Consider the following 57671-nt stretch of genomic DNA (forward strand, 5'->3'; position numbering starts at 1 on the left):
ATCCTGTTGACCCCAACGTTTACTATGTAGGTTGCTACAGGGTTTATTATTGATATTAAATTGCTGCAAACCGCATGTATATGAAGATGTTGAATCGTTTCTTTAAATACGGGTGGATGCTGATACCTGCCCTGGCAGCTACTACAGCCCAGGCCCAGTCATCATCGTACCTCGATAGCCTCAGGCGCATACTTGCGCGCAACTGGAACGATACGTCGATGGTAAATACCTGTTACCGCTACAGCGAAACCTTTCCCCTTCAATCCGATTCGGCCATTCACTACCTGCAAAAAGGAAGGGATATCGCAAAAAAGATCAACTTCCAGAAAGGAGTGGCGGGTTACGCATCGCTGTACATTCCTCACCTGCACGCCAAAGGCGAGTATAAAGAAGCGCTAGCGCTTACGGAAGATGCGCTGGTGATTTATCAGCAGTTAAAAGATGAACCTAACCTTATAAAAGCTTACAACAACGTAGGCAGCGAGCAGCAAAGCCTCGGCAACTTCAAAATTGCCGCCACCAATTACCTGACGGCACTTGAACTGGCGGAGAAACTGAAAGACAACCAGATGCGCCGTATGCTGCTCAACAACCTGTCGTCGGTTTTCATGAGCCTCGAAGAACTGCCCCGCAGCCTGGAGTATGCCCGTAAAGGTTATGAACTGGCGCAGCAGCTGAACGACAAATTCAGCATGGCATCGAGCCTTATTAATGTAGCCGCCGCCGAAGCGCAGATGGGCAACCACAACCAGGCGATATCTAAATACCACGAAGTAATTGCGCTGGGCAAACAGCTGAAGGATATGACCATCATCCTCGACGGACTGTTAAACCTGGCCAGCATAGAATCGGACAAAGGCCGGCCCAATATGGCGCTTGACCTGTTTTACGAAGCCCGCAATATCACAGACACCTTCCAGGCGCCGGAACACCGGATGTATGCGCTCATGGGCCTCTCTACCACGCTGCACCAGATGAAGCGTTATAATGAAGCCGACGAGATACTGCAACAGACGATCGCCCTGGGCAAGGCCATTAACGCAGGTTACGAACTGAGGATCACTTACAAAGTAGCCGCCGAAAACAAAGAAGCGCTGAACCAGTTGGAACCTGCCCTTGCCTTCCGCAAACAGTACGAAGCGCTGAACGATTCGCTGATGAGCGAAGACACGCGTAAACACGTAATGCAGCAGGAAGTGGTATCGCAAACAGCTATTAAGGACAAAGACATTGCGGAGAAAAAGTTGCTTATCACTCAAAAGGAACAACAGCTGCAGGCCAAGAACAAATGGCTTATCATCATCGGCCTGGGTTTTACGCTGCTGATCGTGACGGGCTTTATCTTCTTTATGAAATTCCGCTACCGCCAGAAATTACATGTGCAAAAGCTGCAAACCCTTCGTAAAGAAAAGGAGGTACAGCTGCTGGAATCATTCATCCAGGGAGAGGAAAGGGAACGTACGCGCATCTCCAAAGATCTGCACGACAGTGTAGGCGGTATGTTATCGGCCGTAAAAATGCACTTCAGTGCCATCCGGCAGGAATCGGAAACACTGCGGGAATCGCCTGCCTTTGGCCACGCCATCGGGTTGCTGGATGAAGCGGTGGGCGAGGTACGCAAAACGGCGCATAACCTGATGCCGGAAATGCTTACGCGGTACGGACTGGCCGAAGCCTTACAGATCTTCTGCAAAAACATCAGTCACGCCCAAACCCTGCAAATCAGTTTTTACGGCACGGGAAATATCAGGCGATTTAAACCTAACTTTGAACTGTCCGTGTACCGGATCGTTCAGGAACTGGTGAACAATATCATTAAACACTCCCGCGCCACATCGGCCCTGGTGCAGCTAAGCCAGCACGGCCAGCTGCTAACCATTACGGTAGAGGATAACGGGGTAGGCTTTGATCAGCAGTCGACAGGCAAAAACGGCATGGGCCTCAGCAGCCTGCAATCGCGCATAAAGGCACTGAACGGCAGCCTGGAAATAGACGCAGCCAAAGGACAAGGTACCACCGCATATATAGAATTTGATACCGAGAGGCTGGAAGTAGAAGTAGCAGCACCAAAACAGGAATAGCAGCATTCCTCATCCTAATCAGAGAAAATAGTTATGAAGATCAAAATAGCAATCGTAGACGACCATCTGCTCGTCATCAATGGACTGAAGACGATGCTGGCCCCTTACCAGCATATCGAAATAGTGTTCGACACCCAGGACGGCAACAAACTGCTGGACGAGCTGGATGTATATAAACCTGATGTAGTGCTGCTGGACATACAAATGCCGGAGATAGACGGGATGGAACTGTGCCGGAAGGTACACAAGGTATCGCCGGAAACAGGCATCATTGCCCTTACCAACTTCACCGAGTCGCACTATATCAAACAAATGCTGCGCAACGGTGCGTCCGGTTACCTGCTCAAAAACACCGATCAGCCCACGCTGTTAAAAGCGATTGAAACCGTTTACGGCGGCGAGCAATACCTCGACGAATCCATCAAAAGCAGTTTGCTGAACGAAATCATCACCGGGCAAAAAAGAACGCCTTACGAAATACCGCTCACCCGCCGCGAAAGCGAGATACTGAAACTGATTGCGGAGGAATATACTAACCAGCAGATCGCAGAGAAACTGTTCATCAGCCTTCGTACGGTAGAAACACACCGCCTTAATTTAACGCAAAAGCTGGCCGTGAAAAATACGGCAGGTCTGGTGAAGGAAGCGATGAAGAGGGGCTTGCTGGATTAGTGTCGGTGTATACACCGTTCATCTCCTAACAAAAAAAGCCGGCTGTGAAAACACCACCGGCTTTGTATAACAAGTTATCCGGCTCATCACGTAACAGCAAACGCTTTACCCAAAGCCAACGATACCGGCAGCAAAGCCAGTATGATCAACCCGGGAATAAACCCTGCAAACGCCGTAGCCCAGGCTGCGTTCATCACGATCAACGCAATAATGCCACCCTTTACAGACTTCCCTATATTTGGGCCTGTCGGCTGTTTCATGGCTTTCAAAAGCGGTGTATAAATCAGGAAGATAAAGAAAGCTACAAAAGGTAAGGTTTCCAGCAGGCGGTGTTGCGCCCAGGCGATGAGCAGTATAATTGCGTTAACGATGCCGTACATCAAAGCCGCCAGTTTAAGCGGACCGGTTTTACCACCATGTACTTCATCGCGACTGATCATGGTAATAGCGCCGATATACAATACCGGCACCAGGGCCAGCCAGGCGTAATTACTCAATGTTCCCTCACCGGCAATGCTCATCCCTAACAACAGGTTCAGTCCACGGCAAACGCCCATGTTAACAGGACCTGCTATGTTATAATGTTTGCCCCATTTGTTATAAACAAGTGCTGCGAGGGCAACGGCCATAGCAATAAAACCCGCAACAGGATTTACTGTAAATGCAGCCAGTACGCCAATCATCAGTAAATAAATACCGAGTATAACAGCCTGTGTTTTAGATACGATGCCGCTGGGAATAGGACGCTCCGGACGCTCTACGCTATCCAGCTTTGCATCGAAAACATCATTAAACACCACACCACCTCCATATAAGCCAGCCGTTGCCAGTGCCAGGCAAAGCACAGGCAGCAGCCAGTCGGCCGTAAATGTATGCGTTTGCAGCCAGAAGCCTGAGATGGCAACACCTGCCAGTATATCCGCTACCGCAGTAACGATATTTGCAGGGCGCATCAGGCGCAGGTAGCCCAACAGTTTATTAGCAATATAACTCACACCAATCCGGGTTTTTCATTTTGATAAATAGTAACGCTTAGCGTATAATGGTGGCATTTTTATCCACTCTTGGTTGTTGGCCGCCGCGAAGTACGGTGCTGCCATTATACTTAAGATTCTGGTCGACTTGTTTCACTGTTTCGAAATCACTTACGTCGATCTGGCCGCTCTGCGCAAATGCGTCGATGGCATTTTTGTAGCAAACCAGTTCGATATCTTTTATGTTTATACCTCTTTCTAACATTAATGCCGCTGTTTTAGGCACTGCCAGCGGATCGCTGATGCCCCAGTCGGCAGCGGAGTTGATCATAATACGTTCACTGCCGTACTGTTTTACGATTTCCACCATCCTTTCGTTACCCATTTTGGTAAAAGGATAAATGGTGAAAGCTGCCCAGAAGCCACGGTCCAGCACTTCTTTCACCGTTTCTTCGTTATTATGGTCTACGATCACCATGTTCGGTGCCAGGCCTTGTTCAATGGCGATATCCATACTACGCTGGGTGCCTTTCTTTTTATCGCGGTGCGGTGTGTGGATTTGTACGGGCAGGCCGGCCTCTTTGGCGAGATCGAGTTGCGCGCGGTAATATTTTTCTTCGGCAGGCGTCTGGTCGTCGAAGCCTATCTCCCCAACCCCTACTACCCCTTCTTTATAAAGGAACAGTGGCAATATTTCCATTACCTGTTCGGCCAGGCGTTCGTTGTTGGCCTCTTTAGAATTGAGCCCTATCGTACAATAATGTTTAATACCAAACTGCGAGGAACGGAAACGCTCCCAGCCAATGAGACTATTAAAATAATCGCGGAAAGTATCCACACCTGTACGCGGCTGCCCCAGCCAGAAGGCAGGTTCTATGATAGCGGTAATGCCCGCATCGGCCATCGCCTGGTAATCGTCGGTAGTGCGGGAGGTCATATGTACATGCGGATCGAAGAAGCGCATGCCTTTAATTTTTTCAAGAAATATAGGGTTGGCGGTAATCGGCGCCAGTTCTTTTTCAGTAAGTTCGTGACTGCAACACATAAGATCTAAATAATTTCTGTTGCGGAACGCGTCATTGTTCCGCCGCGATAAAAGGAATCAATTCAGTTTAGCCGAGAGTATTTCCCAGCTCAGCAAGTTCTGGTCTATTTCTGCCTTCAACACAGGGTCCTGCTGTAACAGCTCACGGGCCGGTGCGTATTGAGTACGTGCGCAGGCCAGTGCAGCAGCTTCCCGTTCTACATTATTGGCAGAGTTCCACACCCTTTTAATATCGTTGAATGACGTTTCGTTCATGAACGGCGCTACCAGCCTCCAGAGCATCGGGTTTACAGTACGTCCTGCCGCCCAGCGTTCGTGCGCATAATCACAAAGCACGTCCGACAATTCGGGGTTCACCCTTACGTCGAGCCCCACGATGCGGCTAACGGGCTTGTCGTTGAAAATAGCCTTCATTACCAGCTGGTTCCAGGGTGCGCGGTCAAGGTTGATGGCCGGGTATGGATTATTCAGCATAATGGCATCGAGTACGATACCGATATTGGAACGAATGCCCTCTGCGGTACGAAGTGTCCAGCTGTCGGGATAGGCCAGCAGGGGCAATGCGCTGTATAAAGCCGCAAGCTCATTCATCTCCGCGGTATCGAACAGTACTTCTATTTGTTTAAGGTATTGAGCTTTATCGTTTGCGGGTAATTGTAACAACCACCACGCACGTACCAGCTGGTGAAGCGGCCAACCCTGCACGGTAAAGAAAGGAATGATCGCATGCAACTCCGCCGCTGTAGTATCATTTATATCCACGACGGCTTTCCCTGTAAATCTTGGGATAGCCGAAAAGGTAAGATTGAATTGCTGCATCACATTACCCTGCCGCCACACTTCCTGTTTTTGCTGCAGCCAGTTAACCGCTTCCGGTTTGGCATGTTGTGCGATGATCTGGTATAGCAGCGCGCTCATTCTATCTATATCATAAACATACTTCATGCACGCCTCAATTTAAATTGGTCATTTTGTTAATATCCGACTAAAAACAGCCTTATCTATATGAAAGCTAAGTTAAACCAACTTTATAAAAGTTAGGCTAAAAAATACGTGAATAGCTCTACCGGCGGACGATTGGCACCAACTTTTCACCAGGCTCAACTTTGCATAACATGAACGTGGGAGAAAAACACTGATACTTTAATAACCTAATGGAAAGTACTTTTCTTCCGAAAACCGATCAGTTCTGTACACAGGGTCATTCAGTTAAAAAAGTATCATGATTGGATAAATAAAGAAAATAATCGGGAGTGGGGATGGAAGGGGGTAAAAATAAAAGAGAGGCACAAGTGCCTCTCCTTCCGCCATTCTAAAACCTGATTAGTAACCAGGATAACTTAATGCTGATCGTAACCCTGAAGGTTAGGTCTGCTAACAATTTATACGGCGATTTATAGTAATCTCTTTGTTGGTATCTATGTTTGTAGTAGAAAAGAACTGAAAAATGCAGTCTTATACCTGTTGTTCCTAATGCAATATAATCAAAAAAGAATTACGTCGCGCTCACCTGAACGTATCATATCTCATAAAACAAAGTCGCTTTCTCTCTAATTTCGTGCCCTAAGATAATGCAAACTTACGAATTGTTGTTCGCGTTTTTACGTAAGTTTATGCCCTATTTTGAAATTTAATACATCTACAGGAACATGAAAATCTTCAACATATTTTTTACCGTAATATTTATCCTGTTCGCAGCCTTGCAGTACAACGATCCGGACCCGTATATCTGGATACCGATTTATGGTTATGGCGCCCTCATGTGCCTGCTGGCGGCACTTGGCAGGTTTTACCGGGGAGCATACCTGTCGGGTATTTTCATTTACCTGGTATACGCCAGCTATCTTTTTTTTACAAAAGACGGGGTGGCTGACTGGGCAACTTCTCATGATGCCGAAAATATCGCTCAAACCATGAAAGCAACCAAACCCTGGATCGAAGATACCCGGGAATTCTTCGGACTCCTGATCATTATCATCGCTTTGCTGGTTAATTATATCTACGCAGGAAAGCGGCAGCGCACCGCAGCCTGATCTCACTACTAATACCGGGGACCAATATTCCCGGTATTTTTTTTGCCTTCCTTATTATATAGTATCCTTCACAATATTCTTCCCTGCCTCATTAAACCTCCCCCCATATTGCCAGTCTTTAGAACAACCAATTACGTTTTTATGACGGCGAAATACCTTACTACCCTCCTGATAACCGGCCTGCTTACCAGCACTGTGGCCCGGGCGCAGCACAACAACGACGCTACCGGTTTACCCGGCGACAACTTCAGCCTGGAAGGTGCTTTGGAACTCTTCAAAAAAGCAAAATCTCCCGAGGCTTTCGAAAAGCTGCTGAATACAGAAGATAACAAAGTGAATAACCTCGACCTCAATGGCGATGGCGATATCGACTACATCCGGGTAATCAATAAAATGGAACGGAGTACGCAGGTGTTCATTTTACAGGCGGTTGTTTCCGAAACAGAAAACCAGGACATTGCAGTGATAGAACTGGAAAAAACAGGAAACGATCACGCCGTGGTGCAGATAGTGGGCGATGAAGATATTTATGGCGAGGAAACGATCGTAGAGCCTTCAGACATTGGCGACCAGGCAATAAACGATATGCCACTTAACCGTTACGGAAGCATGAACGGCCCCGCCGCCAGTGTTGGCATTGTTGTAAATGTATGGGCATGGCCTGTTGTACGTTATGTATACGCTCCGTCTTACGTAGTATGGACATCACCCTGGAGCTGGCGTGCCCGCCCGGTTTGGTGGCGCCCCTGGAAACCAATGGCATGGGCGGTGTACCGGCCTTACCGTTATCACTACCGGCCGCATTATACGGTAGTACATACGCACCGCGTAGTAGCCGCTCCGCATATCTACAGACCCGTAAGAGTTACTTCGGTTACCGTGCGCACCCGCAACCAGGCTAACATTACGCATTACCGCAGCACGAGGACTGTTACCACAGCAAACGGCCACCAGGTAAAAGCCATAAAACGCACCACCACCGTAGAAGGCAGGAACGGCCGTAAAGCAACGCACAGTACTACGCATGTAAAAAGGAAAAAGAGATAACCCATCAACAAAAATAATTTAGAAAACCAGCTGATAACAAAAGGGCGTTCCGTACGGAACGCCCTTTGTCATTTTGATCATCCTCGGAAATAGATCTGCTATAATGTTTTTCCGTAGCGGTGTAATGCCTCCAGGAAATAATAATCGGCGTACACGAGCGGCACATCTATTTCGCCGTTGTGCGGAATGCTGCCAACGCTGTGCATCAGCATAAAATTACCATTGGCACCAAGGGGTGCGCGATAAGCCGGGCTGGCAAGTGAATGCAGCATTTTAATAGCGGTTTCGCGGTACTTTTTACCTTTCGCTTTATCTACATAACCACTCAATTCGAACAAGGCTGATGCTACGATAGCGCCGGCAGATGCATCGCGGTATTGCGCGGTTACTTTGTTCGCATTCGACCTTACGCCTGGTTTATAGCCAGCCTGGTAAGCGTTAAAGTCCCAGTTCGGAATTTTATCTGACGGCAGGTTTTTATTATTGATAAACCAATCGGTTAAACCTTCTGCGGTTTTCAGGAAACGTTTGTCTTTCGTTTCGCGATATACCATCGTAAAGCCATAAATAGCCCAGGCCTGTCCGCGTGCCCAGGTAGAATTATCTGCATACCCCTGCGCGGTTTCGCGCGCCAGCACTTTACCGTTGGTGGTATCGTAACACACTACGTGATACGAACTGAAATCGGGGCGTACCTGGTTCTTCATAGCGGTTTCAGCATGGGTTACCGCAATGTGACGGAACGTGGTATCGCCCGTTTCCTTTGAAGCAAAGAATAACAGTTCCAGGTTCATCATGTTATCCACGATTACCGGGAAATAGTACATCTGCTCGCCATGCCATGATTTAAAAGCGTTCCAGGATTTAATACTGCCTGTAACGGGATTAAAACGGGTACTCAGCGACCTGGCAGACTGGATCAGGATATCGCGGTAGGCCTTGTTGCCCGTAACACGATACGCGTTACCATAACTACAGTACACCATAAAACCCAGGTCGTGGTGTTTGGTAAAATCTTTCAGCGGCTCCAGCTTCTCCGTCCACACAGTGGCCTGCTCCAGCAACGATTTATCTTTCGTGCCTTCGTACGCATACCACAGGCTGCCAGGGAAAAATCCCGGGGTCCAGTCGTACATGTTCGTGGTGGTCATTTTTCCGGCCTTGTCCGTAGTACGCGGAAAGGCGAGGCTCTCGCGGGTTTCGGTGTCCTTTAACATCAGTTTCAACTGCTGCTGCGCGTAGCTGTAATTACTGTCTACAAAGGTCTTCTCTTTCTTGTCGGCCTTAAAGGCGAGCAAGCTGGCAACCGCCAGGAGGCATAGCAATGGCTTCTTCATATTTACGGTATCACTTTAATGATTATTTCTCTGATCACACTTTTCTCATCGTCCAGTGTGTGATTAAATGCTACAAACGTGGCTTTGTAAATACCCGCGGCAGGGTACATATACAGATGTTCCTTTTTAGCGGGATCGATAATGCTTTTAATACCGGTAGCCAGATCGCCGGGTATGCGGCCTACATATATGGGCTTAGAAATGATCCAGTTGGTGTTGGTAGCCGCAGTTGCTGCTCCGCCGGTCAGCACCAGGCTGGTGGCGCCGGGCGTCCAGCGGCCATTGGCAGGGAAATATACATTACCGTAACGGGTCCAGAAAGCTACATCGTCGGCCAGTGTGCTAACGGCAACAGTACGTTCGGGCAGTACATTATTGACCAGCCAGTTGGTGATCGTCCAGGTACGTTGGGTACTGCCGGTTACGCCGCTATACTTCAGGGCAATGAACAATGAATCGCTTTCATTTTGTACGAGGTCGGTAAGATTAATGTTGCCTGAGTTTACCAGGGTGGCGCTGGTAGCCAGGGCAGCACGGGAGGTAATGTCTGTCCAGTCAGCATTCATAACAGAAACTGAATCCAGGCCGGGCAATTTGTTGGTGGCTAATACGGTGAGCGTATTGGTTTGTGTGCCGAATTGCGCGGTGGACGAAAAGGAGAAGATAACATTGCCCAGCTTTTTGGTGGCCGAACGGCTGTCATAACGCTTTCCGAGTTCGCCGGAATAAAAGCTGATGTTACCGGCATCGCCGCTGAACAGGAAACGGGTGGTATCGCCTACCTTAAAAGTAAAAGTATCGTTCACCAGCCTTGCAGCATCTATCGATACCTTCAGGCCCGGCGTGTCCACTTCCATCGTTTTGCTGCAGGAGGCAGCTATAAAAGCGAGTATAATTAAGAAATTACGTTTCATGATGTATAGTTTTTGTATGGACATTACCAGCCTGGATTCTGGACTAATGCTTTGTTAAGGTTTAATTCATAGGTGGGTTTGGGCAGCAACACGTGCCTGGCGCTTACGTTACGTACACCCTGCAGTCCGTTTGGATTGCCGGTAGCCGTAACACCTGCACCATTAGCAGTAGCCCATACGGCGAAGTCCTGGATATCGGCCACGAAATTGCCCCAGCGGATAAGGTCGGCCCGGCGCACGGCTTCGAAACATAACTCCCGCATACGTTCGTCGCGGATGGCCAGCTGGAACCCATCTTTATCCAAACCGGGTGTTAATTCTGATTCGGTACCGGTGGTGATGGTTGCAGTGGCGGCAGCTGCCGCACCAGCGTAAGTGAACACCGCGCCGGTAACTGTTGCTGACGAAGCACCGGTGGTATGCGTAGGGGCTGTGGTGGTAGAAGTGCCGGCCTGCGTAACGGTGTACAGGTTAGCGCCATTGGTTACCTGTGTATTGGCTGCATAGGTTACACCTGGCGTCCAGAAAGTACCAATCACTACTACCGGGGCAGATGAGTAATAAGAGCCTGGCGTTAACGCGCCCGGGCTCGACAGGTAAATGCCGCTTACCCTGCCACTGGTCAGCACCGCTGTGCCTGTAGCACCGCTTCCACCGCCACCGGTAATGGTAACTACCGGGGCAACGGTATAACCCGAACCCTGGCTGGTCATGGTAATGGATTTTACCACATTGCCATTCTGTAATCCGTATCCTCTTTTCCTCACCTGGTTAATATATCCATAAGCGTTACCCGGCCCGTTTTTATAATTCTCTGCTTCTGCACGCATCAGCAATACGTCCGCATAACGAATAACAGGCCAGTTGATGTTATAAGTACCGGCCACGCCGTTGGTATTACGAATAGACTGTGGTACGTACTCTCTCCTGAACTTACCTGCACTCATTAGCCAGGCCGAGGTACGGGCAGCTTTAACACGGGGATTACCGCTGTAAATATAGTTAGCGCAGTTCCAGTCACGACGAATATCCAGCGAGGGTTTGTTAGGTGTTGCAGTGCTGGCCGCATCTACCTCGTAAGCATCGAACAGTTTTTTGGTGACCCACACCCAGCTGGCGGCGCTGTACGAAGAAGTGTCTGCTGCAATTATCGAAGAAGTAATGCCTACGAAGTTGCCGATATCGTTACCTGTTTTATTGACTACACCGGCTGCTGCTCCCAGCGAACCGAGTTCCCATATATTTTCTTTTACATCGTACTGGTCGCGGGCAAGGTTAATAAATACCTGCCTGTAATCAGCGTTAAGCGCATGTAACCCGGAGTTAATCACTTTATCTGTATAAGTAATAACGCTATCGTATTTGGTCACATCTTTTTGCGGATAGCCTGCCCAGTAAATATATACCCGTGAAAGAACGGCCTGTACGGCGGTAAGCGTAGCCACATCACTAAATCCTGTTTTCGCCACGGTGTAATCTTTCAGCAGCACCTCTGCCTCTTTCATATCTTTTTCGATCTGCTGGTATACTTCTTTTTGCGTAGCGGCGGGCACTGTTACTTCACTAATGGTGAGGTTACGCAGTACTAACGGCACATCGCCATAATTACTGGTGAGCAAAAAATAGTAATAACCGCGAAGGAACAATGCCTGGCCTTTTATGATGTTGCGCTTCGCTTCATCCATAGTGGGTTTATCGATATTGGCCAGCAGTGCATTAATATTGTTGATACCGATGTAACATAAGCGCCAGATACCGGCTACGTAGGTTTGCGAAGCATCGTAGTTATACCGTAACCCGCGCGCATCACCATCTGTAGTACGGTTGGGCAGTACCTCGTCGGTGGCAGACACAAAGTTGAAGCCCATTACCTGTGCGTACAATTCAGGACGCATAAGGTTACTATATACGCCATTAAGCGCCTGCTGTACTTGTGCTTCGGTATTGTAATAGTTTTCGTTTGAATAAAAATCGGTCGGTTTGGTGTCGAGGAATTTATTACAGGAAGTAAGTCCTGCTATAGCCATGCATGCAATGATACAAATGCGTTTCATGTTGAATGATTTAGAAGGTTACGTTTACACCGGCCACATAAGAAAGGGAATGTGGGTACGCTGCATAATCAAATCCGGGAGTAAGGTTGTTGGCGTTCCTGGCAGATACTTCGGGATCGGTACCGGAATAACTGGTCCAGGTGAAAAGGTTCTGGGCGGAGCCATATACCCTTACTGCTTTAATCTTCGCCCGCTTCAGCACTTTATCGGGTATGTTGTAACCCAGCGATACCGTTCTCAGTTTCAGGTAAGAACCATCTTCTATCACCCGCGATGAATAAGCCGCATTGCCCATACCACCTGCTCTGAACATCGTGTTGCTGGGATTTGTCGGCGTCCAGCGTTTGGCATAAGAAGCATACTGGTTAAGGTTCGGATTGTTTACGATACCTCCTTCGAACACGTAACGGTTGGCATTAATAATATCATTACCGTACGACCACTGGAACAATACGTTCAGGTCAAAGTCGCCGTACTGGAAGTTGTTGGAGAAACCACCGGTGTGTTTCGGAAGACCGCTGCCGATAATGGTGTAGTCCTGGTTGTTTACCTGGTTATCACCGTTAAGGTCTTTGTACTTAATGTCGCCCGGACGGATAGAAGCCCTGGCAGAACCATTGGTAGGCACATCTGACTTCAGCAGGTAAGTACCGTTAGGCATGTAATCAAAGTCGGCAAACTGGTACACCCCATCAAACACTAATCCGTACATCTCCGCCATGGGCCTGTCTATCACAGAAATATAAGGGAACAGTCCGGAGAAGGTAGTATTGAAGAAAGTACCGTTACCTGATAAGATCGACGTTTGATCTTCAGCTAAAGCCAGTATTTTATTCCTGTTAAAGCTGATGTTGAAACTGCTGTTCCAGTTGAACTTTTTGTTCTGCACAATAACACCACCCACGGTAAACTCAAGTCCTTTGTTTTCCAGTTTACCTACGTTCTTAAACCCTGAAGAACCTTCCACTCCGTTCGTATAGGGCAATGCTGCGTTCAGCAACAGGTCTTTGGTGGTACGTTTATACGCATCTACCGTAACGGTCAGCCTGTCTTTAAAGAAAGCAAGGTCTAAACCGATATTGGTTTGTGCATTGGTTTCCCATTTTAGATTGGGATTACCTGCCGATGTAATGGCCGAGCCAATACCGAGCGCACTGTTGCCCGATGAATACCAGAAGTTGTAGTTGGTAAGTGTAAGCTGGGAGAGATAAGCAAAGTCGGACACCCTGTTGTTACCAGAGGCACCGTAACCTAACCTCACTTTTGCATCAGACACAAACGGCAGCTCTTTCATAAATGATTCGCCACTGAAACGCCAGGCCACGGAAGCCGATGGGAAGTAACCCCACTGACCACCACGGGGGAACTTGGAAGATCCGTCGGCACGGATAGAAGCGGTTAAGTAGTACTTTGATTTATAATCGTAGTTGGCGCGCGCAACAAAAGAAGCCATGCTCCAGGAAGAAGCCTGTGAAAGAAGGCTGATATTGGCCGGTGCGGCCAGGTCGAGCGCATCAAGACCCAAATCTTCGTTAGGCACCTGGTTGGCAGCAAACCTTCTGCGTGAACTGCTTTGGCCCTGTGCTTCAAACACACCCAACGCCACCAGGTTATGCACCTTGTTCCAGCGCTTACGGTAGGTTAACGCATTTTCACTACGCCAGGTAGAAAATATGTAGTTATCGATACTGCCGTTCACACCGTTGGAGTTCCATTTACTACCCGACTGCGTTTTAGAGTTATTGAAAGAACTCAGTTCCCTCGACTCCCGGTTAATACCGCCAGAAACACGAAGTGACAATTCCTTGGTAAAGTTATATTCAGCGTAAGCGTTGGCAATCAGTGTATTTCTTTTATCCAGCGTAAGCTGGTTCTGGATATTCTGCAGCGGGTTTACGCGGTAATCCTGGTTATTGGCCAGTTCATTACCCGGATCGTAAAACTCATCTACCAGGTTCACCGCACTATCGCGGCCGGAAATACTGGTAGTAGGCCTGAAGCCCCATACCGAATAAAGCGTGGTGGCCGAGGCGTAGAAGTTGGTAGCGGAAACCGGGATACCAAAAGCCTCGGTATAAGCATAGTTGGCGTTAACGCCCACCTTTAATTTATCACTTACCGTTTGATCGAGCGAAAAACGGGATTGATACCGTTTAAAACCGCTGTTCAGGATAATGCCTTTCTGGTTGTTGAAGTTACCGGACAGGGAGTACTTGGTTTTATCGGTACCACCGCGTACCGCGATGTCGTGGTTCTGGTTCTGGCCCACCTGGTAAATGTAATCCTGCATATCCACGGTGGTGTGGTTGCGGTAATCTTCCAGGGTAGTTCCTTTTGCCATGTACACCGAATCGTAAATGGCAGGATTTACATCGCCCACATACCTTACGAACTCGTAAGCATCCATCAGTTTTACTTTCTGCGGAATGCTCTGCCAGCCATAATAACCGTTGTAGGTTACCTGCGGCGCACCCATCTTACCTTTTTTGGTGGTAATTAAGATTACGCCGTTAGAACCACGGGCACCGTAAATAGCGGTAGCCGAAGCATCTTTGAGGATGTCGATAGATTCAATGTCGCCGGGGCTGATCGCATTGGCATTGGAACTTTCAGTAGGGAAGCCGTCAATTACGTACAGCGGACCGTTATCCTGCGAAATAGAACCGGCACCGCGGATGGTGATGTTGGCGATGGAGCCGGGCTGCCCGTCGTTGCTCGCCACTACCACACCTGCCACACGGCCGGCGAGGGCTTCGTCGAACGACTTCACCGGTGCCTTTTCAAAATCTTTCATGTTTACACTGCCCACCGAACCGGTAAGGTCTTTGCGCGACTGGGTGGCGTAACCTATTACGACCACATCGCTCAGCGTACCCGCCTGCTCGCGCATCCGGATGCTGTACTCTGTTTTTTTGTCGACCACCGCCTCGGTACGTTCGTACCCTACATAGGTAAATACCAGCGTGGCTCCCTGCGTTACAGCGATGGTAAACCGTCCCTGGTCGTTAGTGCTTGTGCCCGTTTTTGTGTTCTTTACCGTTACGGTAACACCGGGCAGCAACTCGCCCTTTTCATCTTTTACAGTACCTGAAACCGTTTTATTCTGCGCAAACAGTAAAACCGGGAAGAATAGTATTCCCATTATCCCTGCGAAAATCCTGAAGGCATACCGGGACATTGGTACATCAATCGTCGATTGGTTCGTATTCATCATAAATGGTGGAATTGATGTCTGGTTGATAATTTCACACGATCTACAAATATGTGGTTCTACTCCAACAGCCAGGGGAGAGAATCGTAAAAGAATAGGGTGAATTTTATAAACACCCTGCAATCACCTGATTATCAAACTTATAAAATAAAGGTATACAGAAAAAACATCCCTTTTCCCTATATTGGGGGATGATTTCCCGGTGCCTTATAATGCTATGTGTGCTAATAGCGACTGCTTTACCGAAAAGCAGCGGGCAGCCAGTGAACTTTCAACGCCTCACCGTGGAGAACGGTTTGTCGCATAACGCAGTGCTTTCCATTACCCAGGACCACCAGGGATTTTTATGGTACGGCACCCGGTACGGACTAAACCGGTACGACGGCCGGCGGTTTAAAATATATCACCACTCGCCGGACGATAGCACCAGTATTCCTGACAACCAGGTAATGTCGCTTTACGTGGATGAACACCAGGTACTTTGGGTGGGTACCTCTTCCGGCCTTGCCAAATACGATCCGGTAACCGATCGTTTCGAACGGATTACGCTTCATGAGGGCAGGCAAACCAATATCAATTTCATTTTTGAAGATAGTAAAGGCCGCCGCTGGTCAGGCGCCAATAACGGACTGTACATGCAGGACGCCGACAGCCTGCACTCGTTTTATCCCCCTCAGATAGCGGGCTGGGTAGTGCGGTGTATATATGAAGATAAAACGGGCAACATCTGGATAGGTACCAATACTGGTCTTTGTAAGATGAATGCTTCGGGCATACAAACGTTTCGCCACAACCCCGGCGACGCCGCCAGCCTGAGCATGGATTTTATTACCGCCATCAACGGCGACCGCTTCGGCCGCCTTTGGATAGGTACCCAAACCGGTGGTATCAATATATATGATGCCACTACCGGTAAATTCAGCCGCCTCGCGCAACCTGCTATCGTTAATAACATTGTGCGCCGCATTATGCAGGACAAAAACGGGCATATGTGGATTGCCACGCAGGAGGGCCTGAGTATTATCAACCCGGCGGACATGAAACAAACCGCTTACCAGCACGAACCGGGCGACGAAAACAGTCTTAGCCAGAACTCCATTCACAGTCTGTTCGAGGACAACAACGGATCTATATGGCTGGGCACCTACTTCGGCGGAGTAAACGCTGTACATCCTTACGCTACCGCCTTCAAGATATGGCCGCACGGCTCAAAAGATAATGGACTCAGTAATAACGTGGTCAGTAAAATACTGGAGGACTCGCAGCATAACCTCTGGATAGGCACCGAGGGCGGAGGACTGAACCATTTTAACCGCCAGACAGGACGTTTCACTTATTACAAACATAACCCCGCCAATCCATCGGGCCTGGGCTCCAACCTGGTAAAAATGGTGTATGAAGATAAGGACCATCATATTTGGGTGGGTACGCATGGCGGGGGACTCAACCTGTTATTACCAGATGGCAGCTTCAAACGTTTACTTTACAGCGCTGCCGATCCCGCCTCTTTTTCCAGGGAGGTTACTTCTATTATGGAAGATGCGGAAGGCCGGTTCTGGATAGGCACCAGTGAAAGATTATTTATACTCCACCGCTACGGCACCGAACTACGGGCGGAGAAAGATTCGGCCAGCGGTTTTATTGCCGCCCGCCGTTCCATCCGCTACATGTTCCAGGACAGTCGCCGCAGGATGTTCATCGGTACTATTTCCGGATTGTTCCTCTACGAAGGCGACTCCCTGCGTATGCTGCAACCCGGTTACATCAATGCCGTGCAGGAAGATTCGCAGCACAACATTTGGGTGAGTATATATTACGGAGGGATGGTAAAATATAGCCCCGACCTTCAACAATCGGTGCAATACAACGAAAAAGACGGGCTGCCGAACAGTAACATACTGGGCTTACTGGAAGATGATGAACACAAACTTTGGGTAAGCACTGATAACGGCCTGGTGAAGTTCGATCCCGCCCGCAATACGTTCCAGGTGTACACGACCAGCGATGGTATTGCGAGCAACGTATTTAATTATAACTCCTTTCTAAAAGACAGTAACGGAGAACTTTTCTTCGGCGGCTATAACGGCATTACCAGTTTTTACCCGAAACAGATTACAGTAAATGCAAAGCCTGCCCCTATCCGCTTTACCGGCCTCCGCCTGTTTAACAACCCGGTGGCTATTGGTGGCGAAGACGGTTTACTGGAAAAAGACATTGCCTTCACAAAAGCACTGCGCCTGCGGCACGACCAGGAAGTATTTACCCTGGAGTTCGCGCTGCTTAACTATATAAAAAGTAACAAAAACCGTTTCGCTTACCGCCTTGAAGGGGCCGACCGCGACTGGATAGAAACAGACAACCCGGCGGTAACCTACACCAACCTATCTTCCGGCAACTATGCTTTTTGGGTGAAAGGTGCGAACAACGACGGTACCTGGAGCGAGCCGGTAAGCATGGAAATCACCATCCTGCCTCCCTTTTGGCGTACATGGTGGGCGTACGGGTTGTACGTACTGTTGATCGTATTGCTGTTCTTCCTCATCACCCGCTTCTTCTTCCTGCGGGCGCTGTTACGGAAAGAAGAAGAACTGCACCAGGTGAAACTGAATTTCTTCACCCACGTATCCCACGAAATACGTACGCACCTTACACTGCTAATGGCGCCGGTGGAAAAGATGATGGACACGCTGAAGAAAGACGATCCGCTGCAATCGTCGCTGTTACAATTACGGAACAATGCCGACCGCCTGTTAAAACTGGTGAGCGAGTTAATGGACTTCCGTAAAGCAGAAACCCATCACCTTAAATTACACGTGCAGGAGCAGGATTTAATTCCTTTCCTTGATCATATTTACTCCAGTTACCGGCAGCAGTCGCTGGACAGGAATATCAGTATTTCCTTTACGCAAGATACCGAGCAGGCGCGCCTGTACTTTGATCGCGAGCAACTGGAAAAGGTATTCTTCAACCTGCTGGGTAATGCCTTTAAGTTTACACCTGATGGCGGCAGGATACAACTGCACGTGACGCAAGCCCGCAACTCCTTCGTTATAACCGTCACCGACAATGGCCGGGGCATTGCGCCGGAGTACCTGAACAACCTGTTCACCAACTACTTCCAGGTGCAGGACCATGGCGTGCAGAACACCGGTTATGGTATCGGGCTCGCCTTATCGCGTAATATCGTGGAGCAGCACAAGGGTACTTTGACCGTAGAAAGTGATCCATCCACCCCAGATAAAGAAGGAAAAACTTGTTTTACAGTGACACTGCTTCCGGGCAGTAAACATTTCGAAAACACGCAGCATGTGGTGGGGCAAACTTTGGTAGCAACAAACGTAGCGTACGAACCGGCAGTCAATATCGACCACTCATCTGCCTTAACCACTACACCTGCCGCCGCAGATACGCCCCAGCCCTTTACCATTCATATTGTAGAAGATAACCCGGAACTGCGCGCGCTGCTGCGCCAGGTGTTTCAGGAACAATACCAGGTGCTGGAAAGTGAGAACGGGGCAGATGGTTTGGCACTGGCTACCGAACAAATTCCTGACCTCGTCATCAGTGATGTGATGATGCCCGGCATGGACGGCCTGCAGTTTTGCCAGGCGTTAAAAACAGATGAACGTACCAGCCATATTCCCGTAGTGCTGCTCACCGCCAAAAGCTCCCAGGCCGACCAGGTGAGCGGACTGGAAACGGGTGCAGATCTTTACCTGACCAAACCCTTTAGCGCTAAAGTACTGTCACTGAACGTACGCAACCTGCTAAGCTCCCGCGAAAAAATGCGCGAACGCTTTAGCCGCCAGTTGCAAACAGAAGCGGAACCTATAGCACCCGCCGCAATATCGCCCAACAGCATCGATACCGCCTTCCTCGAAAAAGTAATCGCACTGGTGGAAGAACATATGGACGACCCTGACTTTGGGGTGGATATGTTATCGAAAAAGGTAGCCATGAGCCAACCGGTTTTGTACAAGAAACTGAAGGCGGTTTCAAATATGTCGGTGAACGATTTTATTAAATCGCTGCGGCTTAAAAAGGCGGCGGAACTGATCCGTACCCGGCAGCATACGGTATACCAGGTGGCTTACATGGTAGGGTACAACGACCGCAAGTATTTCAGTAAAGAGTTTAAAAAGCAGTTCGGCAAAACGCCCACAGAGTTTGCCGGAGAGCCTGAATTATAATATTCTCCCCTTTTACTTATAAAAACCACCCTGCCTGGTAAGCGCCACCGTTTAGATTTGTGGTGATAGTATTTAAGTACACAGTTATGAAGAAACGACTATTACTTTTTATAACGCCCCTTCTCATTTCACTGGGAGCGATGGCGCAGGCCGAGTATACGATCATTAAAGACCGCATCCGGTCGGAACTGATCGGTAAAGCCACGAATACCGCCCGGTTAGACAACCAGGTAAAAGCCAACCTGGGCACACTACAGCCTAATGGCGCCTGGCCCGACGTGCCCTATGCCTATGACGCTAAAAAATACCTGGCGGAAGAACACCTTCACCGGGTAAAGAGCTTTGTACAGGCGTACGTAAACCCGGCCAGCAGTTGGCACCATAAACCGGCCCTGCTCACGGCTATCATTAATGCCCTTAATTACTGGGAAATCACCGATCCCAAAAGCTGGAACTGGTATCATAACGAGATATCCAACCCACAGATTACGGGAGAAATTCTGATCATGATGGAACATGAGCAGTTACCCAAACCACTGCGCGACAGTCTGCTGGTTAAAATGAATCGTGGCAACCCGGCTAAATGGACTGGCGCTAACAAAATGGATATCGCCACGCACTTCATGTACCGCGCCTGCCTGACCGGCAACGATTCGCTGATGCGGTACAGTGTGGACGAAATCTTTTTCCCAATCCGCCTTACTACCGAAGAAGGGATACAGCACGACCTCTCGTTTCAGCAACATGGTGCGCAGCTGTACATATACGGTTATGGCGCAGTGTTCGTGGAAGGCGAAACCAAAATAGCATACTACCTGCACGGTACCTCCTACGCCCTGTCCGGCAACAAGCTCGACATCTTCAGCAACTTCGTCCGCAAAGCCTTCGTGAAAGTAATGCGTGGCCGGTACATCGACTTCGGTGTGAACGGTCGTAGCATCAGCCGCGTAAACCATCTTTCGCCAGGCATCACTGCTCATCTCGAAAAACTACGGCTGCTGGATAAAACACATGCTGAAGAATACGAGCAGGTTATACAGCGGTTACAAAACAAACAACCTGCCTCCTACGCTATTACGCCGGAACACACGCACTACTGGCGCTCGGATTACAGCATCCATCACCGGCCGGGCTATTTCTTCGGACTGCACATCGCATCCTCCCGAACGGCCAAACAGGAAAACGGCAACGGCGAAAACCTGAAAGGGTATTACCTATCCGACGGCGCAACTAACATTGCAGTGAACGGTAACGAATACTTTAATATTCCACCGGTATGGAACTGGAGCAGGATACCCGGCACCACGGTTCCCTACATCACCCAAATACCGCTTCGTAAATCATGGGGCTTTAATATGGGCGCTACAGCTTTCTGCGGTGGTGTGTCGGACTCCCTGTACGGCGCATCTGCCATGATGCTGAACGAATACAATACCGTGGCCCGCAAAGCCTGGTTCTTCTTCGACAAAGAAGTGGTGTGCCTCGGCGCAGGTATCACCGCTACCGATACAGCAGCCATCAACACCACCGTTAACCAATGCCTGCTGGAAGGTAAAGTAACGGCAAACATTAACGGTACAACCAGCACGGTGGACAATGGTACTTATCAATACAACAACTTAAAATGGATCACGCATAACGGTGTAAGTTATTACTTCCCTGCAGCTGGCAATATTCACCTCAGCACACAGCCGCAAAGTGGTACCTGGAAAAGTATTAATAACGACGGGCCAGCAGCATTACAAACAATGAACGTATTCCAGCTGTGGTTCGATCATGGTGTAAAACCCTCCGATGGAACCTACGTGTATTATGTTATTCCTGGCCAGGACATGAAAAAGTACGATGCCGGTGCGGTACGCATTATGCAGAACGATGCGGACGTGCAGGCGGTGTATCATAAGGGATTAAAAGTGTGGCAGCTGGTATTTTACAAAGCAGGCAACTTTAGTAAAGAGGGCATCAGTATTGGTGTAGATAAACCTTGTGTGATAATGATCAGGCAAACATCCAATAAACTTGCGAGTCTTTCAGTAGCCGATCCGGCACAACAGCAGCAACAGGTAAATGTATCGTTGCAAATAGGTAATAATAAAGCACAGCAGCTTACCTGCGAACTGCCTTCCGGCGCTTATGCGGGCGCTACGGCAAAGTATAACATCCACCTGTAAACAGTATCCGACGAAATTAAAAAGGGCTGACCATTCATTTTTTTGGTCAGCCCTCTTTATTAAAATCTGAAACTATTACTTCGAGATCAGTTTGAATGTGTGGATCAGCACGGCTGATTTCACATCTGCGTTTTGCGCTTTAAGAACAAAGTATAGGTTGCGGCGATTATTGCCCGCGATAGCTGTAAAGTTAATGCTGGCGGTATTTAGTTTACCACCTGCTGCGCCCGGGCCCAATACCACTTCGCCCAGCTTTTGACCAGTCGGGCTATCGAGATACACTTCGGCAACATAACCGGCAGTCATGGCCGAATCCTGCACCGCGTAGTTAATTTCAACACCGTTCACTTCTGCCAGGTCGAGGTCTTTGTACGACACCCAGCCGTTTTGAGTAGGCAGTACATAACGTTTACCATCCAGTTCAAAACTGGCTACGCCATCGGCGGCATCGTACCTCGCTGCTGCGATGATCGGGTTACGCAGTTCGATGTTGGCCGTGCCTGTGATGGGACGAATACCGGCGCCACCTTTATCGGTGTAGCTGGCTAACAGGTAAAACACGCCTTTCTCTTTCCACTCGCTGCCCGCCAGCGGATCTACGCTGCCGGTGAGTGGTAACGAAGGAGCCTGTTGCACACCGCCTGCCAGTGACAGTACCCATTCTGCTATCTGTTTCGCTTCGCCTTTGGTGATAGTGGGGTGGGCAGACATGGCTGTTTCGCCCCAAACACCACCACCGCCTTTAATGATCTTATCGGCCAGGTAGTCGGATGCTTTTGCATCGCCTTTATATTTCTCTGCCACCTGTTTGAAGGAGGGGCCTATCGACTTTTCATCTACCTTATGGCAAGACTTACAATCGCCGCTTTCCACCATATTTTTACCGGCAATAGCACCGGAAATAACCTGGTGACCTTGTGGCATGCCGGCTTTATCTCTCCCCTCCATATACATCGTTTTGATGTAGATGTTAGCAGCATCGAGTGTACCACTGGCGGAATTACCATCTTCTTTATCGTTGATGCTTACGGAGTAATTCACTTTTTTACCCGGGAAGTAGAACATGCTGTTACCAGTAATGTTCACTTTTACTTCCGGTGTTTCGTTGCCTGCGTAAACTGATATCATGTTACTTTGTGTGTGTGCGCCTTTATCGTCGTACACATCTACAGATACCAGGTATTCGCCACCCTGTGAATAGGTAAACTCAGCTTCCGGTTCTTTCGTTTCTTTCTTATTACCGTTACCGAAGTTCCATATATAAGTAAGCGGATCTCCATCACTGTCTTTAGAACCTTTGGCGCTTGCTTTCATTTTAAAGGGCAGGCCGCCGGTTATTTTATCAACGCTTAATTTAGCTACCGGTGCGCGGTTGCCGCCGTTGTAATCGATACGTACCAGGGCAGCATCGGGGTTCTTGGAGAACCAGCCATTACCGTATTCCAATACATATAAACGACCATCGGGCCCCATTTCCATATCGATAGGTGCATTAAACTTCGTGGATGGCATAAAACGTTCCATCTTGGAAAAGTTTCCGTCCTTATCCATGGTTACGGCCATTATCCAGCCGCGTATCCAGTCGTAGATAAACAGTTTGCCGTTGTAATAGTCGGGCAAACGTGTTGCTTCGGGATACATATCGCTGTAATAAACAGGGCCTGTTTGGGCGTTGCGGCCACCTGCGCCTACTATTGGAAACTCGTCCGATTTACCGTAAGGGTACCAGATGAATGCAGGTTGCGCTGGAGGCAGATCTTTTAAACCGGTATTATTACGGGATGTGTTCACTGGCTTGGCAGGGTCCCATTCAGGACCGCTTTCACCGGTTTCGTAATTGTACTGGCGATAAGATTTGTTGTTGGCGATAAACATTGGATAACCGAAAAAGCCGGGTGCTTTTGCCTGGTTCACTTCATCGTAACCACGCGGGCCACGTTCGGCAATATCATTGGCTGCATCCGGACCTACTTCGCCCCAATACAGGTAACCGGTTTTCTGGTCTACTGAAATACGGTAAGGGTTACGTGTACCCATGGCGTAAATTTCAGGTTTAGTATTGGCAGTGCCTTTTTTAAACAGGTTACCATCCGGTATTTCATACGAGCCATCTTCTTTTACCTTGATGCGAATAATCTTACCGCGAAGATCATTCGTATTCGCAGAAGTACGACGGCCATCATACTGCAGGTGACCGGGACGATCATCTGTAGGGCCAAATCCTTTACTGGTATAAGGTTGATTAGGTTCATCGAACGGTGTGGTGTTATCACCGGAAGAGAGGTATAACAAACCACCGGGACCAAATGCAATAGAACCACCGGTATGGCAGCATATCTGGCGCTGGGAGTAAAACTGCAATATCACTTTCTCTGATTCCAGGTTCAGCCTGTTGTCTTCGAACTTAAAGCGGGAAAGCCTGTTCACCGAAGTATCTGCTGGTGAGTAGAATACGAATACGTAGTGGTTATCCTTAAAATTAGGATCGGCCGCAATGCCTAACACACCTTCTTCCGCATTCACGCCTTCTACACTTGTTTTATGGTATACGTTCAGGAAACCTACCTGCGATAACGACTTGGAGGTATTGTTGTAAAACAGGATCTCACCACGGCGCTGGGCAATCAGGATGTCCAGGTTAGGCAGGATGGTCATTTCGGTGGGTTCAAAGAACTCGCCGCCCGCCAGTACCTGTTTGGTAAAACGGTCTTCCTCCGGTACGCGTATCGCTTTTGCTTTAGAATAATCCAGCACCGGATTATCACCTATTGCATATTTAATACCGCCGAGAATATGTTTCAGAAAATTGGCTTCGGTGTAAGATTCTTCTGTATGTCCTAAACCGGTATAGAATGCACGGCCGCCATCGAAGTTGTGGTACCAACTGATGGGATGATCGCCGTTCATATTACCGCCGGTATAACTTTTCTCATCCAGCGTCATGAGTACCTTGGTATTCTTGTTCAGCTTTTTGTAGTTATACCATTCGTCGGTACGTTCCCATACATCAGGCAGTTCGCTTGTAGCAGGAAAATCTTTCAACACTACATTTACTTTTGCCTTGTGTACACCGGGAGGATGACTCTCGAACCAGCCACCGGCCAGTTCGCCATACCAACCCCAGTCGTACTCTGTATCGGCAGCGGCATGAATGCCTACATAACCGCCACCTGCCTGGATGTAACGCTGAAAATCAGCTTCCTGGAAGTTGTTGAGCACATCGCCGGTGGTGTTTAAGAAGATAACGGCGGAGTATTGCTGTAACGAGTCTTCGGTAAACTTAGCCGCATTCTCTGTTGTATCCACAATAAAGCCATTGTCGGCGCCCAGTTTCTGCAACGCCTTTATTCCCGCAGGAATGGCCGCATGGCGAAAGCCTGCGGTTTTGGTAAATACCAGTACTCTGGGTTTGCCTTCGCGTGTTTTCTTACAACCTGCGAAAAAGGCAGTTAAGCCAGCCAGCATTACCAGGAAAACGAAACTTCGTATCCTCATAACGTTCATTAGATTTTAGTGAGTTATTTTTTCTTCGGGAACTTCTTGCCCATTGCATATTGAATACCGCCCAACAAATGTTTGAGGAAGTTGGGCTCTTCGTACGAAGCTTTTGTATGACCGAGTTCGGTGTAGAAAGTTCTGCCCCCATCAAATTCGCGGTACCAGCTCATAGGATGATCATCGCCGTTTTTACCACCTTTGTAAGTGCTTTCATCTATTTTGATCAGCACATTAAGGCCGGGAACGATGCTCTTGAAATTGTACCATTCATCTTTACGCACCCAGTCGTCAGACAGGTGTTTGGTGGAGGGATGATCGTGGTTGACTACTTTTAACGTGGCTGTTTGCTGCTCGGGGTGACTAAGAAAATAAGCGCCTACCAGCTGGTTGTACCATGGCCAGTCGTACTCGGTATCGGTAGCAGCGTGCACTCCTACAAAACTGCCGCCTTTACGGATGTATTTCTCCATGGCCGCCTGCTGCGCTGCATTGAATATATCGCCGGTGGTGCTTAAAAAAACGATGGTAGTGTATTGTTTCAGGTTTTCATCAGTGAATTTAGTGGCATCCTCCGTTGTATCTACTGAAAACCCGTTTTCGGCACCCAGCTTTAACATAGCCAGTTTACCTACAGGTATTGCATCGTGCCGGAAGCCTGCTGTTTTAGAAAATACAAGTACTTTGGGTTTTGCTTTTTTCTTTGCACTTGCCACACTAAACAGGGCCGTAACGGCTAACAACAGGAGCGTGAATTTTCTCATGATAGCGTTCTATTGATAAAATAAAAAGGAAAGATCTTTAAAAACGTGTCCCCTGGGGAGTTGAATATTCCGCAGAGGACACGATAGCATTTACTACACTTAAAATTATATTATTACAGCACGCGGATTTTCAGGTTGCGGTACCATACTTTATCGCCATGGTCCTGCAGTGCAATTTTACCTTTTGCGTATTCGCCAAAACCTTTCCAGGTTTTGAACTTGCTGTTATTGAGCAGTTCCTGCCACTCAGGAGTCCCCATCGTGGTTTCGGCAGTTTTTTTACCGTTCAGGTACATGGTCAGTTTACCATTGTTTTTTATGAGTTTTGCTACGTTCCACTCACCTACAGGCTTAGCATAAGAACCAGGAGCAGCGATCATGTCGTACAGCTCACCGGAGTTGTGCTTTTTGTTCTTTCCGTCGGGGTGGCCGGCATCGTCGATCACCTGCATTTCCGGGCCGGTAGAATAAGTAGCGTGGTACTTAGGGTCTTCGTTAACACCGAATATTAAACCGCTGTTGCCGTTCGGAGAAATTTTCCACTCGTACACCAGTTCGTAGTTTTCGTAGTCGCCATCGGTAACCAGGTCGCCACTGGCGGCGCCGTCTTTTTTAGCGTCTGTATCCAGGAACAGGGCGCCGTCCTGTACTTTCCAGGCGTTGGTGCTGCCGGGTTTAACATGGTACTGGTGCCAGCCATTGAGGGTTTTACCGTCGAAAAGAAGCGTCCAGCCTTCTTTCTTTTCTTTTTTGCTTAAGCCAGTTCCGGTTTGGGCTATCGCGCAGGAGCTTATCATAACACAAGCCGCCATTGCAGAAAAAACAATACGTTTCATAAGAGATTTTGCTTTAGTACTTCTATTAATTTCGATTCGAAAGGAGGGAATACACTTCCCTTATATCTGCTCAAAAGGCGGTTCGTCCTCCTGCTCAGCTATGTAACCATGACGCGTATCTGATATCGGCCGGATTATTTACCGGTAGAAAGGATGTATTTCGCCATCTCTTTCGCATCTTCTAAAGGAACATCAGGATGCGGCGTCATAGGAACTTCGCCCCAGTTACCAGTACCACCTTTGATTATTTTGTCTGCCAGCATAGCGATATTCTCTTCTGTGGCAGGGTATTTCTTAGCTACATCGATGTAAGCAGGGCCTACAAGTTTAAGGTCTACCTTGTGACAGGTAAGGCAGTCTTTAGAAGCGATGAGTGTTTCACCTTTAGATACTGTCGGAGTTGCCGGGGCTGCTGGAACCTCGTTGGCGGAGATCTTAACTTCGTCGTCCTTTTTTTCTTCTTTCTTTTCACCGCCGCCGCACGCTGCTACAAACATTGCACTAATAAAAAGCGGTGCTAAAAATTTCTTTGTCATGTTGATCGTATTTAATCTTCCTTATTTTTTTACAGGCCGGGGAAATTACACATTAAATTGAATTCCGGCGAATTCTTTACATAAACGAGAAAGTGCCGGGGTTAAATACCCAGCACTTTTCTATTAAAAGCCTCATCAGAGCCGGTTCCGGCGAAATCGTCGAAAGCCTTGTCTGTTACACGAATGATATTGTTCTGGATAAATACGGCACCTTCCTTAGCGCCATCCTCCGGGTGTTTCATGCAGCATTCCCACTCCATTACCGCCCAACCGCTGAAGTTGTACTGGGTAAGCTTGGAGAAAACGGCCTTGAAGTCTACCTGCCCATCGCCCAGCGAGCGGAAACGGCCCGGCCTGTCTATCCAGGACTGGTAACCGCCATACACACCCGAACGGCCGGTAGGGTTGAATTCCGCATCTTTCACATGGAACATACGGATCTTTTCGTGGTAGATGTCGATGTATTCGAGGTAATTAAGGCACTGCAACACGAAGTGGCTCGGATCGTACAGTAAACACGCGCGGCTGTGGTTGCCGGTGGCTTCCAGGAAACGCTCGTAACTCACACCATCATGCAAATCCTCACCCGGATGGATCTCGTAACAAAGGTCTACGCCATTGGCATCGTACTCGTTCAGGATAGGTAACCAGCGGTTAGCCAGTTCCTTAAAACCTGTTTCTACAAGACCAGCAGGCCTTTGAGGCCATGGGTAAACGGTTTGCCACAGCAAAGCACCGCTAAATGTAGCGCTGGCATTGAGGCCCAGGTTGCTGCTGGCTTTCGCCGCATATTTCAGCTGGTTTACCGCCCACTCCGTACGCGCCTTTACATTGGCAGCACCACGCAGCTCCGCGGGAGCAAAACCATCAAACAGTTCGTTGTAAGCAGGATGTACCGCTACCAGTTGCCCCTGCAGGTGGGTAGACAGTTCGGTAATTTCCATACCGGCTTCCTTTACAATCCCCTTTAACTCGTCTGCATAAGTTTTGCTTTCTGCAGCCTGTTTCAGGTCAATGAGGCGGCTGTCCCAGGTAGGAATTTGTACCCCTTTGAAACCTAAGCCCGCTGCCCATTTACAAATGTCCTTCAGGTTATTGAAGGGCGCTTTATCGTCCGCAAACTGCGCCAGGAATATACCAGGACCTTTAATTGTTTTCATGCTACCCTATCTTTTATTCGATTTCAAATTTGGTCCATTTCTGCTCGCTGGCCGATGACTTCACCACATTGTCGATAAAGGCCATACCGCGAATACCTTCTTCCACACCCGGAATATCCAGTGCTTCTTTGGCAGGCTGCGTACCATCGATGCGGGCGCTTAACTGCAGGGCAAAGTTGCGGTACAGGTTACCGAATGCCTCCAGGTAACCCTCTGGGTGACCGCCCGGCGTACGGGTATTGTGTACGGTGTAGCTGGAAAGGTTACCGAAACCAGTACCCTGGCGGTAAATCTCCGTTGGCTTGTCAAGCCACCTAACGATAAGCGTATTAGGCTCATGCTGCGACCATTCCAGGCCACCCTTTTCGCCATATATCCTCATCTTCAGTGCATTCTCTTCACCGGCGGCTACCTGCGATGCCATTAACACACCGGCAGCACCGTTATCGAATTTCAGCAGTACCGCACCGTCGTCGTCCAGCGCGCGGCCGTCTACCATAATATTAAGATCTGCGCACAGTTTAGCTACCTGCTGGCCCGATACATATTCGGCCAGGTTAAACGCGTGTGTACCGATATCACCGAACGCGCCGCTTTTTCCGCTGCGTTTAGGGTCTGTACGCCATGCCGCCTGGGCGTTACCTTCACGCTCGCTCAGTTTGCTGAGCCAGCCCTGTGGGTACTCTACCCATACTTTACGGATTTTACCCAGCGCGCCTTCTTTCACCATCTGGCGGGCCTGTTTCACCATCGGGTAACCGGTGTAAGTGTGCGTTAACAGCAACAGTAAACCAGTTTCCGCTACTTTGGCTTTCAGCTGTTTAGCTTCGTCCAGCGTGAGGGTGATCGGCTTTTCCACCACCACGTTAAATCCTTTGTCCAAAGCCATCATTGCCGGCTCAAAGTGTGCGAAGTTGGGTGTAACGATGGTGATGAAGTCCAGCCTGTCTTCCGTACGGGCAGCTTCTTTTTCCAGCATTACTTTGAAGTCGGTATAAATACGGTCTTCCTGGAGGAACAGGATATGTCCTGATTCCACGGCGATTTCCGGATTAACGCTCAACGCGCCAGCTTTCAGTTCAATAAGTCCATCCATGTTGGCGGCAATTCTGTGCACGGCTCCGATGAAAGCGTCTTTACCGCCTCCGATCATGCCCATTCTTAATTTACGGTTCATATCTATTGATTCAACTTGTTTATGCAGTTTGTAATTGTGGTTTTTGTTTGCCCCTCATATAAAAGAACAAGCCGATGAAGGCCACTACTAATATAATGGGTATTATAAGGGTAGCATTCAGTATTTCCGGTCCGGCAACGGCCTGCGCCTGTGCAAAGGCTGTAGCTTCGGTAGTACCCGGCGCGGCAGTGCGGTAAGCATCGAGGCTGGCACCGGCCGGCAGGTTACGCCCTACTATCCCATCGTAAAAAGAACCCATGAAGTACATGTACACCGATACGGCAAACATGCCCGCTCCACCTACAAGATTCATACCCAAAGCACCCGATTTAGGGATATTTTCAGACACGAAACCGATCATCGTAGGCCAGAAGTAAGTAACGCCCAAACCAAAAATAAAGGCCGCTACAAATATCATATTTCCGGTTGAGTGCCCCAGCAAATATAGTCCAAGCGCCGAAAGAACGGCCGATACCACCAAAACGCCTGTAGGAGCGATACGATGGATCAACGGTCCGGCAAAGGCGCGGCCTATGGTTTGTACACCGGCTGTAAGCGCTAAGATAAGAATAGAATTTTCAGTTACGTTCTTCAACAGCACTTCTATCCACTGACCGGTAAATAATTCTGTGATCGCCGTACCGAACATCATTATAAATATGAAGATGAACAATGGCGAAGCCAATGCCCTGTACATTTCCGAATCGCTCACACCGGCCGCCACACGTTCGGTAACCGGGAATTCGAGTTTCATGAACATGTAACCATAAATGAGGGTCGGGATGAGCATGGTAGCCACCTGCACCTGCCAGTCAATACCGATTTTGCTGAGCAGGAACACGATTAAAGTACCCACTACAATCCCCCCGGGGAACCAAAGGTGGAAGTGACTGAGTTTCGTTGTTTTATTATCAGTAAAGATACTGGCTACCAGTGGGTTACAGGCAGCTTCCACCGTACCATTGGCCATACCTATGAACAATGTGGAAATAAATAAACTCCAGAAACCGGTAGCGGTAATGGTGAGTACGATACCGATAAGGTGCAGTATAAAAGCCCCCATCAGCAGGCGTTTCATACCAATGGCATCCACAATGAAGCCTCCAATTACCACTGCCAGGGGAAAACCCCAGAAGGCGGTACCTGCCACGATACTTAATTCGCTGACACTTAAATCGAACTTCGCACCCAACTGACCAAGAATGCCGGCGCGTATTCCAAAGGAAAGAGAGGTTACCAGCAGGGCAAGACAACTGGCAACAAATAACTTCTGAGGCTGAATCTGTTTTTGCATACACGTGAGAATTTTAGATAGTAATACGATTTACTGAAAAGTTGGAACCTTTAAATATAGAAAAACATTTTTCATATTCTCAGCCTTTTTATAAGCACCAACCATCAAGTATCTCGCCCCCATCAACGCTCTGGCGCTTATTTCAAAACTAAAAATGGGGTTACCGGCGGTAGTAATACTGACCAGGCCGCCGTTGTGTCACTCCCTTCAGCGGCAGTACCAAACTGAGCTAATCATTCAATTCATTGCTTTTCAATGTGCTGTCATCAATTAACAGACGTACCTCCTTCGGACATCCTTGTCACATCATTGTCAGTTGATCCGTATTTGATCCGTATCTGATCCGTATATAACCCGTATATAATCCGTATCTATATAGATACGGGTTATATATGGATCAACTACGGTTTGCTAACGGATGTTGCTACAAGAATCCTTAAAGGGAGTAAGGTAAAGCGAAGGATGCGTAGACGCTGAGACATGATTTAGGGTGCGAGGGGCATTTTGCGACGGGTGATTTAGTTACGGTGAAGTAAGTAGGAAGTATGCTGAGAGTAGGGAGAAGCGGAGGGTGAGCGGACGGTAAGACATGATTTGGGTGGCGAGGGGGTGTTTGCGACAGGTAAATAAGATGAGTAGTGTTACTGCCGCTGAAGGGAGTGACACAACGGCGGCTGAATAGCCTGTAAATAGCTGGTAAAAAAGTCTTATTTTAGCGCCAGCAATGAGACCTACGTTCATACTTTACCTAGCCATCGGCGTTTTCTTTTTGCCCGTCTGTACGAGTCAAGCGCAGGCCGGGGAAATAGAAGCTGCGTTCATGCGGGTGATGGAAAGCATTGAACATGGCGACTTTGAAGCGTTCCGTAAACTTCAGGTAACAGAGGCCGACCAGGACCCATCGCTGTTAAAAAGCCGGTTCGACCAGATCGTTGCCTATTACCAGCGTTACCGCTCCGGCGAAAGCAAAGTGGAGTTCCGGAAAGGCAATATGCCGGTGGAACTTGACCAAAAGCTGGTACAGGTCCGCTTTTTCGAGGGACGTGATAGCTACAACGCTTACCCAGACCTCTTCCCCGCACAATCTCCTCTTTATATAATTGAACCTTCGATCGTTTCGATGCCTGTAGTTATCAGGCACCCACGGCAGATCGAACAGCATGGCCACGATAAAAGCCACCCCACCCGCGCAGGCCCCAACCAGGCTTAACCAACGCCCGAAACATCGGACTTACCCATGTAAAAGCAGGCAAATTTTGTCAGTCAACAGCAGCCCGAATGGGCAGGTTTAGCACGATCGTCCGGGCTTTTTAGCGTAATTTTACGCTCCCTTCCGCCAACATGGCATACCATTTTTCTGCGCACAGTATTTGACTGGAAGCGACAATGCGGAGAAATGCTGTATATTGGCGCCTCGGCAAAAAAGTAAAATAATAATTGATTCATACGTAACTAATCATCAAACATGTTAGGTTTTTTAACAAAGCTTTTCGGAGGTAATAAATCTGATCGCGATATCAAGGTTATCCTTCCCTTAGTGAAACAGGTGAACGAGGAATACGAGAAGCTGCAATCCCTGCCTATCGACGACCTCAGACATAAAACAGTAGAATTCCGTGAAAGAATAAAGGCGCATCTCGCGGGTATTGACGCCCAGATAGCTGATAAAAAGGCTGCTGCCGACGGTATGGAAGATGTTTCTCAGAAAGATGCCATCTACCAGGAAATTGACAAGCTGATAAAAGAGCGCGACAAACAAATTGAAGAAGTGCTGGAATCGTTGCTGCCCGAGGCTTTTGCCACGGTGAAAGCAACAGCGGCCCGCTTAAAAGATAATACAGAACTTACCGTAACGGCCACCGACCTCGATCGTCAGCTGGCGGTTAAACGCGAATATGTAACCATCAACGGGAACCAGGCCACCTGGAAAAACAAGTGGCTGGCAGCCGGCAGCGAAGTAACCTGGAACATGGTACACTACGATGTTCAGCTGATCGGTGGTGCCGTATTACATAGCGGTAAAATTTCCGAAATGGCTACGGGTGAAGGTAAAACCCTGGTATCTACCCTGCCTGCGTACCTCAACGCCCTTGCCGGCGAAGGTGTACACATCGTAACCGTGAACGACTACCTGGCCCGCCGTGACTCCGAGTGGAACGGCCCCCTGTTCGAGTTCCTGGGTATTACCGTAGACTGTATCGACAAACACCAGCCTAACAGCGCGGAACGCCGCACTGCCTACATGGCCGACATCGTATACGGTACCAACAACGAATTTGGTTTCGACTACCTCCGCGATAACATGGTGCACAGTCCGGAAGAAATGGTGCAACGTAAACATCATTTCGCGATGGTGGATGAGGTGGATAGCGTGTTGATCGATGATGCGCGTACCCCGCTGATCATCTCCGGCCCTATCCCACGCGGCGACGAGCAGGAGTTCCATGCACTGAAACCACGCATCCAGCGCCTGGTAGATGAGCAGAAGAAAGTAACCAACCAATTCCTGATAGAAGCTAAAAAACTGATCGCAGAAGGTAAAGACGATCCTAAAACAGGCGGTATGGCGCTGATGCGCGCATGGCGTGGTTTACCGAAAAGCAGTGCCCTTATTAAATACCTGAGCGAACCAGGTATTAAAGTACTTCAGCAAAAAGCAGAGAACTATTACATTGCCGACCACCAGCGCGAAATGCCTAAAGTGGACGAGCAATTGTATTTCTATATCGACGAAAAAAACAACAGCGTAGATCTTACGGATAAAGGTATTGCACTGATTACCCAGGGTGGTGAAGACCCACACTTCTTCGTAATGCCGGACGTTGGTTCTGAACTCGCAGAGATCGACAAACTCGACATTCCTGCTGAAGAAAAACTGCACCGCAAAGACACGCTGATGCAGGACTTTGCGCTTAAATCAGAACGTATCCACTCCGTACAGCAGCTGTTAAAAGCATATACGCTGTTCGATAAAGACGTGGAATATGTAGTGATGGACGGTAAAGTGAAAATCGTAGATGAACAAACAGGTCGTATACTGGACGGCCGTCGTTACTCCGACGGTTTACACCAGGCGATTGAAGCCAAGGAAAACGTAAAAGTGGAAGCTGCTACGCAAACCTTTGCTACCATTACCTTACAGAACTACTTCCGTATGTACCACAAGCTGGCCGGTATGACCGGTACCGCTACAACAGAAGCAGGTGAGTTCTGGCAGATTTACAAACTGGACGTGGTAACCATCCCCACCAACCTGCCTATTACCCGTAAGGACAGTGAAGACCTGGTATACAAAACAAAACGTGATAAGTACAAAGCTGTAATAGAAGAAATTAAGCAAATGCAGGCCGCTGGCCGCCCGGTACTGGTAGGTACTACCTCCGTAGAGGTGTCCGAACTGCTGGGTAAAATGCTCACTTTCGAGAAAGTGCCGCACAACGTATTGAACGCCAAACAGCACGCCCGTGAAGCACAGATCGTAGCCGAAGCAGGTTTGCCAGGCGCGGTGACCATTGCCACCAACATGGCAGGCCGTGGTACGGACATTAAGCTGGGCCCCGGCGTTAAAGAAGCAGGTGGTTTGGCTATTATTGGTACAGAGCGTCATGAAAGCCGCCGTGTAGACCGCCAGTTACGTGGTCGTGCAGGCCGCCAGGGCGACCCCGGTACATCACAGTTCTTTGTATCACTCGAAGACGACCTGATGCGCATGTTCGGTTCCGACCGTATTGCATCGCTGATGGACCGTATGGGTTATAAAGAAGGCGAGGTAATTCAGCACAGCATGATTACCCGTTCTATTGAAAGAGCGCAGAAGAAAGTAGAAGAAAATAACTTCGGCATCCGTAAACGCCTGCTGGAGTATGACGACGTAATGAACAAGCAGCGTACCGTGATTTACGCCAAACGTAACCACGCCCTGTTTGGCGACCGCCTCGCTATCGACATCGACAACGCTTTCTTCGAAGTGGCACAAAACATCATTACCACACACCGTGAAGCCGGCGACTACGAAGCCTTCAAACTGGACGTGATCATGAACTTCGCGGTAGATACTTCTATCTCCCATGAAGAGTTCTCGAAAGATCCTGTGGCGAACGTAGCAGAGAAATTATACGGAGAAGCAGTACATACATACCACCGCAAAACACAGGAAATCGCGCATAACATGATGCCGGTTATTAAAAAACTGTTTGCAGAACAAGGTCATATGATCGAGAACATTTCCGTTCCGTTTACCGATGGCCGTAAAGGTATTAATGTACTGGCAGGCCTGAAGAAGATCGTTGATACAGAAGGTAAAGAAACCATCAATGCACTGGAGCGCAGCATTACACTGGCGCTGATAGACGAAGCATGGAAAGAACACCTGCGTGCGATGGACGATCTGAAACAATCGGTACAAAGCGCCGTGTACGAGCAAAAAGACCCGCTGCTGATCTACAAGTTCGAGGCCTTTAACCTGTTCAAACAAATGGACGGTGAAACCAGCCGCGATATCGTATCCTTCCTTTGTAAAGCCGGCATCCCAATGCAGGAGCGCGAAGAAGAAGATATCCAGATCCGCGAAGGCAGGGAAGAAAAAACCGACATGAGCAAAATGCGCGCAAGTCACCAGGAGTTCGATGAGCCGCAGCCATCTAAAGCACCGCAGCAGCAGCAGTACCAGAACGAGTACGCCGACGAACCGTTGCGCCAGGACCCTGTGCGTGTTGGACCGAGAGTAGGCCGTAACGATCCTTGTCCATGCGGAAGCGGTAAGAAGTACAAACAGTGCCATGGTAAAGACCTTTAATGTTAAGAATGAACATTAACACGTATATAGACCATACCGTGCTTAAGCCGGTAACCACACTGGAAAATATTAAACAATTATGTATGGAAGCGGTAGAATACAGCTTTGCGGCTGTATGTGTACCGCCTCCGTACGTAAAAATAGCGGCTACTATGTTGGGCAGCACCAACGTTAAAGTAGCTACCGTTACCGGTTTCCCCTTCGGCTATTCGGCCCTGGAGGCTAAAGTGGCCGAAACAGTACTGGCGATAATAGACGGTGCAGATGAGATAGATATGGTAGCGAACCTGATCGCCATACGCAATGCCGACTGGGCTTATCTCGAAAAAGAAATAGGCACGATACTGCCCGTGGTGCGCAGTAAAAGCAAAGTGATAAAAGTGATCATCGAAAGTGGCATATTATTGGAGGAAGAGATACTCAAATGCTGCGAGATTTATGGCCGGTACGGGGTGGATTTTGTGAAGACCTCTACCGGGTACGCTGAGAAAGGCGCCAGCATAGAAGCTGTAAAGCTGATGAGGGCACACCTGCCGGCGAATGTGAAGATCAAAGCCAGCGGGGGAATCAGGACCTTCGAATTCGCCAAAGCGCTTGTTGAAGCCGGGGCCGACCGTATTGGGGCCAGCGCCAGTGTAGACATCGTTAAGCAGGCAAATGCCATTTGATAATAAGAAAGACATGTATAAACTATTTTTCCTTGCTGCCATATTCTTACTCCCGGCAGCGGCCATTAAAGCACAGGACAACACCGTGGCCGACAACACCGGCTCCGTTAAAGTGGTGAAAGACAGCCGCATCGATGTGCTGGTAAAAAAACAGATCTACATTAACACCCTCGCTATCCGTAATCAGCCAGGCTTCCGCGTACAGGTAATTACCACCAACAAACGCAACGAAGCCAACGATGCCAAAGCCAGGGTTATGCAACTGTTTCCCGACTACCGCACGTACATCGATTACCAGGCGCCCTATTTCAAAGTGAGGATTGGCGACTTCAGGAGCCGCGATGAAGCAACGGAACTGCGGAACAAATTAACTAACCAGTTTGCCGGAGGCGTATTTGTGGTACCTGCCATCATAAACGTTAGTCCGGATAAAGAACTATCGAATGAAGAACCGTATTAAAGCCCTTGCCGCAGCATATGCAAACGACCTTATAGCCGTAAGGCAACATATACACGCTCATCCCGAGTTATCTTTCCAGGAACACGAAACATCCGCATTCATCCAACGCAAGCTGGATGAATTTGGCGTTAAATACCAGGCCGGTGTAGCCGGTACCGGTATTGTTGCGTTAATCGAAGGAAAGAACCCGTCTAAGAAAGTAATTGCCCTCCGGGCAGATATCGATGCGCTGCCCATAGTGGAAGCCAATGATGTGGCCTATAAATCACAGAACACTGGCATAATGCACGCCTGCGGGCACGATGTACATACATCGGTAGTACTAGGTGCGGCGAGGATATTACAGCAGGTAAGGGACGAATTTGAGGGTACTGTAAAAATACTGTTCCAGCCAGGTGAAGAAAAGCACCCCGGCGGTGCCAGTCTGATGATCAAAGACGGCGCACTGGAAAACCCGAAACCCGATGCTATATTGGGCCTGCACGTACACCCTAACATGGAAGTAGGCAACCTGGGCTTCCGTGCCGGTAAATACATGGCCAGTGCCGATGAGATCTACATCACCGTAAAAGGCAAAGGCGGTCATGCCGCTGCGCCACACCTTACGGCCGATACCATCCTCATTGCCTCGCACCTGGTAGTAAGCCTGCAACAGATCATCAGCCGCAACAACAACCCCTTCTCCCCTTCGGTATTATCTATATGTGCCTTCAATGGTGGCTTTACAACGAACGTGATACCCAGTGAGGTAAAACTGATGGGCACCTTCCGCGCTATGGACGAAGTGTGGCGATTTAAGGCGCACGAGCTGATATACAAACAAGCCCGCGAACTGGTGCATGCCATGGGAGCGGAAATAGATATAGACATCCTGGTGGGTTATCCTGTTGTGGACAACAATGAGGCTGTAACCACCAAAGCCCGTGCCTTCGCAGAGGATTATATGGGTAAAGATCATGTACAGGAAACAGAATTAAGAATGGGAGCAGAAGATTTCGCGTTCTATTCACAGGTAATACCCGCGTGCTTCTTCCGACTGGGCACTGCTAACAAAGAAGCCGGTATCACATCCGGCGTACATACGCCTACGTTTAATGTAGACGAACGGGCGATTGAAATAGGCATGGGTACCATGGCCTACTTAGCTACACAATTTTAAGAGCTTCTTATAAAAACAAAACCGGCGGTGAGAACACTGCCGGTTATTGTGATGATCTATATTATTGCTTTACATACATTAAGCTATTTCAAATTTCCGAGTGCCTTATCCAGGGCTGCTGCAATCTCATTCTCTTCCGCGGCTCTCGGTGCATTATTGTCAATAATGATGCCATACTCATCTATTAACACGTAATGCGGAATGCCATTTACACCATAGGCCTGACATACAGGATGTTTTGTCCATCCCTCGGCAATAAGATTGATACCATCGAGCTTTAACTCCTTCAAACTTTTCTTCCACTCCTGTTCATTGGAGTCAACACATACGTTCACAAATAACACGTTTTTTCCTTTGTACTTCGCATGCAGGGCCGGTACTTTATTTTCGATATCGTAAATACAGGGGCCGCAGTTCACTCCCCAGAAGTCCAGGTATATTACTTTACCACGCAGGCTTTTCAGGCTCACCATTTTACCCGACGCATCTTTCAGGAGGAAGTCCGGCGCAGGTTTGCCAGGCGTGAGTTTGATCACCCGTTTGTGATAAGCGATCAGTGAATCGCGGATAACGGGTACCTGTACGGCGAGCATAAAGTCGGCATAAGCGCGTTCGGACTCGGCAAAAGTATAATGCTGGTAGGAGAATTTGATCGCCGTCATCGCCAGCCAGTCGCGTACCATGGTGAAGCCGGTGCTGTACATCGCTTTGATGTAATCATTGTAGCCAGGTTCAAAGGGTAAAGGGGCAGTGCCGTTATCGTACACCAGGTTGATGCCATCGTCAAACGTCCGTTTAGCGTCGAAACGAACATAATCGAACATAAAATCGCGGCATTCCTTCGACCACTTAAAGTGTGTGTAATTGAGCGATTTATACGCATCGAAACCTGGTACCAGTTTCTCCCATCCTTCCACCATGCCTGCCGACCGGGTAAATGCCAACGGGTACTTTAAACGGCCGCCATACGACTTCATGGTTCCGAGGAAGCGGTAGTACAGATCGGCCACTATCTTTTCCGTATGGGCTGTACGGGGTGCAGAAAGCACATCGAACATTATATCATTGTACATGGCATTGATCTTTACGGCTTTCAGAGAGTCGTTCCCTTCATTGTACCCGCCAAAGCCCCGCTGCATGTTGATATAAGGCATCAGGTAAGCATCGAGTTTTTGCATGAGCGCAGCTTCCTTTGTCCGTTCGGCATTAGCCCCGGTTACCTGTAAGCTGGCAGTGATGTTTTTTGCATCCCAGTTAACCAACAAGGTATCGCCCGGTACAGCAAACTGCATGTGAGGGACCGAGTCCATCGCGAATATCACCTCCGCCAGGCCGGTAGTGTTAAAGGTGTAAGTAAAGTTACCCTCCTTGTCGATCTTTACGTCCAGCCGGTTCTGCGATAACAGGTCGCAAGTCATCAGCCCCCAGGTTTTACTGGTGTTATTGGTGATGTGGCCCTTAATAACAACAGGTTTCACCGCCCTGGCATTATCATGGGCCTGCGGGCCCTGCGCCTGTAAAGCAACTGGCAATAAAGTAACAAAGAGAAACAGCGCTATCTTTTTCATGTTGATTATTAGGTTTTAAGTCTGGCATTGGGGCCTGGCAAAGAACATAGTAATTCCTGCCAGGCCTTTGCGCCTGGTTAACAATAGTTATGGATGTTGATTAATGGTGTTTTAGAATGGTCGTAAGGAGGCGGTTGGTTATTGATTTTTATTGATAAATTCCTGTAACTCTGCGGCGCCGCCCGATAACTCTATGCGAGCCGTACTATCCACACGCTCCGGCTTCAGCTTAGGCGCCATATCGTTTTCCAAAGCCAGTTTACTGAGCGGCCCAAGCAGGTATCCTACGCTTTTTACACCAGGCATGCTATTGAGTTTCGCTTTGGCATTATTGCTAATGGCAAGGCGCAGGCGGGGCGTTTCCAGGTCGGTGAACTCGGCTTCACACCCGGAAATTTCTGCACTGATACTGTCTGTCGTTTTAAAACCACTCACTTTAAAGTAACCGCCATTATTTAAAATAAGGCCTTTAACATCTGGCAGGCCTATAATGGCAAGTGTGGCCACATATGGAACTTCTGCATAGTATTCAGAACGCAGTTTTATAAAGAGGGTATCGTTTTTAACCTGCCGTTTTATCAGCGTGTCGACCTGGGTATTTACTTCTATTTTATACGTATTATCTTTTACGATTGAAAACGGCAAACGCCTCGGGTACATTGGGTCTGAACTAATGTAAGCCGCGCTGGGGGCAGATACAGAACCATCTATCACTACATAGTGAAAAGGCTGTAATAGCTCACTTTTCATATGCTGATCAAAAATACTGATGTTGTGCGGCACATAAAAGCTGCCCGCAAGATAAGTCCTGACCATTAACCAGTGATATACTACTACAGCCAGCGGCAGGCTGAGGCAGAATACCAGTATTAATATATTGCTCTTTTTCATGTTGTCGGTTTAGGGATTTGAGTGTTGCGCTTTAAAAGCATCGTACCGTTCTTTGAGCTCATCGAGCTCGATGCCCAGCAAGTGGATCTTATGGAAAAATGCGGGCAGCTCTTCCTGCAAAAACTGGTTACGACGCTGGCCGTTCAGCTTCTGCAAAGCATCTTCGCTGATATAATAACCTAACCCGCGTTTGGTATAAATAATGCCCTGCTGTTGCAGGTGTTCATAAGATCGCATCACCGTATTTGGATTTACTTCGAGTGTAACTGCCAGCTCCCGTACCGAAGGCGCCCTGTCCTCCGGCTTCAACTGCCCGGTTTGCACGCGGTCGCATACATAATCGGCAATCTGGAGATAGATGGCTTGTGACTGATTAAATTGCATAACTTCTGTTTGGGATGTTAGAGTTCCTGTTCCTTTAACTTCAGCCAGGCGATGCAGATAAGCAATACCGGCAGCAGGAACAGTATGCACATGGCCAATACGTATTTTCCTCCGTTTAGTTGTACGCTTACGGAGCTGCTGTTCACCATCGGCGACGTTAAATCGCGAATCCTGAAATCTATCAGCACCTGCATGTCCTTAAAGGGAGTTCCTCCATACGATCTTGCTCCTATTGGCTCCTGCCGGAAATGTTCCAGGTAAGGGGCGATGTTTTCCGGGATACGGTTATTCAGTAATTTCTTCATCATCGGCTCGGCGCTTATCACACCGAGGAACATCACAGCGCAGGCAATGGAGAGGGCTACCGGGAAAACATAACGTCTGAACGTGGCAGAACAAACAAGTACAAATGCCAGCACCAGCTCCACAAAGAAAAAGGTCATTAAAACTTCCCGGAAGGTGTAACTGGTAAAATGATTCGCATGCCTCGTAAAATTCCGCTCTATGGTTAGGACTGTATTGGTCGCCAGGAACCAGACACCCAGGTATACCAGCGGAAAAATGAGCATCAGGTAAGTGATGGCTACCGCCAGCTTCTCTGTCGCAGAAGCAGGCAACATCAGCGCCCCAATACCTTCCGCCTTATGATGATACCGTTTTAAGATCGTTGACCCATACGCAAGACCACATAAAAGAAGCCCGATTACGAGTATACCATCCTGTCCGCCGGTTTGCAGTCCCGTATCATCGGAAAAAGCGATACCCGTCATCAGCACGAGCATACCCAGTGCTATGGCCAGTGTAGCGAGGATGTAGAGCTTCCTGTTCTCCACCCACTGTTTGATAAATAATTTCCGGAATCTGTATAATGAAAAGTTCATGAAGGTAGGTTTAGTGATTAAACATTGAAAGCACCTGCTGTTTCTCGGTCATCAGGGCATTGAAGAACATTTCCATATCAATCTTCGAAGCCACTCCTGAATGATTGGGCGCTACAACCGCATAACCTTTAAGGGCACCTTCGTAGTAAATGGGCGATTGTACTTCTTCCAGCGAAAAGCTGTGGGTAAAAAGGAGTTTATCTGCGATCGCGTCTACCGACTGATTAAATAGAATGCGACTCTCGTCCACCACCAGGATGTTGTCGATCAGGTTATCGAGGTCTTTTACCTGGTGGGTACTCATGATCATGAGCTGATCGTCCTGCAGGGTACCGGCAATGACCTTGCGAAACTGCCGTTTGGAAGGGATATCGAGGCCGTTGGTAGGTTCATCCAATAGCAACACCTTTACCCGGGTAGCCAAAGCAAAAGCGATCATCACTTTTTTGGCCTGGCCAAAACTCAGCCGGCTCAGTCGGTTCTTTGGCGTTACTTCAAAAGCTTCGAGGTACTGGTGAAACGCCTGGCTGTCAAAATCCGGGTAAAAGGCACCGTTCAACTTTACAAACTCCGGGATGGTCAAGTCCGGCACCCGGAACTCTTCCGGCAGCAGGAATATCTGCTGTAAAAAAGCCGGCTGGCGTTTGCCGGGGGTAAAGTCCAGCACGCGGGCCTTGCCGGTTTTAGGAAACAGCAAACCGCTGATCAGGTGCAACAGGCTGCTTTTTCCCGCACCATTCCTTCCAAGAAGGCCGTAAATGCGGCCAGGCTGCAAGCTGAGATGGATGTTCTCCAGTACAGGGCTATCTTTCCGATAGTAAAAACTGAGGTGGTCAAGGGAAATCATATGCTTTTGATTTACTGTACTAGTTAACTAGTACAGTGCAAATGTATAACAATTTTGGAATGTACAAGAAGAATTTTTAGATCATTGTTATTCAGATAGTTAAATTGACTTATGTAGGAATCTGGAGGTGTATGGAGGTGTACTAGCGGACCTAAATCGTGTTACGCTGTGAAGGCATACATGCGTAAATGATATTGTTGAATCCGTTGTCCGCGACCGCAGGGAAGCGATCCTTGTATGCAGTCCTGATGTTGGTTCGTTTTGTAGCGAAGGCGTACAGGATGTCCGGGGAGACCGATATGAACCTTGTCACCACTGAAGGAAGCGGCATCGGCGGGTTAACAGCCCTTTCTCCACCGGTTATCATAAAAAAAACCGGCCCTCTCACGAAGGCCGGCAGTACATTATCGTTAAATGCTGTCCTACATTTCAGGATACAGCGGGAATTGTTTCATGAACTCGTTCACCTCGCCGCGCACTTTGGCGATCAGGGTATCATTGTCAGCATCTACCAGCAGGCGGTCGATCCAGTCAACGATGTTCGCCATATGATCTTCTTTCAGACCGCGGGTAGTGATAGCGGGAACACCTACACGGATACCCGAGGTAACAAACGGTGATTTATCATCGAAAGGCACCATGTTTTTGTTCACGGTGATATCCGCTTTCACCAGTACCTGTTCCGCTTTTTTACCGGAGATATTTTTGTTACGCAGGTCGATCAGGATCAGGTGGTTATCGGTACCGCCGGATACCATCTGGTAACCTTTATTGAGGAATGCTTTAGCGAAAGCCTGTGAGTTACGGAGCATCTGCTTGGCATACACATCATACTCGTCGGTCAGAATTTCGAAGAACGATACCGCTTTGGCAGCGATCACATGCTCCAGCGGGCCTCCCTGGATACCAGGGAATACAGCAGTATCGAGCAGGGAACTCATCATGCGGGTTTCACCTTTCGGGGTTTTAAGGCCGAATGGGTTTTCGAAGTCTTTGCCGAGCATAATCATACCGCCACGTGGACCACGAAGGGTTTTGTGGGTGGTAGTGGTTACGAAGTGGCAATGAGCAAAAGGCGAATTGAGGAGCCCTTTGGCGATGAGGCCTGCAGGGTGAGCAATATCCGCCAGTACAAAAGCACCAACTTTATCAGCTATTTCGCGGATGCGTTTGTAGTCCCAGTCGCGGCTGTACGCAGAAGCGCCACACACGATCAGTTTTGGCTTTTCGGCCAGGGCTACCTGCTCCATGGTATCATATTCAATAAGGCCGGTTTCTTTATTAACACCGTAGAAGAACGGCTGGTAGAGTTTACCAGAGAAGTTTACAGAAGAACCGTGTGTAAGGTGACCGCCCATGCTCAGGTCGAGACCCAGGATTTTATCGCCGGGCTGGAGGATCGCCAGCATAACAGCAGCATTGGCCTGTGCGCCGGAGTGAGGCTGAACGTTGGCATATTCGCAGCCAAAGATCTGTTTAGCCCTGTCGATGGCCAGCTGTTCGCTGAGGTCCACCACTTCACAACCGCCGTAGTACCTGCGACCAGGATATCCTTCTGCGTACTTGTTGGTCATCACATTACCCATCGCCTGCATTACCTGGAGGCTGGTAAAGTTCTCAGAAGCAATCAGTTCAATGCCATGACGCTGTCTTTCCAGTTCCTGGCCAATGATATCGAATATTTGCTGGTCTCTTTGCATGTGCTAAAATTTGCCCGCAAAATTAAACGTTATTTAATAGAAATGCTAATCCTAAATTCTCTGAAAACCAGTTATACTGGCCCATCTCATATAGTCTTATTTTATATATTGCAGCCCTTTAGCTGCTATAGAAGGGTAGTTATTCATCAATTTATAGTAATTTCGGCCCGAATCAGTGATGAAGAGAGTCATTCTATCATACGCGCCTGAAAGCAGAACTAATCGAAATTGTACATGAAAGCAATCATACCGGTAGCAGGGGCAGGTACCAAGCTCCGTCCTCATACGTATACGCAACCTAAAGCCCTTATACCCTTAGCCGGCAAAACCATTCTTAGTATTATCATCGACCAGCTGGTAGAAGCGGGCATCCATGAATTTGTGTTCGTGGTGGGTTACCTGGGCGAAAAGATCCAGCATTATGTGGAGAAGAAATACCCTTCGCTTACCTGCCACTTCGTACAGCAAAACAGTCGCGAAGGCACCGGTCATGCTATACTGCTTACCCGTGAGGTAGTAGGTAACGATGAAATACTGATCGTACTCGGCGATACCATTGTAGAGTGCGACCTGAAAGAAGTGATTGACGCACCGGTTTCCCAACTGGGCGTAAAGAAGGTCGACGATCCGCGTAACTTCGGTGTGGCAGAACTGGACGAGAACGGTATCATCAGCCGCGTAGTAGAAAAACCGCAAATCCCTAAGTCGAACCTCGCCCTCGTAGGCCTTTACAAAGTGCGCGAAACACAGCAACTTTACAAATGCCTCGAAGATAACATCCAGCGCCAGGTAAAATCGCACGACGAATTCCAGCTTACTGATGCACTGGAATGTATGATACAGCACGGCGTAAAGTTCAACGCGTTTAAAGTAGCCAACTGGTTCGACTGCGGACGAAAAGACACGCTGCTGGAAACAAACGCGATCCTTCTTAAAAAATATAAACTCGCCAACAACCCCGTGTTGCCTTACGAAAACACGATTATCATTCCCCCGGTAAGTATTGGCGAGGGTTGTAATATCAAAAACGCCATCATCGGCCCCAACGTGGCCATTGGCGATAATACCGTTATCAGTTATTCCATCGTAAAAGATTCCATTATCGGCTCGTTCAGCAACCTGTACGAGGTGGTACTGAAATCTTCGCTGATCGGCAGCGATGCGAATATCCGCGGCCTTAGCCAGAGTTTGAATATCGGTGACAATACCGAGATCGACCTGGGCTGATCACGCTGACAGAGGCGGTGTATACACTGCCCCGCTCTCCTGCGTCAAACAGAAATTCCTTACTTTTAGTGATATGAACAACCGTATCACGCAACTCTTTAATATAGAATTCCCCATCATACAGGCAGGTATGATATGGGCCAGCGGATGGCGTTTAGCCAGTGCCGTCAGCAATGCCGGAGGCCTGGGCATTATCGGTGCCGGCAGCATGTACCCGCACATACTGCGCGAACATATACAGAAATGCAAAGTAGCTACCAATAAGCCATTCGGCATAAACCTCCCGTTACTTTACCCCGATATCGACCAACATATTCAGATCATTCTTGAAGAAGGCGTAAAGATCGTATTCACCTCGGCCGGTAATCCCAAAACCTGGACGCCCGCGCTCAAAGAGGCCGGGGTAACGGTAGTACACGTGGTATCCAGCTCTAAATTCGCGTTAAAAAGCCAGGACGCCGGTGTAGACGCCGTGGTGGCAGAAGGTTTTGAAGCCGGCGGTCACAACGGCCGCGAAGAAACTACCACTATGGTACTTATCCCCGCCGTGCGCGACGCTATTCACATCCCGCTGATAGCGGCCGGAGGTATTGCGGACGGAAGGGCTATGGCTGCTGCGTTTGCGCTGGGTGCCGAAGGTGTTCAGATAGGCAGCCGCTTCGTAGCCACGCCCGAAGCATCGTCTCACATCAACTTTAAAGAGGCTGTTGTTAAAGCCCAGGAAGGCGACACGCTGCTGTCGCTGAAAAAACTGACCCCGGTACGTTTACTGAAAAACAACTTCTTCGATGCCGTGAAAGATGCGGAGGCCACCGGTGCAGGTGCAGAAGCACTACAATCGCTGTTGGGCAGGGGCCGCGCCAAAAAAGGCATGTTCGAAGGCGAGCTGGCCGACGGCGAACTGGAAATAGGACAGGTGAGTGCGTTGATCAAAGAGATAAAACCTGCGGCCGATGTGTTAAAGGAAATCTGGGCCGACTTTGAATCAGTAACAAAACGATTGAGCCAGCTATAACAACACTATCCAGCCACCGTTGCGACGCTCCGTTCAACTCACGGCACACTATTCAGCATAAATAAGAAAAGCCTCACAGCAGTTGCTGTAAGGCTCTCTTAGGGTTCCCCGGACAAGGGATAAGCGTGAAATAAAATTTAATGGCTGGTTGGGTTTGCGATGAAATTGTGCTTTAATAGTTATAGAACTTAATTAGAGATGATCACTTCCTCCAATTTCTTCTGAAGGTCTTCTCCACGAAGATTTTTAGCAATTATTTTACCGCTTGGGTCAATCAGGTAGTTAGTAGGTACGCCGCGAACGCCGTACATCCTTGCCACATTATTATCCCAATATTTAAGGTCCGACACGTGCGTCCATGCGCTGAGACCGTCCTGCTCAATCGCTTTCAGCCATGCTTCTTTATGTCCCGCTTTATCGAGCGACACACTCAGCACCGTAAAGTTTTTATCCTTGAACTGGTTGAAGGCTTTTACCACGAAAGGGTTTTCCTGGCGGCATGGGCCACACCAGCTTGCCCAGAAATCGAGCAGGATGTACTTACCACGGAAATCAGACAACTTTACCGGCTGGTCGTTTACATCGTTCTGTGTAAAATCGGGCGCAGCATTGCCTGTTATCAGGGCGCGCTCTTTGTTCATAGACTCTGCAAACTCACGGCCCTGCACCGTCATCCTCAATTCATCGCTCAGGCTTTTGAACAACGGTTCAATCACGGTCATGTCCATATTGTTCATTACGCCGAGTTCTTTAAGGGCGACGAGGCTGAAGAAAGACTTCGGATTCTCTTTGATGAACTTTTCCTGCAATGCTTTCTTCTCATTAATAGCCGAACGGAACCGTGCATCAAGCCCTTTCCTGAATTCCTCCTCTCCTTTCTGCTCATCGGGTACCGCATTAAAATCGCGATTGATACCAGCCATAGCGGAATCGAAAGCAGAGATATACAGTTTGTAACGGTCGTACTCCTTGTTCAGGGGCGACTGTATTTTGGCTGTTTCCAGTTTTTCTTTTCCAAGTACAGTAATAGTACCTTTTTCGATATACAGCAGGTGACGGTCCATGTTCATCATCCCCTGTTCTGCCATTCCCGCACCGGTATGGTCCAATACCATCATGGCCATCATCGGGTTCTTCACGGTACCTTTAAATTCAAAGGCACCATCTTTCAGCACTACAGAATCGAGGTAGGTATTACCATCTTCTCTCCTGTCGAGGTAAGCCATAGTGGGCGCGCCCAGCTTACCGATCTTCCCTTTTATCACATAGGCGCCGCCCTGGGCAAAAGCCAATACAGGGATGGCACACAAAGTCATTAACACCAGTCGTTTCATCTTCTCAGTTGGTTTTGATATCTGATTATTTTAGTTGCGGATCACTACGTCTTTCGGGCTACCCGGAATACCTTCTATCTTTTTGATAAAGGCGCCGTTACGGCCGGTGCTGATGTCGAGATAGTGTACCGTACCTTCTGTTCCTGCCAGCATCAGGTCGCCATTGTTCAATACTTTGATCATGGATACTTCTTTGCCGCCGAAATCGTAAGCAAGCGCCCTGATCTCGTCATTCACAGGGTTGTAGCGGTAAACTTTATCGCCTGAGCTAAAGTAGAAATCTCTTTCAATACCTTTAGCCCATACCGTATTAGGTTTCAGATAAGGACCTACAGGTGATACGCGTTGGCTCTTTGCACGGAACACATCGCCGCCCATAAATTCAACACCGATGTTCAGTTCTTTCACTTTAAGGCCTGCGCTGTCTACGAAAGCATAAATGTTATCGTCTGAAAAGCGCTCCATATGAATCAGGCTCATACCCAGGTTTTTCGGATTAAAGGCTGAGTCGAGCATTTTATAGGTAGTGTCCATAAAAGACCTGCCGGAGAAACGAACGAACGCCTTCTTTTCCTTATCAAAGCCGAGCATAAATACCCAGGCACCGCCGGTGATATCGTCGATAATTTCGGGTCCGATATTGTAACGGCCATTAACAGGCGCACCGAAGAAACCGAAGTAAGTGGCGAAGGGAGCGGTTTCATATGCACCAAAGTAAACCTGGCCGTTCATGATAGCCATCATAGAACCATCGCTCAGTACTTTGTAGTTGCCGTTATCAAATGTTGGTGGTGGATTAAAGAAGAAGTCTTTCAGGAAACGCTTCCTGACCAGTGTGTTAACATCCAACTGAACCGCACCGCTTGCATAAGTAATCCAGTAAGAAGATACTGCACCGGAGTTGTAGTTCTGACTGGCGATGGGCAGCAATTGCCTTCCACCGGCCGGAATGTCTTCTTCATTCATGGCTTTGTACAGGTCGGCCTGCACTGTACCATCTTCTTTTACAAAAGAGAAATGTGACTTATCAGCGCTGGCGCTGAGGATAAGTGTACCTCTTGTAAATTCGGTATTACCCTGGATAGAGAACTTGTAGTAGTATTTCATACCGGTAGTGCTATCTGTAAGCACTGCCAAACCGGGGTAACGGTTAGAACCGATACCGAATACGAAACGAAGTGTTTTTCCCTCAAATTCAATGCTGCGCATTTCATCTGATATATCCACTTTCCATTTGATGGAGTATTTGTTAGTGCCGGAAGGCAGCTTTACCACGGGTTCAATAATGAGGCTATCGCCCACCATTGCCTGGAATACGCTGTCCTGAATGCCCATCACTACAGGATCGGGCACCTCTTTATAATCATAATCGCCGAGATCGCGTGAGCAGGAGGCTAAAGCCAGTGAAACGCCTGCAGCTATATATAAAAGTAAATTCTTCATGCAAAAGAGTTTGGTTGATTACATCTGCGGAATAATCCTGTTATTCGTTTCGTCGATGAAATAATACTTGTTATCTCCGGTATTAAGTTCCAGTTTCCACTTGGCTGCAACGTTGCCCTTGTTGTAGAAATATTTGGTCTTCCCGTCCGCATCAGCTTCCAGGATGTAACCTTCTGTTTCATGGGTATCTATCCACAACTGAGGATCTTTCAGGAACGCAGAGAATGAACGGCCATAGTACAGCGCCAGCGGCGTTACCTGCCAGTCCTGCTGACTTTCAGGCAGCGATGTGGCTTTGGTAGATACGTAGAACAGTTCATGCTTCACCCTTGAGTAGGCACCCAGCATACTTCCCCAAACATCCCACCAGATAGGTTTTACCAGGCGGTTTGAGAATACTACTTTGGCGGTGTCCCAACCCTTGATTTCTGAATGAAAGTCGTCGCTGTTTATCAGTTTCACTTTCAGTCTTACGCTTTTTTCTTTCAGCGCAGGATCTGTATTTAAGATAATGATAGGCACTTTGGCTTTACCTGAATCTGAAGGCAGTATGTATTCCGCTTTCAGTTTCTCGTAGTGCACGCCTTCTACCGCAGTGGTAGAAGAATCGATTACTGCCAGTTTAAATTTCCTGTCGCCTGCCTGGCGGATACCGGAAATACGCACCGGCAACCACACTGTATCGGAACCCTTTTCAGGGAACAGCGCGAAGGAGAATGTAACACTGTCGGTACGTACGTTAGTGATCACATTCAGGAAATCGAAGTATATGTTGTCCTGCGATTCGTATTTCATTTCCTGTGCGTCTTTGTCACACGAACAAAATAAAACGCTGCATATTAATGCCAGTTTGAAAAGATGTTTCATCTGTCTGAATATTTTATCTGTTACCGTATGCAATTTCATCATCAGGGAAAGGCAGCACAAATACAGAAGGGCTGGCTGTGATTATCGCGCCCGACTGACCTGGATAGTTCATGTTAAGTCGTTTGTACATGAACCATATCTGTCCTTCACCAAAAAACTCTTTACGAGCTTCCTTCACCAGTTCCGTCATAAACGTTTGTTTAGAAGGATCGTTCAGTTCCACACCAATACCGCGGTTAAAACGAACGGTGTTGAAATATCCCCAGGCGGTTTCAGCGTCGGTATCAAATGTGCATTCTGCGGCGATGTAATACATTTCGCTCAAACGGATGTTAGGGATCACCAGCGGATGCAGGTTGGCATCGCCATCGCGTTTGTATTTTTCGAGCTGCATAATAGAGCCTGAAGTGGTTGGCTGCTCAGAAAACCATTGTTTGAAACGGTTATCGTCGCCGCCAATACCGGCTGCTTCGTACACAGTGCGGCATTCGGCTGGCGAAGTATATACGCTGGAGCTAAGGCCATCCCTGAACAACTCACGCAGCCTGTCTTTCATATTCGGTGCATAAAGACCAAAAATGATTTCCTTGTAGGCTATACGGTCGATCTTCTCATCATCGCTGTTTACAAAATCGGCTTTCTTCGTCCACTGGAACTTGCCTGATTCTATTACTTCTTTCGCATATTTCAGCGCATTCACTTTATCGCCTTTGTACAGGTACGCACGGGCAAGCATAGCGGAAACAGCATAGTAGTTCAGATGATGGCGGCGGTTTTGTACGAACATATCGTTACCCTGTACTTCTGTAGAGGAATCGATGGCGAAAGTATAACCGGTCCTGTAAGTTCCTGCAAGGATAGGATCGTGTACGGCCAGTGTTTCACGGGCTGCTTCGAGGTCCAGTATCACTGAGTCAATTACGCCTCTTACTGTATTCATTTTAGGCACCGCCTTGCTGAATACGGTTACATAAGGAACACCGTTGGCGCCCGGGCTGGTAACGTAAGAAGGAGCAAAAATGCGAAGTGCATCGAAATGGCAGTAAGCGCGCATGGCCAGTGCCTCCCCTTTTATAATGGCGTAAGAGGTGGGTGTGAACAGTTCCTTTTTCTTATCTATATAAGTAAGGATAAGGTTACTGTTGGCAATTACATTGTAAAGCCCTTCCCACATGTCATCACGATGGTCCATGAAGGTAGCGTTCCTGAAATTGAACAGCATTGTTTGCCTGAAGTTCCAGCCATCGTTAAAACCAATGGCATAGTTCTGTGACAATACTTCCGGAACTCCACCTGTCAGTTCGCGACCATAAAGGTTTTCTTTTACGGCGCGGCTGTAGAGGCCATTCAACGCATCTTTAAAACCATCTTCTTTGCTGAACAGCACTTCCTGTTCTACCTGCGACTGCGGTCTTACATCCAGCCATTTTTTGCAGGATGAAAGAGTGCCGGCAGCAGCTAATATGAGGATCAAATATTTTTTCATCTGTAACTTTTTTAGAACCTGGTTGAAAGTGAAAATGTGAAGCTCCTTGCGAATGGATAATCAATACCCCTTTCTGCCCTGATAGACGACCAGTAACCGAGGTCGTTCATGGCTGCGGATAAACGCAGGCTCTTCACTTTCAAACGACTAAATACTTGTTGTGGTGCGTCGTAAGAAAGGTAAACCGATTTCAGTTCCACGCGGTTCTCGTCCTGGATAAAGCGGGAAGTAGTACGGGTTTCGTCTCTGTTGGCGATGTCTTTGTAGAAAGTAACATCACCTGGTTTTTTCCACCTTTCGGCCATTGCCCTGCTATCTACGTTGTACCATGGGTTTGCATTTTCTACCCTGTCTATCAGTGTCTGGTTGTAAGTATCGCCACCGAATTTGGTGTAGAAACTAACTTCCACCATAAAGGCGCCCCAAACTACACTGCCACCAAAGTAACCGTCCATGAAAGGATTAGAGTTACCTACCGCAACGGTGTTACGTACATCATACTCGTAAGTACGTTTACCATCGAGGGTCAGGAATATTTCTTTACCATTTTCCGGATCGATACCCAGGGAACGTACTGCATAATATGTATATACAGACTCCCCTTCTTTATAACGGAGTAATGGTACGGAACGCAGTTCGGCATTATCGTTCTGCTGTTTGTCCACTTCGTCGTTATAAGCTTTCAGTGCATTGGAGATTTTGGTGATCTCGTTGTTCATGTGCTGCATGTTCGCATTCAGGTTCACAGAGAAGTTTTTCTTACGAATAACGTTCGCCCTGATATTGAACTCGTAACCTTTGTTCACCATTTCACCCATGTTCTCTTTATAAGAGTTGAAACCTGCGGATGGCGGTACGTTTACGTCTGCCAACAGGTCTTTGGTGTGTTTATAGTAATAACGGGGAGCCAGGTACAAACGATCTTTGAACAGGCTGATCTCAGCACCCAGATCGTAGTTTTGTGTACGCTGCCATTTAAGGGTTGAGTTACCGTAAGCGGTAAATACGGCACCTACGCCTGAAGAGTACCAGTCGCCGGTGTAGTAGCTATAGGTAGTGTTAGACAGGTAAGCGGGAAAGTTTACATCGCCGGTAAGACCTGTGGTAGCACGTACTTTAAACTGGTTAACGAAGGTGTTTTTCAGGAAAGATTCGTTGTGCAGGTTCCAGCCGAGTCCATAAGACCAGAAGGTAGCCATTCTTGAATCGGTACCGAATTTAGATGATCCGTCTGTACGGATAGTAGCGTCCATTAACAGGCGGTTCTGGTAAGAGTAGTTCACTGTACCGAACCAGCCAGCCAGGCGCTCTTCGCTCCTGTCGCCACCGGGCGCTTTATCTTCATACTTACGGGCAAAGTTGATGTCGGTAAAACGATCGTTGGTAAATCCTTTTGCTTCGATCGATTTACGGTCGCTTTTCCTTGTTTGCATGCTGGTACCCAGCGCCACGTTGAAGATGTTGTGGCCTAAAGTTTTATTAAAGTTCAGGGAGAGGTTTCCGTCTACCTGTGTTTCATTTAATGCATCGTAGTAATAACGGCCACGGTCTTTCAGGTCATCGCCAGTCATATTAAAGAACTCATTGCTCAGCGGAGAAATGAAACGGTCCGACTGGGTAGTACGTTTGGTTAAACTGATGTTACCCTGCAACCTCAAAGCCTGGCTGAAATTATAGTCCGCGGCAAAGTTGTCGATGAACTCCAGGTAGGAAGATTTGTTGAAGTTACCGATCTGACCTTCCCAAAGCGGGTTAAGCGTGGTGGAAGTAAGTGCCCCATTGCCGGCACCGCCACGGTAGTTCCATTTATCAACTTCACGCACCAGCCTGCCCATAGAATCTTTCATTGGGTAGTAGGGGTTCATATATACGAAGTTGGAGAAAGAACCATAAGGCGATTCTGTTCCTTTTACCTGCGAAATGGTAAACGAGTTACGGAACACCAGTTTGTTCTGGTCGAGGTTGTAGGAGAGGTTAGTGCCGAAGCTGTAACGATCACGGCCAGAGCCTGCCATTACACCTTTGTTGGTTTGATAACGGCCATCCACACCATAACGGAAGCTTTTAGAGCCACCCTGTACCGACAGGGAGTGTTTGTGACCGAAGTCGGTAGACAGCGGCTGAGATAACCAGTACGTGTTTACACCGCTCAATACGTTTTTGTACTTAGCGTAGTACTTTGCTTCCAGTGCATCTCTGCTATCCACCTGGTTTTCGGTATACAAACCGGCCAGTCTTTCATATTCCAGTTTATCGCGGCCATTCAGCACGCTGTATGCGCTGAGGTCGGGATTGGTCACGTTCAGTTCGTAGTTGTAGAACACCTGTATTTCTCCTTCTGCCGGTGGTTTAGTGATGAACACCAATACACCGTTAGATGCGCGGGAACCGTATACTGCGGTAGCGGCGGCATCTTTCAGCAGGGTTACAGCAGCAATACGGTTAATGTCCAGGTCCCAGATGGTTTGGATACCTACCTGGTAACCATCCATGATGAACATCGGCATGTTTGTAACGCTGGCCATCTGGTTACGGCTTAACTGCACGTTTGTACCGGAAGGCAGCGCGGTAGAACCCCTCATGTTGATGTTAGGCAACTGGTTAGGGTTAGAACCTGCGATGTTATTCTCAATCAGTTTAAAGGAGGGATCGAAGGACTGTATACCCTGCAGAATGTTCTGCGGGTTAAATCTTTTCAGCTCTTCACCGCTAATGGTGATAGCAGAACCAGTATAGTTGTTCTTGTCGATTTTCTGATAACCGGTGATCACCACGTCTTTCATAGACTTGATGTCGTTTTCCAGTTTCACTACCAGGGTCATGTTCCTGGTGATGGTGAATTCCTGGGCTTTGTACCCGATAATGCGCACCACCACGATGGCATTTTTAGGTACACCACCAAGCTGGAACTTACCGTCGTTGTTAGTGCTTACGCCGTTGCCTGTACCTTTTACGAATACAGAAACACCGGGAATTACATCGCCGTTGCCATCTGTTACCGTACCCGTTACCGTTAATCTCTCTTCCTGCATTACTGTTTCAGGGATGCGGTTAACTGCTGCCGGAGCATTGGTGTTAACTGACTGCATAGCCGGGATAGAGGCGTTTGTAGCGGACTGAGGCAAAACCGGTTTTGCCTTTTCTCTTTTGTAGATGATGTAGTGGTCGGAAGTAGCCTGCTCAGCTTCGAGGCCCAGGGGTTCCAGGAATTTGTTAAGGTAGTCGATGAGTTTTACAGAAGCAGCTTTAGCAGCAGGCGCTTCTGCGCTGATGCCGTTAACGGTGTTGCCGGTGTAGTTGATCTTTACTTTGTAACGCTGCTCCATATCGGCAAGCACGTTCTTAAGTGGAGGGCCTTGTTTAAAATTAGCGGCTACTTCATTTTGCCTGATAATTCCAGCCAGCACATGATCGTGGCCGCCATTAACAGCAGCCTGTGCGGTGGTAAACGCCCCCAGTTGCATCAGCAGGGCAAGGGTAAGCCCACCTCTGATACGACCAGCGTTAAATTCTGCCATAGCTCTAGATTTAGGTTGGTGTTGAGTTTTACAGTTGTTACGATAAGTCATCTTTGCATTTAACTTAAAAATCCCTGAACATTTTTAATTCCTGCAGGCAAGGCACAGCCCTCCCGCTTTCGCAGAATTCTCTAAAAAGGCACTTTATTTCTTATTGGTTATTCTACAGTTCTACTGCTTGCTGATCTCGTAAACGCCGGTTTCTTTCCTGTTAATCTTAATATCAAATGATCTGGATAACGTTTTAAAGAATACATCAATGTTATCCATCGGTATACTTCCTGTAAACGTTTGCCCGTTCAGGGCCGTATCTTGAAGGTTAATGATGACGCCCATGTTATCGTGCAGTGATTTGATGACTTCCGGGACCGGTATGTCATGAAAGGTAAGCACATTGGTACGCCAGGATGAATATTCTTCCGGATTCACGCGTTTGGTCGCCAGTTCCGCAGTTGCGGCGGAATACACGATCATATCGCCCGGTTTCATTGTAATTGGTTTATGTTGCTGGGCAGCGGTTGATGAACTGCCATTCAGTTTTAATTTTACTACACCATTGTTAAGCACTACCTGCGTTTTTACGCGCCTGGTGTTTACGTTAAACTCGGTGCCCACCACTTGTATATCTACATCATTGGTGTGTACTACGAAGTGCTGGTTATTGCTTTTGTGCATGACGGTGAAAAATGCTTCTCCCGTTACCCACACCTCACGATCGCCTGTATCTCCCCAGCTTTCATCGTAAGTAATGGTTGAATTCACGTTCAGCCTCACTACCGAATTATCGGGTAATACGATGGTTTTCATTTCGCCCATGGCAGTGGCGTAATCCACTTTGCCTTTAGGATAAAGGAACACAGCAGCCAGTGCAGCGATCAGTAAACCTGCCACAGCGGCGGCATATCCAAGCGCGCGACGGGTGTGTTTCCTGGCAGGACTACCTGGCATCTGCACTACACGGGCGCTGTTACCGATAAGCCTGCCGGCATCCATACTCTTCATAATTCGCTCCCACACTAACGTTTCGTCGTTCGGCAACGGCTTACTGCCGGGTGTTGCCAGTAACAACAGTATCTCACGGGCCTCTTTCACATTTCCTTCCTGAACAGGATTATCGGCTACCCAGGTTTCCCAGAAAGTGGCAGCAGCTTCGTCCTGATCTAACACCCATGATCTAAAAGTCGGGTGCTCTAAAAAGTCTTCGATCTTGTATTCCCTTAACGTCATTATTGATACTTATCTATACAAAGAGAGAAATGATTGAAATCTTAGCGTCTTTTTTAACCTTTTTATAACTTTTTTCTAAATGGCTTATAATGAGGCCCTTCGAAATAGTAAAAGTTGGCTGTATTGGGAAAACGGCAAGGGAGAAAAGTAGCCTACCGGCCAAAAACAAGGTAAAATGACGTACCGGCCAGTAATAAAAGCTTATCGCTGTTCTTCTTTAAAAAGTTAAGGGCTTTGGAAAGCAGTACATAGGTAGAGTTCACGCTCAGCGACATTATTTCCGCCGTTTCTTTGGTATCGAAGCCTTCGTAGTAGCGCAGGTAAAGGATTTCCTGCTGGCGCGCGGGTAGTTTTTTCATGACCTTCGCCAACTTCTGGCGCAGCTCCAGGTCGGATTGGCGACCGATAATAACATCTTCGTGTGAGCCGGTGAAGTGACTGAGCATCGATTCGTTATCGAACAGCTTTTGCAGCAGGTTTTTCTGAATATGGCTGGCGATTTTACGTTTGAGGCTCGCCATCAGGTAATATTTAATATTATCTGTTACAGACAAACGCTCCCTGCCCAGCCAGATACCCACGAAAAGATCATGTATACAATCTTTTACCAGGCTCTCGTCGGTATTAAACCTTGTGCCATAATTAAAAAGTGAATGGAAATAACGGCTGTATATGAAAGCAAGGGCGTCCTTATCGCCTTCAATTACCTTGGTCCAAAGCTCTTTATCATTCAGGCTGCCGTACAAATCGTCCGGATTTAAAGTTTGGTCATTTCTATTTGCAATACTCCTGTTCAATCTTCTCTAAAGATATGAACACGTGCGTTAGTATCCAACTGTTCATGTTTTTAGATGACATTTCAATGATGGACGAATGGCGGGAATAACTGTCTGAATCACACGAAATTCAGAATATTTAGTATATGTTGGCCCGCCCACAGGTGGCATCAGCCATATTTGTAAAGAAATTTGCCATTACATGCAATATCTGCAGGGGCGGTACGTCCTCATGGTAGCTGCTACGGGACACCGCCCGATAAAAGCTTTGTACAACTTATTTTCCAGATATGTACCCTTGGTTATTATTTGCACATTCTGTATGCCGCTGGCTGGTCGTAGCCAGTTTACTATATGCTATATTCGTGGCCCTGCGGGGTTATACCGGCCGGCGGAGCTTTTCGCCTTCCAACGACCTGGTACGGCATGCCACG

41 protein-coding genes (1 of these 41 running past the window's edge) are annotated in these 57671 nt (G+C 48.2%); 14 read left to right on the top strand and 27 right to left on the bottom strand.

Translation table 11 applies throughout. The features are described from left to right. The first annotated feature begins 80 nt into the window (after positions 1 to 80). Together QZT80_RS23670 and QZT80_RS23675 are read left to right on the top strand one after the other, a co-directional pair. Entirely contained in the window at positions 81 to 2081 is a 2001-nt protein-coding gene (locus QZT80_RS23670) for a sensor histidine kinase (RefSeq protein WP_295128260.1), read from the top strand. A gap of 33 nt (positions 2082 to 2114) precedes the next feature. After that, complete coding sequence (locus QZT80_RS23675) at positions 2115 to 2753, top strand: response regulator transcription factor (RefSeq protein WP_295128262.1); 639 nt, start codon at positions 2115 to 2117, stop codon at positions 2751 to 2753. An 86-nt stretch (positions 2754 to 2839) separates the two neighbouring features. On the opposite strand, the gene eboC is transcribed toward QZT80_RS23675, so the two are convergent. Genes eboC through QZT80_RS23690 form a run of 3 tightly spaced genes read right to left on the bottom strand, consistent with a single transcriptional unit; the run spans position 2840 to position 5717 of the window. Then, a complete protein-coding gene (gene eboC / locus QZT80_RS23680; RefSeq protein ID WP_295128265.1) occupies positions 2840 to 3748 on the bottom strand; it encodes a UbiA-like protein EboC in 909 nt (302 codons plus the stop codon). A gap of 37 nt (positions 3749 to 3785) precedes the next feature. Further along, the gene (locus QZT80_RS23685; protein WP_295128268.1) at positions 3786 to 4772 is read right to left on the bottom strand and encodes a TatD family hydrolase; all 987 of its coding nucleotides are present in this window, start codon (positions 4770 to 4772) and stop codon (positions 3786 to 3788) included. Positions 4773 to 4829: 57 nt separating this feature from the next. Further along, the gene (locus QZT80_RS23690; RefSeq protein WP_295128271.1) at positions 4830 to 5717 is read right to left on the bottom strand and encodes an EboA domain-containing protein; all 888 of its coding nucleotides are present in this window, start codon (positions 5715 to 5717) and stop codon (positions 4830 to 4832) included. 704 nt (positions 5718 to 6421) lie between these two features. Between QZT80_RS23690 and QZT80_RS23695 the strand changes: the two genes are divergently transcribed. Next, positions 6422 to 6805 carry a transmembrane 220 family protein gene (locus QZT80_RS23695; RefSeq protein WP_295128274.1) on the top strand — a complete coding sequence of 128 codons (384 nt, stop codon included), beginning with the start codon at positions 6422 to 6424 and terminating at the stop codon, positions 6803 to 6805. A 141-nt stretch (positions 6806 to 6946) separates the two neighbouring features. Beyond that, on the top strand, positions 6947 to 7852 hold the full coding sequence (locus QZT80_RS23700) for a hypothetical protein (RefSeq protein ID WP_295128277.1): 906 nt from the start codon (positions 6947 to 6949) through the stop codon (positions 7850 to 7852). 98 nt (positions 7853 to 7950) lie between these two features. On the opposite strand, the gene QZT80_RS23705 is transcribed toward QZT80_RS23700, so the two are convergent. Genes QZT80_RS23705 through QZT80_RS23720 form a run of 4 tightly spaced genes read right to left on the bottom strand, consistent with a single transcriptional unit; the run spans position 7951 to position 15371 of the window. After that, positions 7951 to 9189 (bottom strand): glycoside hydrolase family 88 protein, encoded by a 1239-nt coding sequence (locus QZT80_RS23705; RefSeq protein ID WP_295128279.1) that lies wholly within the window; start codon positions 9187 to 9189, stop codon positions 7951 to 7953. A 2-nt stretch (positions 9190 to 9191) separates the two neighbouring features. Then, positions 9192 to 10103, bottom strand: a complete 912-nt coding sequence (locus tag QZT80_RS23710; protein WP_295128281.1) for a DUF5017 domain-containing protein — start codon at positions 10101 to 10103, stop codon at positions 9192 to 9194. Positions 10104 to 10126: 23 nt separating this feature from the next. Further along, positions 10127 to 12157: a RagB/SusD family nutrient uptake outer membrane protein gene (locus tag QZT80_RS23715; RefSeq protein WP_295128284.1), complete on the bottom strand. Its 2031-nt coding sequence runs from the start codon at positions 12155 to 12157 to the stop codon at positions 10127 to 10129. 10 nt (positions 12158 to 12167) lie between these two features. Beyond that, a complete protein-coding gene (locus QZT80_RS23720; protein ID WP_295128287.1) occupies positions 12168 to 15371 on the bottom strand; it encodes a TonB-dependent receptor in 3204 nt (1067 codons plus the stop codon). Between the two features lie 218 nt (positions 15372 to 15589). Between QZT80_RS23720 and QZT80_RS23725 the strand changes: the two genes are divergently transcribed. Beyond that, positions 15590 to 19558, top strand: coding sequence for a two-component regulator propeller domain-containing protein (locus QZT80_RS23725; protein ID WP_295128290.1), 3969 nt, complete (start codon positions 15590 to 15592; stop codon positions 19556 to 19558). A gap of 86 nt (positions 19559 to 19644) precedes the next feature. Further along, the gene (locus QZT80_RS23730; protein WP_295128293.1) at positions 19645 to 21729 is read left to right on the top strand and encodes a polysaccharide lyase 8 family protein; all 2085 of its coding nucleotides are present in this window, start codon (positions 19645 to 19647) and stop codon (positions 21727 to 21729) included. Positions 21730 to 21804: 75 nt separating this feature from the next. On the opposite strand, the gene QZT80_RS23735 is transcribed toward QZT80_RS23730, so the two are convergent. The 7 genes from QZT80_RS23735 to QZT80_RS23765 form a co-directional block, all read right to left on the bottom strand. Continuing rightward, positions 21805 to 25224 carry a ThuA domain-containing protein gene (locus QZT80_RS23735; protein WP_295128296.1) on the bottom strand — a complete coding sequence of 1140 codons (3420 nt, stop codon included), beginning with the start codon at positions 25222 to 25224 and terminating at the stop codon, positions 21805 to 21807. A 23-nt stretch (positions 25225 to 25247) separates the two neighbouring features. Further along, positions 25248 to 25988 carry a ThuA domain-containing protein gene (locus QZT80_RS23740; RefSeq protein WP_295128299.1) on the bottom strand — a complete coding sequence of 247 codons (741 nt, stop codon included), beginning with the start codon at positions 25986 to 25988 and terminating at the stop codon, positions 25248 to 25250. Between the two features lie 113 nt (positions 25989 to 26101). Further along, complete coding sequence (locus QZT80_RS23745) at positions 26102 to 26824, bottom strand: DUF1080 domain-containing protein (protein ID WP_295128302.1); 723 nt, start codon at positions 26822 to 26824, stop codon at positions 26102 to 26104. A 134-nt stretch (positions 26825 to 26958) separates the two neighbouring features. Next, a complete protein-coding gene (locus QZT80_RS23750) occupies positions 26959 to 27360 on the bottom strand; it encodes a c-type cytochrome (RefSeq protein ID WP_295128343.1) in 402 nt (133 codons plus the stop codon). Between the two features lie 101 nt (positions 27361 to 27461). Continuing rightward, positions 27462 to 28520, bottom strand: coding sequence for a sugar phosphate isomerase/epimerase (locus tag QZT80_RS23755; protein WP_295128346.1), 1059 nt, complete (start codon positions 28518 to 28520; stop codon positions 27462 to 27464). 13 nt (positions 28521 to 28533) lie between these two features. After that, on the bottom strand, positions 28534 to 29697 hold the full coding sequence (locus QZT80_RS23760) for a Gfo/Idh/MocA family oxidoreductase (RefSeq protein ID WP_295128347.1): 1164 nt from the start codon (positions 29695 to 29697) through the stop codon (positions 28534 to 28536). A gap of 19 nt (positions 29698 to 29716) precedes the next feature. Then, on the bottom strand, positions 29717 to 30991 hold the full coding sequence (locus QZT80_RS23765; RefSeq protein WP_295128350.1) for a sugar MFS transporter: 1275 nt from the start codon (positions 30989 to 30991) through the stop codon (positions 29717 to 29719). Positions 30992 to 31715: 724 nt separating this feature from the next. Between QZT80_RS23765 and QZT80_RS23770 the strand changes: the two genes are divergently transcribed. The 5 genes from QZT80_RS23770 (at position 31716) to QZT80_RS23790 (ending at position 38073) form a co-directional block, all read left to right on the top strand. Beyond that, a complete protein-coding gene (locus QZT80_RS23770) occupies positions 31716 to 32201 on the top strand; it encodes a hypothetical protein (RefSeq protein ID WP_295128353.1) in 486 nt (161 codons plus the stop codon). A gap of 255 nt (positions 32202 to 32456) precedes the next feature. Then, positions 32457 to 35786, top strand: coding sequence for a preprotein translocase subunit SecA (secA, locus tag QZT80_RS23775; RefSeq protein WP_295128356.1), 3330 nt, complete (start codon positions 32457 to 32459; stop codon positions 35784 to 35786). A gap of 8 nt (positions 35787 to 35794) precedes the next feature. Beyond that, on the top strand, positions 35795 to 36454 hold the full coding sequence (gene deoC, locus QZT80_RS23780) for a deoxyribose-phosphate aldolase (RefSeq protein WP_295128358.1): 660 nt from the start codon (positions 35795 to 35797) through the stop codon (positions 36452 to 36454). A gap of 13 nt (positions 36455 to 36467) precedes the next feature. Beyond that, positions 36468 to 36914: an SPOR domain-containing protein gene (locus QZT80_RS23785; RefSeq protein WP_295128361.1), complete on the top strand. Its 447-nt coding sequence runs from the start codon at positions 36468 to 36470 to the stop codon at positions 36912 to 36914. Next, complete coding sequence (locus tag QZT80_RS23790; RefSeq protein WP_295128364.1) at positions 36898 to 38073, top strand: M20 family metallopeptidase; 1176 nt, start codon at positions 36898 to 36900, stop codon at positions 38071 to 38073. The genes QZT80_RS23785 and QZT80_RS23790 overlap by 17 nt, the downstream gene beginning before the upstream one ends. Positions 38074 to 38156: 83 nt before the next feature. On the opposite strand, the gene QZT80_RS23795 is transcribed toward QZT80_RS23790, so the two are convergent. The 6 genes from QZT80_RS23795 to glyA all read right to left on the bottom strand — a co-directional run bounded on the left by QZT80_RS23795 (position 38157) and on the right by glyA (position 44344). Further along, entirely contained in the window at positions 38157 to 39641 is a 1485-nt protein-coding gene (locus QZT80_RS23795; protein ID WP_295128367.1) for a TlpA disulfide reductase family protein, read from the bottom strand. Positions 39642 to 39779: 138 nt separating this feature from the next. Next, positions 39780 to 40532 (bottom strand): hypothetical protein, encoded by a 753-nt coding sequence (locus tag QZT80_RS23800; RefSeq protein WP_295128370.1) that lies wholly within the window; start codon positions 40530 to 40532, stop codon positions 39780 to 39782. Between the two features lie 9 nt (positions 40533 to 40541). Continuing rightward, on the bottom strand, positions 40542 to 40916 hold the full coding sequence (locus tag QZT80_RS23805; protein ID WP_295128373.1) for a GntR family transcriptional regulator: 375 nt from the start codon (positions 40914 to 40916) through the stop codon (positions 40542 to 40544). A gap of 17 nt (positions 40917 to 40933) precedes the next feature. Continuing rightward, entirely contained in the window at positions 40934 to 41797 is an 864-nt protein-coding gene (locus QZT80_RS23810; RefSeq protein WP_295128376.1) for a hypothetical protein, read from the bottom strand. Positions 41798 to 41807: 10 nt separating this feature from the next. After that, a complete protein-coding gene (locus QZT80_RS23815) occupies positions 41808 to 42644 on the bottom strand; it encodes an ATP-binding cassette domain-containing protein (RefSeq protein WP_295128378.1) in 837 nt (278 codons plus the stop codon). 422 nt (positions 42645 to 43066) lie between these two features. Further along, on the bottom strand, positions 43067 to 44344 hold the full coding sequence (gene glyA, locus QZT80_RS23820) for a serine hydroxymethyltransferase (protein WP_295128381.1): 1278 nt from the start codon (positions 44342 to 44344) through the stop codon (positions 43067 to 43069). A gap of 234 nt (positions 44345 to 44578) precedes the next feature. Between glyA and QZT80_RS23825 the strand changes: the two genes are divergently transcribed. Further along, entirely contained in the window at positions 44579 to 45571 is a 993-nt protein-coding gene (locus tag QZT80_RS23825) for a sugar phosphate nucleotidyltransferase (RefSeq protein ID WP_295128384.1), read from the top strand. 73 nt (positions 45572 to 45644) lie between these two features. Beyond that, complete coding sequence (locus tag QZT80_RS23830) at positions 45645 to 46586, top strand: nitronate monooxygenase (protein ID WP_295128386.1); 942 nt, start codon at positions 45645 to 45647, stop codon at positions 46584 to 46586. Positions 46587 to 46774: 188 nt separating this feature from the next. On the opposite strand, the gene QZT80_RS23835 is transcribed toward QZT80_RS23830, so the two are convergent. The 7 genes from QZT80_RS23835 to QZT80_RS23865 all read right to left on the bottom strand — a co-directional run bounded on the left by QZT80_RS23835 (position 46775) and on the right by QZT80_RS23865 (position 57207). Continuing rightward, positions 46775 to 47920 carry a TlpA disulfide reductase family protein gene (locus tag QZT80_RS23835; RefSeq protein ID WP_295128388.1) on the bottom strand — a complete coding sequence of 382 codons (1146 nt, stop codon included), beginning with the start codon at positions 47918 to 47920 and terminating at the stop codon, positions 46775 to 46777. 30 nt (positions 47921 to 47950) lie between these two features. Continuing rightward, positions 47951 to 49363 (bottom strand): PKD-like family lipoprotein, encoded by a 1413-nt coding sequence (locus tag QZT80_RS23840; protein WP_295128391.1) that lies wholly within the window; start codon positions 49361 to 49363, stop codon positions 47951 to 47953. 18 nt (positions 49364 to 49381) lie between these two features. Further along, positions 49382 to 50230, bottom strand: coding sequence for a DUF4843 domain-containing protein (locus tag QZT80_RS23845; protein WP_295128394.1), 849 nt, complete (start codon positions 50228 to 50230; stop codon positions 49382 to 49384). Between the two features lie 13 nt (positions 50231 to 50243). Further along, positions 50244 to 51716, bottom strand: a complete 1473-nt coding sequence (locus QZT80_RS23850; protein ID WP_295128397.1) for a RagB/SusD family nutrient uptake outer membrane protein — start codon at positions 51714 to 51716, stop codon at positions 50244 to 50246. 11 nt (positions 51717 to 51727) lie between these two features. Next, positions 51728 to 55234 (bottom strand): SusC/RagA family TonB-linked outer membrane protein, encoded by a 3507-nt coding sequence (locus tag QZT80_RS23855; RefSeq protein WP_295128399.1) that lies wholly within the window; start codon positions 55232 to 55234, stop codon positions 51728 to 51730. Between the two features lie 171 nt (positions 55235 to 55405). Further along, on the bottom strand, positions 55406 to 56461 hold the full coding sequence (locus tag QZT80_RS23860; protein ID WP_295128401.1) for a FecR family protein: 1056 nt from the start codon (positions 56459 to 56461) through the stop codon (positions 55406 to 55408). A 152-nt stretch (positions 56462 to 56613) separates the two neighbouring features. After that, positions 56614 to 57207 carry a sigma-70 family RNA polymerase sigma factor gene (locus QZT80_RS23865; RefSeq protein WP_295128403.1) on the bottom strand — a complete coding sequence of 198 codons (594 nt, stop codon included), beginning with the start codon at positions 57205 to 57207 and terminating at the stop codon, positions 56614 to 56616. 320 nt (positions 57208 to 57527) lie between these two features. Here QZT80_RS23865 and QZT80_RS23870 point away from each other — a divergent pair, with 320 nt between their 5' ends. Continuing rightward, positions 57528 to 57671, top strand: partial view of a hypothetical protein gene (locus QZT80_RS23870; RefSeq protein ID WP_295128406.1) — the 5' portion only. The gene runs 321 nt beyond the window's last position; only the first 144 of its 465 coding nucleotides appear in the window; it begins with the start codon at positions 57528 to 57530; its stop codon lies off the right edge, out of view.

Source organism: uncultured Chitinophaga sp. (assembly GCF_902168175.1).
Lineage (GTDB): Bacteria > Bacteroidota > Bacteroidia > Chitinophagales > Chitinophagaceae > Chitinophaga.

What these genes read in the sequence shown, in the direction of transcription:
- QZT80_RS23685 (WP_295128268.1), bottom strand. Translation starts at nt 4,772, where the DNA reads ATGTGTTGCAGTCACGAACTTACTGAAAAAGAACTGGCGCCGATTACC.
- QZT80_RS23755 (WP_295128346.1), bottom strand. Translation starts at nt 28,520, where the DNA reads ATGAAAACAATTAAAGGTCCTGGTATATTCCTGGCGCAGTTTGCGGAC.
- QZT80_RS23795 (WP_295128367.1), bottom strand. Translation starts at nt 39,641, where the DNA reads ATGAAAAAGATAGCGCTGTTTCTCTTTGTTACTTTATTGCCAGTTGCT.
- QZT80_RS23765 (WP_295128350.1), bottom strand. Translation starts at nt 30,991, where the DNA reads ATGCAAAAACAGATTCAGCCTCAGAAGTTATTTGTTGCCAGTTGTCTT.
- QZT80_RS23800 (WP_295128370.1), bottom strand. Translation starts at nt 40,532, where the DNA reads ATGAAAAAGAGCAATATATTAATACTGGTATTCTGCCTCAGCCTGCCG.
- QZT80_RS23695 (WP_295128274.1), top strand. Translation starts at nt 6,422, where the DNA reads ATGAAAATCTTCAACATATTTTTTACCGTAATATTTATCCTGTTCGCA.
- QZT80_RS23825 (WP_295128384.1), top strand. Translation starts at nt 44,579, where the DNA reads ATGAAAGCAATCATACCGGTAGCAGGGGCAGGTACCAAGCTCCGTCCT.
- QZT80_RS23845 (WP_295128394.1), bottom strand. Translation starts at nt 50,230, where the DNA reads ATGAAACATCTTTTCAAACTGGCATTAATATGCAGCGTTTTATTTTGT.
- QZT80_RS23705 (WP_295128279.1), bottom strand. Translation starts at nt 9,189, where the DNA reads ATGAAGAAGCCATTGCTATGCCTCCTGGCGGTTGCCAGCTTGCTCGCC.
- QZT80_RS23760 (WP_295128347.1), bottom strand. Translation starts at nt 29,697, where the DNA reads ATGAACCGTAAATTAAGAATGGGCATGATCGGAGGCGGTAAAGACGCT.
- QZT80_RS23730 (WP_295128293.1), top strand. Translation starts at nt 19,645, where the DNA reads ATGAAGAAACGACTATTACTTTTTATAACGCCCCTTCTCATTTCACTG.
- QZT80_RS23700 (WP_295128277.1), top strand. Translation starts at nt 6,947, where the DNA reads ATGACGGCGAAATACCTTACTACCCTCCTGATAACCGGCCTGCTTACC.
- QZT80_RS23850 (WP_295128397.1), bottom strand. Translation starts at nt 51,716, where the DNA reads ATGAAAAAATATTTGATCCTCATATTAGCTGCTGCCGGCACTCTTTCA.
- QZT80_RS23835 (WP_295128388.1), bottom strand. Translation starts at nt 47,920, where the DNA reads ATGAAACGACTGGTGTTAATGACTTTGTGTGCCATCCCTGTATTGGCT.
- QZT80_RS23840 (WP_295128391.1), bottom strand. Translation starts at nt 49,363, where the DNA reads ATGAAGAATTTACTTTTATATATAGCTGCAGGCGTTTCACTGGCTTTA.
- QZT80_RS23805 (WP_295128373.1), bottom strand. Translation starts at nt 40,916, where the DNA reads ATGCAATTTAATCAGTCACAAGCCATCTATCTCCAGATTGCCGATTAT.
- QZT80_RS23770 (WP_295128353.1), top strand. Translation starts at nt 31,716, where the DNA reads ATGAGACCTACGTTCATACTTTACCTAGCCATCGGCGTTTTCTTTTTG.
- QZT80_RS23785 (WP_295128361.1), top strand. Translation starts at nt 36,468, where the DNA reads ATGTATAAACTATTTTTCCTTGCTGCCATATTCTTACTCCCGGCAGCG.
- QZT80_RS23855 (WP_295128399.1), bottom strand. Translation starts at nt 55,234, where the DNA reads ATGGCAGAATTTAACGCTGGTCGTATCAGAGGTGGGCTTACCCTTGCC.
- QZT80_RS23735 (WP_295128296.1), bottom strand. Translation starts at nt 25,224, where the DNA reads ATGAGGATACGAAGTTTCGTTTTCCTGGTAATGCTGGCTGGCTTAACT.
- QZT80_RS23745 (WP_295128302.1), bottom strand. Translation starts at nt 26,824, where the DNA reads ATGAAACGTATTGTTTTTTCTGCAATGGCGGCTTGTGTTATGATAAGC.
- QZT80_RS23815 (WP_295128378.1), bottom strand. Translation starts at nt 42,644, where the DNA reads ATGATTTCCCTTGACCACCTCAGTTTTTACTATCGGAAAGATAGCCCT.
- QZT80_RS23710 (WP_295128281.1), bottom strand. Translation starts at nt 10,103, where the DNA reads ATGAAACGTAATTTCTTAATTATACTCGCTTTTATAGCTGCCTCCTGC.
- QZT80_RS23830 (WP_295128386.1), top strand. Translation starts at nt 45,645, where the DNA reads ATGAACAACCGTATCACGCAACTCTTTAATATAGAATTCCCCATCATA.
- QZT80_RS23860 (WP_295128401.1), bottom strand. Translation starts at nt 56,461, where the DNA reads ATGACGTTAAGGGAATACAAGATCGAAGACTTTTTAGAGCACCCGACT.
- QZT80_RS23810 (WP_295128376.1), bottom strand. Translation starts at nt 41,797, where the DNA reads ATGAACTTTTCATTATACAGATTCCGGAAATTATTTATCAAACAGTGG.
- QZT80_RS23720 (WP_295128287.1), bottom strand. Translation starts at nt 15,371, where the DNA reads ATGATGAATACGAACCAATCGACGATTGATGTACCAATGTCCCGGTAT.
- secA (WP_295128356.1), top strand. Translation starts at nt 32,457, where the DNA reads ATGTTAGGTTTTTTAACAAAGCTTTTCGGAGGTAATAAATCTGATCGC.
- QZT80_RS23790 (WP_295128364.1), top strand. Translation starts at nt 36,898, where the DNA reads ATGAAGAACCGTATTAAAGCCCTTGCCGCAGCATATGCAAACGACCTT.
- QZT80_RS23670 (WP_295128260.1), top strand. Translation starts at nt 81, where the DNA reads ATGAAGATGTTGAATCGTTTCTTTAAATACGGGTGGATGCTGATACCT.
- QZT80_RS23715 (WP_295128284.1), bottom strand. Translation starts at nt 12,157, where the DNA reads ATGAAACGCATTTGTATCATTGCATGCATGGCTATAGCAGGACTTACT.
- QZT80_RS23675 (WP_295128262.1), top strand. Translation starts at nt 2,115, where the DNA reads ATGAAGATCAAAATAGCAATCGTAGACGACCATCTGCTCGTCATCAAT.
- glyA (WP_295128381.1), bottom strand. Translation starts at nt 44,344, where the DNA reads ATGCAAAGAGACCAGCAAATATTCGATATCATTGGCCAGGAACTGGAA.
- QZT80_RS23750 (WP_295128343.1), bottom strand. Translation starts at nt 27,360, where the DNA reads ATGACAAAGAAATTTTTAGCACCGCTTTTTATTAGTGCAATGTTTGTA.
- deoC (WP_295128358.1), top strand. Translation starts at nt 35,795, where the DNA reads ATGAACATTAACACGTATATAGACCATACCGTGCTTAAGCCGGTAACC.
- QZT80_RS23740 (WP_295128299.1), bottom strand. Translation starts at nt 25,988, where the DNA reads ATGAGAAAATTCACGCTCCTGTTGTTAGCCGTTACGGCCCTGTTTAGT.
- QZT80_RS23690 (WP_295128271.1), bottom strand. Translation starts at nt 5,717, where the DNA reads ATGAAGTATGTTTATGATATAGATAGAATGAGCGCGCTGCTATACCAG.